57 protein-coding genes and 1 pseudogene are annotated in these 56958 nt (G+C 59.3%); 32 read left to right on the plus strand and 26 right to left on the minus strand.

Going from position 1 to position 56958, the window contains the following annotated elements:
• A partial coding sequence (locus LQK81_RS22765; RefSeq protein WP_230808709.1) for a tyrosine-type recombinase/integrase occupies positions 1-499 on the plus strand: 499 nt, incomplete at its 5' end.
• Between the two features lie 228 nt (positions 500-727).
• Complete coding sequence (locus LQK81_RS22770) at positions 728-2047, plus strand: hypothetical protein (RefSeq protein WP_230808710.1); 1320 nt, start codon at positions 728-730, stop codon at positions 2045-2047.
• 327 nt (positions 2048-2374) lie between these two features.
• On the opposite strand, the gene LQK81_RS22775 is transcribed toward LQK81_RS22770, so the two are convergent.
• The 7 genes from LQK81_RS22775 to repA form a co-directional block, all read right to left on the minus strand.
• Complete coding sequence (locus tag LQK81_RS22775) at positions 2375-3367, minus strand: putative phage abortive infection protein (protein WP_230808711.1); 993 nt, start codon at positions 3365-3367, stop codon at positions 2375-2377.
• A gap of 40 nt (positions 3368-3407) precedes the next feature.
• The gene (locus LQK81_RS22780) at positions 3408-3815 is read right to left on the minus strand and encodes a hypothetical protein (RefSeq protein ID WP_230808712.1); all 408 of its coding nucleotides are present in this window, start codon (positions 3813-3815) and stop codon (positions 3408-3410) included.
• A gap of 44 nt (positions 3816-3859) precedes the next feature.
• The gene (locus tag LQK81_RS22785; RefSeq protein WP_230808713.1) at positions 3860-4636 is read right to left on the minus strand and encodes an SEC-C domain-containing protein; all 777 of its coding nucleotides are present in this window, start codon (positions 4634-4636) and stop codon (positions 3860-3862) included.
• A gap of 765 nt (positions 4637-5401) precedes the next feature.
• Complete coding sequence (locus LQK81_RS22790) at positions 5402-6562, minus strand: hypothetical protein (RefSeq protein ID WP_230808714.1); 1161 nt, start codon at positions 6560-6562, stop codon at positions 5402-5404.
• A gap of 320 nt (positions 6563-6882) precedes the next feature.
• A complete protein-coding gene (repC, locus tag LQK81_RS22795) occupies positions 6883-8100 on the minus strand; it encodes a plasmid replication protein RepC (RefSeq protein ID WP_230808715.1) in 1218 nt (405 codons plus the stop codon).
• Positions 8101-8274: 174 nt separating this feature from the next.
• Entirely contained in the window at positions 8275-9234 is a 960-nt protein-coding gene (gene repB, locus LQK81_RS22800; RefSeq protein ID WP_230808716.1) for a plasmid partitioning protein RepB, read from the minus strand.
• A 123-nt stretch (positions 9235-9357) separates the two neighbouring features.
• Entirely contained in the window at positions 9358-10554 is a 1197-nt protein-coding gene (gene repA / locus LQK81_RS22805) for a plasmid partitioning protein RepA (protein ID WP_230808717.1), read from the minus strand.
• A gap of 354 nt (positions 10555-10908) precedes the next feature.
• Between repA and LQK81_RS22810 the strand changes: the two genes are divergently transcribed.
• Genes LQK81_RS22810 through trbI form a run of 12 tightly spaced genes read left to right on the plus strand, consistent with a single transcriptional unit; the run spans position 10909 to position 21218 of the window.
• Positions 10909-11544 (plus strand): acyl-homoserine-lactone synthase, encoded by a 636-nt coding sequence (locus LQK81_RS22810; protein ID WP_230808718.1) that lies wholly within the window; start codon positions 10909-10911, stop codon positions 11542-11544.
• Complete coding sequence (gene trbB / locus LQK81_RS22815; RefSeq protein ID WP_230808719.1) at positions 11541-12512, plus strand: P-type conjugative transfer ATPase TrbB; 972 nt, start codon at positions 11541-11543, stop codon at positions 12510-12512. The genes LQK81_RS22810 and trbB overlap by 4 nt, the downstream gene beginning before the upstream one ends.
• Positions 12502-12909, plus strand: a complete 408-nt coding sequence (locus LQK81_RS22820; RefSeq protein WP_230808720.1) for a TrbC/VirB2 family protein — start codon at positions 12502-12504, stop codon at positions 12907-12909. Before trbB ends, LQK81_RS22820 begins: the two co-directional genes overlap by 11 nt.
• A complete protein-coding gene (locus LQK81_RS22825) occupies positions 12902-13201 on the plus strand; it encodes a conjugal transfer protein TrbD (RefSeq protein WP_230808721.1) in 300 nt (99 codons plus the stop codon). The genes LQK81_RS22820 and LQK81_RS22825 overlap by 8 nt, the downstream gene beginning before the upstream one ends.
• 11 nt (positions 13202-13212) lie before the next feature.
• On the plus strand, positions 13213-15681 hold the full coding sequence (locus LQK81_RS22830) for a conjugal transfer protein TrbE (protein ID WP_230808722.1): 2469 nt from the start codon (positions 13213-13215) through the stop codon (positions 15679-15681).
• Entirely contained in the window at positions 15653-16462 is an 810-nt protein-coding gene (trbJ, locus tag LQK81_RS22835; protein ID WP_107677872.1) for a P-type conjugative transfer protein TrbJ, read from the plus strand. Before LQK81_RS22830 ends, trbJ begins: the two co-directional genes overlap by 29 nt.
• The gene (gene trbK / locus LQK81_RS22840; protein WP_230808723.1) at positions 16459-16692 is read left to right on the plus strand and encodes an entry exclusion protein TrbK; all 234 of its coding nucleotides are present in this window, start codon (positions 16459-16461) and stop codon (positions 16690-16692) included. The genes trbJ and trbK overlap by 4 nt, the downstream gene beginning before the upstream one ends.
• The gene (gene trbL / locus LQK81_RS22845) at positions 16686-17876 is read left to right on the plus strand and encodes a P-type conjugative transfer protein TrbL (RefSeq protein WP_230808724.1); all 1191 of its coding nucleotides are present in this window, start codon (positions 16686-16688) and stop codon (positions 17874-17876) included. Before trbK ends, trbL begins: the two co-directional genes overlap by 7 nt.
• 15 nt (positions 17877-17891) lie before the next feature.
• Positions 17892-18554, plus strand: coding sequence for a conjugal transfer protein TrbF (locus tag LQK81_RS22850; protein ID WP_230808725.1), 663 nt, complete (start codon positions 17892-17894; stop codon positions 18552-18554).
• Positions 18555-18571: 17 nt separating this feature from the next.
• On the plus strand, positions 18572-19426 hold the full coding sequence (trbG, locus tag LQK81_RS22855; protein ID WP_230808726.1) for a P-type conjugative transfer protein TrbG: 855 nt from the start codon (positions 18572-18574) through the stop codon (positions 19424-19426).
• Entirely contained in the window at positions 19426-19899 is a 474-nt protein-coding gene (gene trbH / locus LQK81_RS22860) for a conjugal transfer protein TrbH (RefSeq protein ID WP_230808813.1), read from the plus strand. Before trbG ends, trbH begins: the two co-directional genes overlap by 1 nt.
• Positions 19900-19910: 11 nt before the next feature.
• Positions 19911-21218 carry an IncP-type conjugal transfer protein TrbI gene (trbI, locus tag LQK81_RS22865; RefSeq protein WP_230808727.1) on the plus strand — a complete coding sequence of 436 codons (1308 nt, stop codon included), beginning with the start codon at positions 19911-19913 and terminating at the stop codon, positions 21216-21218.
• A gap of 404 nt (positions 21219-21622) precedes the next feature.
• On the opposite strand, the gene LQK81_RS22870 is transcribed toward trbI, so the two are convergent.
• A complete protein-coding gene (locus LQK81_RS22870) occupies positions 21623-22522 on the minus strand; it encodes an AraC family transcriptional regulator (protein WP_230808728.1) in 900 nt (299 codons plus the stop codon).
• A gap of 199 nt (positions 22523-22721) precedes the next feature.
• Here LQK81_RS22870 and LQK81_RS22875 point away from each other — a divergent pair, with 199 nt between their 5' ends.
• A complete protein-coding gene (locus tag LQK81_RS22875; RefSeq protein WP_230808729.1) occupies positions 22722-23681 on the plus strand; it encodes an aldo/keto reductase in 960 nt (319 codons plus the stop codon).
• Between the two features lie 599 nt (positions 23682-24280).
• On the opposite strand, the gene LQK81_RS22880 is transcribed toward LQK81_RS22875, so the two are convergent.
• Complete coding sequence (locus LQK81_RS22880; RefSeq protein ID WP_230808730.1) at positions 24281-25144, minus strand: LysR family transcriptional regulator; 864 nt, start codon at positions 25142-25144, stop codon at positions 24281-24283.
• A 208-nt stretch (positions 25145-25352) separates the two neighbouring features.
• On the opposite strand from LQK81_RS22880, the gene LQK81_RS22885 reads away from it, so the two are divergent.
• From LQK81_RS22885 to LQK81_RS22905, 5 genes are all read left to right on the plus strand, one after another.
• Positions 25353-26354, plus strand: coding sequence for a Bug family tripartite tricarboxylate transporter substrate binding protein (locus LQK81_RS22885; RefSeq protein WP_230808731.1), 1002 nt, complete (start codon positions 25353-25355; stop codon positions 26352-26354).
• A gap of 109 nt (positions 26355-26463) precedes the next feature.
• Positions 26464-27534, plus strand: coding sequence for an Ldh family oxidoreductase (locus LQK81_RS22890; protein WP_230808732.1), 1071 nt, complete (start codon positions 26464-26466; stop codon positions 27532-27534).
• 71 nt (positions 27535-27605) lie between these two features.
• Positions 27606-28070: a tripartite tricarboxylate transporter TctB family protein gene (locus tag LQK81_RS22895; RefSeq protein WP_230808733.1), complete on the plus strand. Its 465-nt coding sequence runs from the start codon at positions 27606-27608 to the stop codon at positions 28068-28070.
• Between the two features lie 3 nt (positions 28071-28073).
• Positions 28074-29582 (plus strand): tripartite tricarboxylate transporter permease, encoded by a 1509-nt coding sequence (locus LQK81_RS22900; RefSeq protein ID WP_230808734.1) that lies wholly within the window; start codon positions 28074-28076, stop codon positions 29580-29582.
• Between the two features lie 107 nt (positions 29583-29689).
• Positions 29690-30451, plus strand: a complete 762-nt coding sequence (locus LQK81_RS22905) for a transporter substrate-binding domain-containing protein (RefSeq protein WP_230808735.1) — start codon at positions 29690-29692, stop codon at positions 30449-30451.
• Between the two features lie 249 nt (positions 30452-30700).
• On the opposite strand, the gene LQK81_RS26440 is transcribed toward LQK81_RS22905, so the two are convergent.
• From LQK81_RS26440 to LQK81_RS22930, 6 genes are all read right to left on the minus strand, one after another.
• Positions 30701-31000 (minus strand): class II fructose-bisphosphate aldolase, encoded by a 300-nt coding sequence (locus tag LQK81_RS26440; RefSeq protein WP_442967177.1) that lies wholly within the window; start codon positions 30998-31000, stop codon positions 30701-30703.
• Entirely contained in the window at positions 30978-31763 is a 786-nt protein-coding gene (locus tag LQK81_RS22910; RefSeq protein WP_230808736.1) for a hydroxypyruvate isomerase family protein, read from the minus strand. The genes LQK81_RS26440 and LQK81_RS22910 overlap by 23 nt, the downstream gene beginning before the upstream one ends.
• A 96-nt stretch (positions 31764-31859) precedes the next feature.
• A complete protein-coding gene (locus LQK81_RS22915) occupies positions 31860-32033 on the minus strand; it encodes a hypothetical protein (protein ID WP_230808737.1) in 174 nt (57 codons plus the stop codon).
• Positions 32033-32674 (minus strand): 3-oxo-tetronate 4-phosphate decarboxylase, encoded by a 642-nt coding sequence (gene otnC / locus LQK81_RS22920; protein ID WP_230808738.1) that lies wholly within the window; start codon positions 32672-32674, stop codon positions 32033-32035. Before otnC ends, LQK81_RS22915 begins: the two co-directional genes overlap by 1 nt.
• Positions 32671-33933: a 3-oxo-tetronate kinase gene (otnK, locus tag LQK81_RS22925; RefSeq protein ID WP_230808739.1), complete on the minus strand. Its 1263-nt coding sequence runs from the start codon at positions 33931-33933 to the stop codon at positions 32671-32673. Before otnK ends, otnC begins: the two co-directional genes overlap by 4 nt.
• Positions 33934-33994: 61 nt before the next feature.
• Positions 33995-34660, minus strand: a complete 666-nt coding sequence (locus tag LQK81_RS22930) for an aspartate/glutamate racemase family protein (protein ID WP_230808740.1) — start codon at positions 34658-34660, stop codon at positions 33995-33997.
• Positions 34661-34884: 224 nt separating this feature from the next.
• Here LQK81_RS22930 and LQK81_RS22935 point away from each other — a divergent pair, with 224 nt between their 5' ends.
• From LQK81_RS22935 to traR, 6 genes are all read left to right on the plus strand, one after another.
• A complete protein-coding gene (locus LQK81_RS22935; RefSeq protein ID WP_230808741.1) occupies positions 34885-35961 on the plus strand; it encodes an isocitrate/isopropylmalate dehydrogenase family protein in 1077 nt (358 codons plus the stop codon).
• 80 nt (positions 35962-36041) lie between these two features.
• The gene (locus tag LQK81_RS22940) at positions 36042-37136 is read left to right on the plus strand and encodes an ABC transporter substrate-binding protein (RefSeq protein WP_230808742.1); all 1095 of its coding nucleotides are present in this window, start codon (positions 36042-36044) and stop codon (positions 37134-37136) included.
• Between the two features lie 19 nt (positions 37137-37155).
• Complete coding sequence (locus tag LQK81_RS22945) at positions 37156-38844, plus strand: ABC transporter permease (protein ID WP_230808743.1); 1689 nt, start codon at positions 37156-37158, stop codon at positions 38842-38844.
• The gene (locus LQK81_RS22950) at positions 38837-39907 is read left to right on the plus strand and encodes an ABC transporter ATP-binding protein (protein WP_230808744.1); all 1071 of its coding nucleotides are present in this window, start codon (positions 38837-38839) and stop codon (positions 39905-39907) included. The genes LQK81_RS22945 and LQK81_RS22950 overlap by 8 nt, the downstream gene beginning before the upstream one ends.
• Before the next feature lie 137 nt (positions 39908-40044).
• On the plus strand, positions 40045-40710 hold the full coding sequence (locus LQK81_RS22955) for a GntR family transcriptional regulator (RefSeq protein ID WP_230808745.1): 666 nt from the start codon (positions 40045-40047) through the stop codon (positions 40708-40710).
• 329 nt (positions 40711-41039) lie between these two features.
• The gene (gene traR / locus LQK81_RS22960) at positions 41040-41744 is read left to right on the plus strand and encodes an autoinducer-binding transcriptional regulator TraR (RefSeq protein WP_230808746.1); all 705 of its coding nucleotides are present in this window, start codon (positions 41040-41042) and stop codon (positions 41742-41744) included.
• A gap of 9 nt (positions 41745-41753) precedes the next feature.
• Here traR and LQK81_RS22965 read toward each other — a convergent pair whose 3' ends face one another.
• From LQK81_RS22965 to traA, 5 genes are all read right to left on the minus strand, one after another.
• Positions 41754-42062 (minus strand): transcriptional repressor TraM, encoded by a 309-nt coding sequence (locus tag LQK81_RS22965; protein WP_230808747.1) that lies wholly within the window; start codon positions 42060-42062, stop codon positions 41754-41756.
• A gap of 305 nt (positions 42063-42367) precedes the next feature.
• Positions 42368-42994, minus strand: coding sequence for a TraH family protein (locus LQK81_RS22970; protein WP_230808748.1), 627 nt, complete (start codon positions 42992-42994; stop codon positions 42368-42370).
• An 11-nt stretch (positions 42995-43005) separates the two neighbouring features.
• The gene (locus tag LQK81_RS22975; RefSeq protein WP_230808749.1) at positions 43006-44301 is read right to left on the minus strand and encodes a conjugal transfer protein TraB; all 1296 of its coding nucleotides are present in this window, start codon (positions 44299-44301) and stop codon (positions 43006-43008) included.
• Positions 44222-44752 carry a conjugative transfer signal peptidase TraF gene (gene traF, locus LQK81_RS22980; RefSeq protein ID WP_230808750.1) on the minus strand — a complete coding sequence of 177 codons (531 nt, stop codon included), beginning with the start codon at positions 44750-44752 and terminating at the stop codon, positions 44222-44224. Before traF ends, LQK81_RS22975 begins: the two co-directional genes overlap by 80 nt.
• Positions 44749-48051, minus strand: coding sequence for a Ti-type conjugative transfer relaxase TraA (gene traA / locus LQK81_RS22985; RefSeq protein WP_230808751.1), 3303 nt, complete (start codon positions 48049-48051; stop codon positions 44749-44751). The genes traF and traA overlap by 4 nt, the downstream gene beginning before the upstream one ends.
• A gap of 254 nt (positions 48052-48305) precedes the next feature.
• Between traA and traC the strand changes: the two genes are divergently transcribed.
• The 6 genes from traC (at position 48306) to LQK81_RS23015 (ending at position 52016) form a co-directional block, all read left to right on the plus strand.
• Positions 48306-48602 (plus strand): conjugal transfer protein TraC, encoded by a 297-nt coding sequence (traC, locus tag LQK81_RS22990; protein WP_230808814.1) that lies wholly within the window; start codon positions 48306-48308, stop codon positions 48600-48602.
• A 4-nt stretch (positions 48603-48606) separates the two neighbouring features.
• Complete coding sequence (gene traD, locus LQK81_RS22995; protein WP_230808752.1) at positions 48607-48822, plus strand: type IV conjugative transfer system coupling protein TraD; 216 nt, start codon at positions 48607-48609, stop codon at positions 48820-48822.
• Positions 48809-50752, plus strand: coding sequence for a Ti-type conjugative transfer system protein TraG (gene traG, locus LQK81_RS23000; protein WP_230808753.1), 1944 nt, complete (start codon positions 48809-48811; stop codon positions 50750-50752). The genes traD and traG overlap by 14 nt, the downstream gene beginning before the upstream one ends.
• Positions 50753-50797: 45 nt before the next feature.
• The gene (locus LQK81_RS23005) at positions 50798-50965 is read left to right on the plus strand and encodes a hypothetical protein (RefSeq protein WP_230808754.1); all 168 of its coding nucleotides are present in this window, start codon (positions 50798-50800) and stop codon (positions 50963-50965) included.
• Between the two features lie 292 nt (positions 50966-51257).
• Positions 51258-51446: a WGR domain-containing protein gene (locus tag LQK81_RS26380; protein WP_330166576.1), complete on the plus strand. Its 189-nt coding sequence runs from the start codon at positions 51258-51260 to the stop codon at positions 51444-51446.
• 216 nt (positions 51447-51662) lie between these two features.
• Complete coding sequence (locus LQK81_RS23015) at positions 51663-52016, plus strand: thermonuclease family protein (protein WP_230808815.1); 354 nt, start codon at positions 51663-51665, stop codon at positions 52014-52016.
• Positions 52017-52052: 36 nt separating this feature from the next.
• Here the strand turns inward: LQK81_RS23015 and LQK81_RS23020 are convergent, their stop codons facing one another.
• The 6 genes and pseudogenes from LQK81_RS23020 to LQK81_RS23045 all read right to left on the minus strand — a co-directional run bounded on the left by LQK81_RS23020 (position 52053) and on the right by LQK81_RS23045 (position 56947).
• Positions 52053-52226, minus strand: a complete 174-nt coding sequence (locus tag LQK81_RS23020) for a hypothetical protein (RefSeq protein WP_230808755.1) — start codon at positions 52224-52226, stop codon at positions 52053-52055.
• Positions 52227-52489: 263 nt separating this feature from the next.
• Positions 52490-52660: a hypothetical protein gene (locus LQK81_RS23025; protein ID WP_230808756.1), complete on the minus strand. Its 171-nt coding sequence runs from the start codon at positions 52658-52660 to the stop codon at positions 52490-52492.
• 407 nt (positions 52661-53067) lie between these two features.
• Positions 53068-54419, minus strand: a protein-coding gene (locus LQK81_RS23030; RefSeq protein ID WP_230808757.1) for an IS3 family transposase whose coding sequence is annotated in 2 segments (ribosomal slippage) — positions 53068-54083 and positions 54083-54419 — 1353 coding nt in all. Because the reading frame shifts where the segments join, the coding sequence is not laid out codon by codon here.
• 89 nt (positions 54420-54508) lie between these two features.
• Positions 54509-54760, minus strand: a pseudogene (locus LQK81_RS23035) (PHP domain-containing protein); the annotation flags it as partial.
• Entirely contained in the window at positions 54757-56271 is a 1515-nt protein-coding gene (locus LQK81_RS23040; protein WP_230808758.1) for a DNA polymerase Y family protein, read from the minus strand. The gene LQK81_RS23040 and the pseudogene LQK81_RS23035, both read right to left, overlap by 4 nt.
• Entirely contained in the window at positions 56189-56947 is a 759-nt protein-coding gene (locus LQK81_RS23045; protein ID WP_230808759.1) for an ImuA family protein, read from the minus strand. Before LQK81_RS23045 ends, LQK81_RS23040 begins: the two co-directional genes overlap by 83 nt.
• Between the last annotated feature and the right edge of the window lie 11 nt (positions 56948-56958).

The following is a 56958-nucleotide window of genomic DNA, read 5'->3' on the forward strand; positions in this document are numbered from 1 at the left end:
CGGCCTCGATCTGAAGGCGGACCAGACTGAGGACGGTCGCGGTTGGATCGAGATTCTCGACAAGGGCATGCTACTCACCCTGCGCGGTAAAACCGGATGGCGGGAGGTGGAAATCGGCCGAGGTTCCTCCGACGCGACGTGCCCGGTCGCGGCCGTCGAAACCTGGATCAAGTTCGCCAAGCTGGCTCATGGCCCCCTCTTCCGCAGGGTCACCGGACAAGGCAAATCCGTCGAAGCGGAGCGTCTCAATGACAAGGAGGTCGCACGGCTCGTCAAGCGCACCGCCGTAGCCGCCGGTGTTCGGGGCGATCTCAGCGAAATTGAACGCGCCTTCAAGTTCTCCGGCCATTCCCTTCGCGCGGGCTTGGCCTCTTCCGCCGAAGTCGACGAGCGTTACGTTCAGAAACAGCTCGGCCATGCTTCCGCAGAGATGACCCGCCGCTATCAACGCCGGCGAGACCGTTTCCGCGTGAATTTGACGAAGGCCTCAGGGCTTTAGCAGAAATTTTAATTTCGAAAATCTCGTTCGGCGCTTCCGGCAGAATTGGAGGCTAGAAGAACAAGTGTTGCGGCGCAAAATCGGGAAAAACTACGTCGCAGCTCAGAAGATCTCGATTGTCGCTCGGCCAAGGTTGGAGTGTTTGACTTGCTGCTCAAGGCCAGAGCATTCATAGGATGAGGTTGGAGCGCCTGTGAGGCAACTATTCAGCCACGAAGGACAACTGGGATGTACGATTATCAAGAAACTCAGAAGCGCTTGGGAAAAAGAGACTATTTTCCAAACTCGGGCACCGTCGCATACTTTGATCCACAGTCTCAAACGATCCATTTGAACGGTTTCAAGAAAGGCGATTTTGTCGCCGCTTTGCAGAAGCAGCAGCCAACGGCCGACTTTCGAAATATGTTCGGCACGATGATGCACGAGGCGACCCACTGGGCTGATCTGATTGGGACGCTCTGGGGAAGAACCCATCTCCGCTGTCTCTACGACTGCTATCGACTTCTGCCTCGTGTTAACGACCCAGGGGTAGAGACCGATCTTCATCGCTTTATCGACCTGCACGACCACGAGCGGAGGATGATGCATTCTCGATACTTCCGGACAGTTCATCCAAACCCGAAACCGCACGATCACAAGACGCCTTGGCGGCTTCAATTTACGGCTGGACGCGAATTCGATCCGGCAGGCAAACCGGATGAGAATCGACCAATCGTGTTTACGAGGTTTTTAGACAACAAGACGTCCGATCAAATCGCACGGCAGCCGATCGTGGCAGGGGCACTGCTCGAAATCAACGCCGTTTGGTCTGAAATGAGGACGAATCTTGAGCTCATGGGAGCCTTGGATAAGGACGAGTTTGCTGTCGAGCAGCGACTGTATGGTCAGCAAATCCTCAGATTTATGTATAATCCAGATCTCACGCTTTATACTGCGCCCGCCCACCTCTTAGCGCATTACTGCAGAATCTCGGACGTCCTGCTTGCTTACGAGTTGTCCTCCGCGCTAGCCCATATTGTGCTGAATCTCACGCCCGAGAGTTTCGAGGCGCTTTCTCCTCCTGAATCGATGTCCGACTGGGCCGAATTGTTCGCCGGATTTAAGAAAACCAGGGATTGTGGCTTCGCGTTCAAGGTTATCGCGTCCGTCACCGGTCGCTGGGAAGAAGGCATGAACAAGCAGGAATGGCTCGATACCGCCCTAAACCGGGCTGGTCTGCCTGAATCGCAAGAAATTCTCAGGCAAGCTATCCTGAAGATGGAAGAGTATTCGCCGGGGAATTTGAACACCTCGGTGAACATTGCCGAAAACTACCTCCTTGAAGTTGGGAAGAAGATTTTTGCAACGCGATCGCTTGGCGATACCGCAATCACGCATAGACGGATCATTGCAGAAGGCCTGCCGATCGTTCCTATGTTCGATCCGGAGGGTGACTTGATTGCGGTAAGTAAGACTTTCGACCTCGCGAAATTCTCGCCAGAAGATATGCATGCCCTGTCCGCAAGTTTGGTGACGCAGGCGAAACGGTTTAGGGAAGCCTGTAGGTAATACAAGGCAGTGCACCACGACTGCTATGTCGCTTTCAGCCGCCAGTTACCTATTCGTTGAGGCTGGGTCACCGGCGGAACTCCTGTCGAACCAGTACCGAAGGACCCCCAATCTTTCGGCTTGCCGCGCAGATCTATCACCTCGGTCTTTATCACTCATACTGTTGCTGCCCGCCACCGGGCCGCAGCCTGGCAACCGATGTATGATAATCTCTCCTGAGGCTTCTAATCGCCGGCGCACTGGTCCCTCAGATCTACTAGGAAAGCACACGTCTTGCGCCGGATGACCACTGGATGATGTTTCGGCTGCTTGGAGGTCGCTAGTACCCTATGCCCCAGGCGGAGGGTAGTCTGTGAAAGACAGCGGCTTTTTTTGCGCCTTTTCGTCGAAGGCACTGGGCTCGTAGAAGCTTTCGTGGGACGGATTGAACAGCAAGTCCTTCGGCAGATTGTTGAGCATTGAGAAGAACTCGACATATTCCTTCGACTTGGCCGCCAACGGAATGAGCCCGTTGTAAAACATCACAAGCAATTCGAAATCGGAGAACTGCGCACGCAAAATCCGGATATATCGCGTTTTGTCGACGTCACTCTCATTGATGAACCGGATGATATTGTAGAAGTACCGATAGTAGTGAGCCAGGTCATTCTGGCAGGATTCCCAGAGTTTATCATGCGCGGCGAGCGCCTTTCGGAGTTCATCGGGCGTGGGATCGGCATCATAGTAATCCTTCATTATGTCGCGGAAATGCTTGAAACAGTCCCTCCCCCGCAGCTGATTTTTGGACTGGCCACGATCGACATCCATCGAATTGACGATTGTGTTGTGTATCGAGAGCATCTGGAAGAACGTGTTCTCGAATTGCATCCGCTCGCTACTCAAACGGTCGTCCCGGCGTTGATCGCGAAGCTCCTTGGCATCATTCTTTGCTCCGTGGATCTCCCGTTGCTGCAGGATGATCGTAAAGAGGAGGGCCATGAAACTCAGGAAGGTCAAAGCAGGGTTGAGAACACCCCCCAGAAAATCGCCAAACGTTCCCCAGTTCTTGTCTGCCCAATCCCCATGGATTGCGACGACAAAGACGATCCCAATTAAGGCGAAGGCGACCGAAATAAGGAATGTGAACACGCCGCGTGAATCCCCTTCCTTAGGGTCGACCACTCGGTCAATCACGGTTGAGGTCCAAGCCAGGATCGAGCAGACGGCCACGGCGATTCCGACCGATAGCCAGATTTCCAAGTTGAATTCCGAGATCGGCCGATAAAGATAAGCGCCCACGCCGACCGCAATGAGGCCCGCCAACCACGCCAGAAATCGCATGCTACGCCCTTCGTTCTAAATTCGTCCAGGTTGGGAAAGGTTATCCGCGATCGTTCCCGATCCCAAGTGCATCCAAATAGGCCCGGCCGTCGTCAGTGAGATCAAACACCAGTTGCGCACCCATCATACGGGGTGTGACCAATCCGCGCTCGAGAAAGACCTTCATGACGCCTTTGTCCGGCCGCATCGATTGATCGTCAAGATCGAGGCGAGCAGGGAAGGTGTATGGGGGAAGCGTGACCTTCGATGACTTCGCGAGTTCAAGATAAAGAAGAAGCGCTCCTGAGTGGCGTTCACTCTCGGCGCTTTCAGGCTGGGCGTTCGAGGTCCACCATTCCAGGCGCAATGGCTGATCATTCGCCATAACCATCGAGATTGGCGGGCTGTCGCCTTTGTAGAGAGAACGCGCTAGGCGCGTTGCATATGCCGATCGTTGCCCAATCCTCATGACTTCCCCTTATATCCTTTGTAAGCATCACCCCGTGTGCAGGCTCACACGACGGCCTTGGTGTTTCTTTCGATCCAAAGAAAGGTGCGGATCTCAAGCAAACAAAGCAGGAGTATCAGGGAATTCTCCTCGGTCTGATAGTCCAAGTTGAAACCGTGAAGGACGGCGTTGCGGTTGAACCCGGTCTCCTGGCCCTTGTAGAGCCCACTAATGAATGCGTTGAAGTCACTGGCGTTGTCACCTAAAGAAAACAGCAGGCGGTTGCCCCAGATATCGCGAGGAATTGTGGGCCGCATAGTTTCCGAATGTTCAAGCCCCCCGATTTTGCGCAGTATGCCCTCCATCTGCGCAAACAATACAGGCACTGTAACGCTGTATCGTTTCTCGAAATGCACGGCGACCGCGTCCATCAAGATTTCACGGCGACCCGTAAACGGCTCGAGATTTTCACACGCATCCTGCAGGAGACCCTCGACGACCTTCCGCGTTGCGAACCGTCGATAGGCGTCGATGAAGAAGCTGGGCGCGAGTTTGCCCTCCTGCAGCAGTCCCACCGCGACTTCAACGTCACCCATGCGGACCGCGGAATGAAAAAAATACGATCCGGCGCTTTTGCAGAACTCCGATAATTGGCTGTCGAAACCCGAAAAGATGTTGGCGATGTCGTCCCGGAAATCGAAGGTAGCCGGCGCACCTGACGGGTGAAGTTCCGGATTGAGCGTGACAACCCGATTGCGCTCGTGACCCCAATGGCAAAGTTTGTATTTCCTGCCGGAATTGCACCAGCACGGATCGTTACGGCCAAGTTTAGCTTTCGACACCCACGCCTCCAACAAACAGATGGTTTAGATTTGAGATGCGAGAGGCGCCGTTAAGGAACGGGCCAAACCGCTGCGATCGACCGTAAACTCGCCCCGCCCTCGCCACTCTTTATGCCGTCGGATTTTTTTCCGTCAATATTACGGGGAATGTCTCGACCCTGTCGGACCACATCGCGATCGAGCTTTGGAGATCGGGCGTTTTTCTGTTTTGTGCGATCATCTCCTTTGTTGCCGGCGCGTCGGACTTAACACTCCCCATCCATGCAAGCCATCGGCGCGGGAATGGCACAATCCACGCTTACAGCGACTCGCGGAAGGTCTTCTGCTCGCCCTGCTTGGCGTTGCCGATCTCATGGTCCAGCTGGACTGGCGCGCAACGACACTCGTTGTCGGTCTGGCGTCTTAAGGGGCCAGATCGAGCATGTCTCGGGGACGGCTACCGATATTTGTTTCGAGATCGGTAGCGCCATCGACATGCTCCGGCGAAAGGAACGGTCGACTGAGGCTAAGCATAGTCTTTCAAAGCTGCTCTTCCACATAGATTTCATCCGCCCCTTAATGGTTGGTAGTCATGGGTGTGCTGATCTATAGCGCCGCCGGCGGATTATAGCTGATCAGGGCTGCGGCCATCCTCATCTTGATGGCACCCACCGGTTTCGCTCGGATGAGGCGGTTTCCGACATGGGTAAGCATCTCCCCACCTCACCGCAATCGCGGCAGGCGTCGATCCGTGCCGTTGCGGCCCACTCTTTCGAACCCTCCCCGCTATTTCAGAGGGCTCGGACGCCAGACCGCGTTTCGTGTCACCTCCAACCCCTCAGGAATAGCAAAGATCGGCGTCCCATCGCCGATAACCGGGCGCTCGTGGATATTAACCTCGTCAGCTAGTCGCTTCTTGTCGTCGTCAAGCAACCGCTCCCAAGCACTCAGCCTGAGGAACCAGTGATTGGTCCGGTTGATCATGAGTTGCTCGAAGAAACGGAAGAGACCAGCGCCGGTTTGTCCGGGTTTGAGGTCGTAAAGTCCTTTCTGCTGCAAGAGCGCTGCCAAGATGGCCTCGTCATCGATATGACTGAAGACCGCGAGAAGGCTGACGCCGGATCGGGGCATCACGAAATAGAAGATTGGAATCGGTGCGAAGGACAGGCCTATGTCATCGGCCCCCGACAACGCGAAATCGAGACACGTGGAGACCGCCCAGGTCTTGATGAACATCTGCGGGAAGCGGGCTGTGCTGTCACGATAGAAATCATCGACGGATGGCGCAAGTTCTTCGAAGGATTTGACGAACTCCCACTGGGCGCTTGCGCCATGACGGATGCGCCTCAATTCATTGGCGTCGTATTGGAACCGTTCCGCCGTCCTAAAGCCCGCGATGGCCGTCAACGGCTTGCCGGCCAGCCCTTCAAGGCGACGGCCAATCGCCACGTGCTGGTCGTGCACCATGGCGTCATAGCCGGCTTTCGAGGTTTCGTGGGCATGGTTGTGAACACGCCTTTCCCGGGAAAACGTCCGGCAGCATTGCAGGACCAAAGCACGCGGATCAGGCGTCCCGCTTGTGCTTTCGAGGTGCTTGAAGAGTTCCCGATCGTGGTCCCCACAGAAGCCTGGAAAGATCGAGGCCTTTTCAAAGGAAAGGTTCGTATCGATCCGGTCTCCAAAGGCCGGGTCGAATTTCGGGGTGACGACAACTCCGGCGCCCGGCCTCGGTCCTTCCGCGATGGCCTCGAGGCTGTTGCTTTTTTGAAGTGTATGGGAGCCGATCGCCTTGTGCTGGCACCCGGGATACATGCAAGGCCATCGGCCATTGCGCCACTTCAAACCCGCCCGTTGCTGAGCACCATGATAGGCTTTCAGTCCGAGATTGGTCATCTCTCGATCAAAATCAGAATCCTGTAGCAGGCGGGGCAGTAATTCATTGATCAAGAGGCTCATCCTTGGTTGACATGGATACTCGATAACGGGTGAACGTTCCCGCAACCTTAAGCGGAGGTGGCAGGCTGAGATTGTTACGGCGGCGATCTCCATACCGTTCGGCGCCATCGCGGCGGTCTCCCGCTCTTGTTCCTGCTCGACTTGTTCGACGGCTTGCTGACGCCGCCCCTAGCGCGCCCGCGAAAGGAGCGATCGCTCTGCTTGGCCCAGGTTGATCTCACACTTGAAGTTGCCAGCCGGAAACTGCGTCATGCTAAGGTATTTTTTTTATGAAATTCAAGTGTTTAAGAGCGCCAAGGCGGCCTGTCGCGTCAACTCACTCGCGTGGCCGCTGACGCGTTCGCCCTAACCTGAGCAAAGAGCATCGGCCCAAGCGAAAACTCCCCTCGCCTCGCCTTTGCGGTCAAATCTCGCAGATAACCGCCGGCCGAGTTGATATGGTTCGCGCGCTCGAGAATACACGCGATAGCAATCGCAGCGCCTGCCTGCCCCAATGTTTCACAAGCTTCTTCGTACGCCGAGGGGCTCACGCCGAGCATGGATCGGACAGTTACCGCAGCAGACATCATGTCTCGCCAATTTCCGACAGATCCCCCCGGGCCAAACACAGCAACTTCCGGGCAGGCCCGCAGAACCATCGACAACGGGAATACCTCCGGCTCGTCCTTCCGCTTCGTTATTTTGTTTGTCGCGGACTTTCCGCCCGGCTTCTTTTCGAAGCTAGGTTCAGGTTCATTGCAGGATTCGGTATTTGAATTCTGTATGTGGCGTCCAAATACGATGTCATTGCCATCGTTTTTTTTGATTTCTTCCTGGGTTTCCAACATTCTAGAGACCTCTTCGTGCAGCAGGCTCATCTCCTCGAGACTCGCTGCGATGTCCGCCAACGTCGGTCTCCTCACGAACCGGCTTACGACGTCGATGAAGCATGCCTCAACTGCCGTCCAATCACCTGGCAAGTTCTCTTCTATGCCAACGGTGATGAGCTTCCTCACGTCTCTACGTACGATCGTAAGGCGGTCCTTCATGATGCGGAACCGTCGCTGCTCGGCGGCAACCTCCTGCGCGAGGGCCGCGAACTCGGCGGCGCGAGCGAGAAGGGGGGCTAGGCTGAAGCCATAGGCGTCTTCGATGTCTCCTTCGCCGGACTTTCGAGCGTATCGTTTGCCGTTAGGGCTATCCTTACGAATGATGATGCCGGCTTCGACTAGGGTCCCAAGGCATTTACGAAGTGTCGTCCCGGCAATGCCGTTTGCGCGGGCAGACAGCTGAGCATTCGATGGGAACACGATTAGGTTCTTGTCACTGCCGAGTTCCGTGGCAGGAAAGAATGACAGAAGCGCGTTTAATACCGCCAGTGCCCGATCTTGGAGGCCAAGGCGCATACGAGCGTCACCGATGTCGCGGAAGACGCGCCACTTGTCGACGGCTGTTGGTGTATCAGCCTTCTTCGTCTCAAACTGACGCTTCACCAGGGTAAGCGTCATCGGCCGCCGCCCAAAGGGCGTCGTTAAACTTCCCGTGTCCATGTCCTTCACCTTTCACAAGGCAAAGAAAAGGCTACGCCTGAATGGCGTTGACTCTTGACTGTGATTCCGGGAAGTGCGATTCTCTAAGCGACCAAACTGAGAGAGGCCTTCTGGAACACCGTTTCGGAGGGCTTTTTCTTTGCGCTATCGGTACCTTTCGTTGGTTGGCTTCATCTACCGCTTCGCCTTCTTGAACGTCGCGTAGATTTCGGGGAGGGCCGACAGAAGGTATTCGCCAAAATCCGGCGCAGCCTTCTTGTCGATCGTCAGTGTGATTGATCGCTTGTCCTGATGGTACTTGGCCGCCTTCACGCCGTCGTCAGCTTCCCAGACCTGCGCACGCGGCTTGTCCTTCTTCGCCTTTTTGGGAGCGACGGCGTCGAAGACACGCGAGAAGCGGTCGTCGGATGATAGCGCTTGAAAACCGTGATCAGCCAGCAGCGTGCGTGCCAAACCGATAGCATCCTCACTGATCAAACGAGCCGCGAGTTCGTACCAGCGGTCACGTCCCGTTTTCGGAGCCGCCCCAATCGATTGTATGACGTCCTTCGGCAGTTGTGTCGCAGCCTGAATGAGCCGCGAGAGATTACTCTTGTCGACACCGAGCGCCGCCATGATGACCGGGCGTTCAAAGCCGTTTGCCTCAAGCTCGGCCGCGTAAAGGGCTCGCTCGATGAACGAAAGATCGCGTCGTCCGGTATTCTCCTGCCCCTGGGCTCGAACAAGCTCTTCATCGGTAAGAGGACGGACGGAAGCCTTGACCATCATCCCCGCGGCTTTGACAGCGCGTAGACGACGACGCCCATAGGCCACCTGATAACGTCCTTCCGCCGTCGGATGCGGCCGCACCAAGATTGGTACCTGCTGCCCATTCTCGCGGATATTGCGCGCGAACTCCTCGAACTCAGTCTCGTCTTCGGGAAGCCTGTCGCGCACCGGCGGCGCATCGATTAGATCGGGATCAAGTTCACTCAGTGACTGTGACTTGAGCAGCTCGATCGAACGCGAGACCGCACCAATAGCTCCCCTGGGCGCATATTGCGGAGGTGCTGATCCTTGGTCTGGAGTTTCAGCTACCTCGGCAGCCGTTTGACTTGGAATCTTGAGGTCGGAGAGTAGATGCTTTCTAGCCATCCGTGCCTCCTTTCTGAATCACGTAAAGCTCGACGTAGGCGGGCGGTTGAGGGCCAATTCCACCAAAGTTTCCGGCTGGCAACTTTCGCGCTGATGCATAGTAGAACGAGTGATAGCCACCGGTCATTTGCGCCCCCATGCCGATTGAATAAGCTGCTCTATTTCACGGTTCACGTTGTCGAGCGATTCCATCGCTCGGTCGTAGGTCGCCCTCGTGAACTGGTCGCGGCTGACCTCGTATAAGGTTTGTTTGGTGATACCGGCGTCCGATATGGCCGTGCTTTTTAGCATGGGGTGGTTGAGGACGTGCTCGCCAAACATGGTCCGCATGAACGACACCATCTGGTTCTGTGGCCCATCGCCCGGCTCGTAGCGAGTGACGAGGTATCGCATCCAATCGTAATTCATGCTGCCCCCAGCGTCGGCCACGACGCTCAAAAGCTCCGAAGTCATCAGCAGAAACTGACACATCGACATCACGTCGAGCATCTGCGGGTGAACTGTCACCAAGACAGCAGTGGCAGCACAAAGTGCGGAAATCGTGAGGAAACCGAGTTGGGGAGGGCAGTCCACAACAACAACATCGTAGTCATCGGCAACCGACGCGATCGCTTCGTCCATCCTTGTGAAGAAGATGTTCTTACGATCGTTCGAGCCAAGGACCTTCGCCGTATCGTGTTCGAACTCCATGAGCTCGAGGTTTCCGGGAACCAGGTCGAGGTTCGTGAAGTACGTTTTCTTGATCACGTCCTTGAGCGGGCGACGCTCGTCGTCGTAGCGAACTGCACCATATAGGGTTTCATTGTCATTGACGTCGAATTCCGGCTGGAAGCCATGCAGTGCCGACATGCTGGCCTGCGGATCGAGGTCGATCGCGAGTACCCTGTAACCGTTGAGGGCAAGAAACTGCGCAAGGTGAGCTGCTGTCGTGGTCTTGCCAGAGCCGCCCTTGAAATTGACAGCCGTTATGACCTGCAGATGCTCGCGACCTGTGCGTCGCGGAGAATATCGGCGATCGCCTTTGCCATTTTCGTCGAGATACTCTCGAAGGGCCTGGATGGTCTCGACGGAGTAGGAACGCCTGTTATTGGCGGCCACTTCCGGCTGCGGGCCTTTTCCTTCCAAGGAGAGATGGCGGAGATATCCATCGTTGACGCCAATAAGCTTGGCAGCCTCAATCGATGAGAAAGATCGCAGGGTCTTGCGTGCTTCCGGTGGATAAAGCTTGATGCGATGTTCGTGCAACGCACCTGAGAGATCTCGCGCGTGTGCCGCTATCAGTTTATGGATAGCCTTCTGTAGCTTGGCGGGATTCTCCACGACTTCCTCTCGTACACACGGTAATTTTCGTAAACACAGCAATTTGCCGTGTCCAAAGACACCTCATTTCGACGATCTTTGCAAGATCTTTAAGGTTAACGAGGGGTTAACGCATTTCCCGGAATCTACACTGCAATCGGATTCAGGAAGCCGAATCCGCCACTTAAAGCAAAAGTAGAACGCGGCGCTTTCAACAGCTACCTGCAGATCTGCAGAACGAGCCGAGAGATTTCCGACGCCGAATCCGGTTTCGCCGTTGCGACTCACCAGAATCACCGCCTGCAGATCTGCAGATGGCCAACCGTGGATTGAGATGATCTTCATCCCGCTGACGAAGTTCACGCGGAGATAAGGATGCAGGTTCTCACCATCTCGCCCGACCGATATGTCGAGCATCAGACTCTTCTAAAGCAGATGTACAGGCTGCGCGCCGAGGTATTTGGCGGGCGGCTCGAATGGGACGTCACCATCGTGGACGGTGACGAGCGGGATCAATACGACGACCTCAATCCGACCTACATCCTCGCCATCTCCGGCGGCAATGTGGTCGGATGCGCGCGCCTCCTTCCGGCGGTGGGCCCGACTATGCTCGAACTGACATTTCCGCAGCTCTTGAGGGATGGTTCGCTCAATGCGACCAGTACGATGATCGAGAGTTCGCGCTTCTGCGTTGATACGACTTTGCCCGCAGGCAGGGGAGGGGGGCAACTCCACCTGGCAACACTCACCATGTTTGCTGGGATCATCGAATGGTCCATGGCGAATGGTTACGACAGGATCGTTACCGCCACTGATCTTCGCTTCGAGCGCATCCTGAACCGGGCAGGCTGGCCGATCGCGCGGTTGGGTGAACCGGTGGCAATTGGCAATACTGTCGCCATTGCCGGCACACTTCCAGCGGATCAGGAGAGCTTCGAACAGGTTCGCCCATCGAACTATCGGTCCGCTCTCTCTCGTACTGATGATCATTCGGAGAGGAGCGCAGCGTGACCCAGCTTCGCTCCCATACAAGACTTGTCCGCAAACTCCAGGACGCACTTGGCGACCAGCTCTGCGTTGCGCTTGACGATGCAACAGTCGTCGAGATCATGCTCAACCCTGACGGCCGACTGTTCATTGAACGCCTCGGTCACGGTGTAGCCGAAGCCGGGGTCATGACGCCAGCGGCTGCGGAAGTCGTGATCGGCAGTGTCGCCCACGCACTGCAGTCGGAGGCAGATGACGAGCGCCCGATCATCTCCGGCGAACTGCCGATCGGTGGTCATCGCTTCGAGGGTCTGCTTCCGCCAATCGTATCCGGACCCGCCTTCACGATCCGACGCCGCGCCTCCCGTCTCATTCCGCTCAATGATTACGTGTCCTCGAAGGTGATGACGGAGGCGCAAGCGTCTGCCATCCGTAGCGCGATCGATGCCCGCATGAACATCGTCATTTCCGGGGGCACTGGCTCCGGAAAAACCACGCTCGCTAACGCGATCATCGCTGAGATCGTCTTGAGTGCACCCGACGATCGCATGGTCATCCTCGAGGATACCGCCGAGATCCAGTGCGCGGCCGAAAACGCTGTCTGCCTGCATACCAGCGATACGATCGACATGGCGCGGTTGCTAAAAAGCACCATGCGGCTGCGTCCAGACCGCATCATCGTCGGCGAGGTCCGCGACGGAGCAGCGCTCACGCTCCTGAAAGCCTGGAACACCGGTCATCCCGGCGGCGTCACAACCATTCATTCCAACACCGCGATGTCGGCGCTTCGTCGGCTTGAGCAACTGACCGCAGAGGCCAGCCAGCAGCCAATGCAGGAAGTCATCGGCGAAGCGGTCGACCTCGTCGTCTCCATCGAGCGGACGGGAAAGGGGAGGCGGGTCCGCGAGGTGATCCACATCGAGGGATACCGCAACAACCACTACCAGACCGAACACTATGCCCAGATCGACGAGGACAGCCATGTCGCGTAAGACCTATCCCATTCTCGCAGCGCTTATGTTTGCTGCCGTTTTCTTCAGCATTTCGGAGCCCGCATTCGCGGGCTCAGGCGGAGGCGGGCTTCCGTGGGAATCGCCACTGCAGCAGATCCAGCAGTCGATCACTGGACCTGTCGCCGGGTTCATCGCGCTTGCCGCGGTCGCGATCGCCGGCGCCATGCTGATCTTCGGCGGTGAACTCAACGATTTTGCCCGGCGCCTTTGCTATGTCGCCCTGGTCGGCGGCGTTCTGCTCGGTGCCACCCAGATCGTCGCCTTGTTCGGCGCAACCGGCGCCTCGATTGGCGAGCATGGCGAGGCGATTGTTGCTCCGGTCGTCTCTGTCCCGGTGACGATGCTATCCGTGGCAGGGGAGGAGGATCGTGGCTGAAGCCGGCTCCAACCTTATCCGGTCGCGGGTGCATCGGGCGCTGTCGCGCCCCAACCTATTGATGGGCGCCGATCGCGAGCTTGTCCTGCTGACGGCGCTTGCCGCCGTCATCCTGATCTTCGTGGTTCTGACCTGGTATGCGGCCCTGTTCGGCGCCGCGATCTGGCTGGTCACGGTCGCAGCCCTTCGAACGATGGCCAAGGCCGATCCGCTGATGCGAAGGATCTATATCCGGCATATCTCCTACAAGGCCTTCTACCGCGCGACATCCTCGCCGTGGCGTAAGTATTGAGGGACTACGACATGGTTGCCCTCAAATCTTTCCGCCATTCCGGACCGTCCTTTGCCGATCTCGTTCCCTATGCCGGCCTGGTCGACAACGGCGTTCTTCTCCTGAAGGACGGCTCGCTGATGGCCGGCTGGTATTTTGCCGGACCTGACAGCGAAAGTTCGACCGACGCCGAGCGCAACGAGGTGTCGCGACAAATCAATGCCATCCTGTCGCGGCTCGGGTCTGGCTGGATAATCCAGGTCGAGGCTGTGAGGGTGCCGACGGGGGATTATCCAACAGAGGAAGTCAGTCATTTCCCCGATCCGGTCACCCGCGCCATCGATGCGGAACGGCGAGCGCATTTCCAGAAGGAGAGGGGACACTACGAAAGCCGTCATGCCTTGATCCTGACCTGGCGTCCACCAGAGCCGAGGCGGACTGGACTGACGCGTTATGTCTATTCCGACGTTGGCAGCCGATCCGCGACCTACGCCGACAAGGCGCTTGAGAGCTTCCTGACGTCGATCCGCGAAGTCGAACAATATCTCGCCAATGTCGTGTCGATCCGCCGGATGATGACACGCGAAACCTCAGAGCGTGGCGGTCATCGTGTCGCTCGCTACGACGAGCTCTTCCAGTTCATCCGCTTCTGCATCACCGGGGAAAACCATCCGGTGCGTCTGCCTGACATTCCCATGTATCTCGACTGGCTGGTGACTGCCGAGTTGGAGCACGGTCTCACGCCGCTCGTGGAGAACCGGTTTCTCGGCGTGGTGGCAATCGACGGTCTGCCTGCGGAAAGCTGGCCGGGAATCCTCAACAGTCTTGACCTGATGCCGCTCACCTATCGCTGGTCGTCCCGGTTCGTCTTCCTCGATGCCGAGGAAGCCCGCGCCAAGTTGGAGCGCACCCGCAAGAAATGGCAGCAGAAGGTGCGGCCATTCTTCGACCAATTGTTTCAGACGCAGTCGCGCTCACTCGACCGAGACGCGATGCTGATGGTGGCAGAGACCGAGGACGCGATCGCCGAGGCCTCGTCGCAGCTTGTGGCATACGGCTATTACACACCGGTCATCGTACTTTTTGATGAGGATCAGCAAAGCCTGCAGGAGAAGTGTGAGGCGGTTCGACGTCTGATCCAGGCTGAAGGTTTTGGCGCACGGATCGAGACACTAAATGCCACGGATGCCTTCCTCGGCAGCCTGCCCGGCGTCTCCTATGCCAATATCCGCGAGCCGCTGGTCAACACCCGCAATCTCGCCGACCTCATCCCGCTCAATTCGGTCTGGTCGGGAAGTCCCACCGCGCCTTGCCCGTTCTATCCGCCGGGATCGCCTCCGCTGATGCAGGTCGCAAGCGGATCGACACCCTTCAGGCTGAACCTGCATGTCGACGACGTTGGCCATACGCTGGTCTTCGGCCCGACCGGCTCCGGAAAATCAACCCTGCTCTCACTGATCGCAGCCCAGTTCCGACGCTACGCCGGTGCGCAGATCTTCGCCTTCGACAAGGGGGGCTCGATGCTGCCGCTGACACTCGGGCTGGACGGCGACCATTACCAGATCAGCGGCGATATCGGCCAATCGGCGAACGGCGAGACAAAAGCGCTCTCCTTCTGCCCGCTTGCAGAACTCTCGACCGATGCCGACCGGGCCTTCGCCTCCGAGTGGATCGAGATGCTGGTCGCGCTGCAGGGTGTGACGATCACGCCGGACTACCGCAACGCTATCTCCCGACAGATCGGGCTAATGACGACGTCGCGCGGTCGTTCCCTCTCCGACTTTGTCTCAGGCGTACAGATGCGTGAGATCAAGGACGCCCTGCATCACTACACCGTCGATGGCCCGATGGGGCAGCTTCTTGATGCCGAGGAGGACGGCCTGGCGCTCGGCGCCTTCCAGTGCTTCGAGATCGAGGAACTGATGAACATGGGCGAGCGCAATCTCGTGCCTGTCCTGACCTATCTCTTCCGACGCATCGAAAAGCGCCTGACCGGGTCGCCCAGCCTGATCATTCTCGATGAAGCCTGGCTGATGCTCGGCCATCCGGTGTTTCGGGACAAGATCAGGGAATGGCTGAAGGTGCTGCGCAAGGCCAATTGCGCCGTGGTGCTTGCCACTCAGTCGATCTCGGATGCGGAACGCTCCGGCATCATCGACGTGTTGAAGGAATCCTGCCCGACCAAGATCTGCCTGCCGAATGGCGCTGCTCGGGAGCCGGGAACACGCGAGTTCTACGAGCGCATCGGATTTAACGAACGGCAGATCGAGATCGTCGCGACCGCCATCCCGAAGCGAGACTATTACGTCGTCTCGCCCGAGGGGCGCCGTCTGTTCGATATGGCACTGGGCCCCGTAGCGCTCTCCTTTGTCGGAGCGTCCGGAAAGGAAGACCTCAAGCGCATCCGCACCCTGCATCTTGAACATGGGGCCTCGTGGCCTCTCCACTGGCTCCAGCAAAGGGGGATCGCCCATGCCGACACGCTCTTCCCAACCGAATAGGATATGGCACGCCGCGCTCGGTGTGGCCCTCACGCTCTCGTCCGCTTTCCCGCTTCCAGCTGAGGCCGGCGGCGTGACGGGACAGGCAACCGAATGGACACAGCTCGCCAACAATACCGAACTGATCTCGCTCGTCGGCAAGTCCGCTGAGCAGGTGAACAACCAGATCACCCAGATCTCGCAGCTCGCCGAGCAGATTCAAAATCAGCTCAACATCTATAAGAACATGCTGCAGAACACCGCGCAGCTTCCAAACCACATCTGGGGTCAGGTCGAAAGCGATCTGAAGAACCTCCAGACCGTCGTCAATCAGGGACAGGGCGTCGCCTTCTCCATGGGCAATGTCGACGATGTCCTGAAGCAGCGTTTCCAGAGCTTCGCCGACATGAAGAGCAACCTGCCGGACGGCGCGAGCTTTTCCCCGACCTATCAGAGCTGGTCCGACACCAATCGCGACACCATCGCCGGGACGCTCAAGGCCGCCAACCTGACGGCCGAGCAGTTTTCGAGTGAGGAGAGCACGATGTCGCAGCTCAGATCGATGTCGGAAACGGCCGACGGTCAGATGAAGGCTCTGCAGGTCGGCCACGAGATCGCAGCGCAGCAGGTCGCCCAGATGCAGAAACTGCGCGGTCTCGTCTCCCAGCAGATGACAATGATGGGGACCTGGTACCAGTCCGAACAGGCGCAAAAGGATCTGGCGCAAGCACGGCGTGAACAGTTCTTCAGCGGAACCGAGCGTGACATCAGGGGCGGCCAGACCATGGAGCCGCGCTGGTGAGCCCGCGTCTGTTCCTCTTTATCGCCCTCGTCGCGATCGGTTCCGCGGCCGGTGCGAGCGCCATCACCTGGAGCATCGTCCAGCCGCAAGCCACGCCAGTCTCAGGGTCGGGCACGGCCGCAACGAGTTCTTCCTCCGATGAAGAACAGCGCCGACATCGCGAAGAGTTCTTTGGCGGGAATCCCGACCGCGACATCCGCGGCGGCCAGGAGATGAAGCCCCGATGGTAGCCGTTCCCTCTTCCCGCGCGCTCGAACGGGTGTTTATCGCGATGGCGGTTGTCCTCTTGGCGACGACGCCGGCACTGGCACAACAGGGCCAGGTCTTGACCACACTCGAAAATTCCGTCGTCACCGCTGCCAAGGGCTGGGAGACGACGGTGATGAATGCGGCTCGCTCATTGTTCTGGATCCTCGCTGGTATTGAGGTCGGCATCGCTGCCGTATGGCTGGCAATCAACGCCGCCTCGCTCGACAGTTGGTTCGCTGAACTCGTCAAACGCATCATGTTCATCGGTCTGTTCGCCTTCATCCTCGACAGAGGACCGGAGTTCGCCAAGGCCGTGGTCGACAGTCTCTACCAGATCGGTGCCGGTGGCGGCTCGGCATCTCCCGCCAACATCTTTGATGCCGGCATTCGTGTCGCGACGAAGATGTCGGAACAGGCGAAGTTCGGTCTCTGGGAGGATAACGCGCTGGCGATCGCCGCCGTTTTCGCCATGGTCGTTGTCGTCGTGTCGTTCAGCCTCGTCGCTGCGATCTTCGTGGCCGTCATGGTCGAGATGTATGTCGGCCTGCTCGCTGGAATGATCATGCTCGGGCTCGGTGGTTCTTCCCATACAAAGGATTTCGCGGTCAAGTATCTGGTCTACGCCTTCTCCGTCGGCATGAAGCTGATGGCGCTGGTGATGATCGCCAAGATCGGCTCGGACATCCTTCTCGGTCTGGCGGAGGCGCCAACCGCGACCTCGGAACAGTTCATCACGACGCTCGCGATTGCCGGCATCTCGGTCGTTGTCTTCGTCATCGCCATGTATGTGCCGCCTATCCTGCAGGGCGTGGTCCAGGGCGCGTCGGTCGGCGGCGGCATGGAAGCCATTCGCCATGGCGGGCAGGCCGCATCCGCTGCACTCGGCGCTGGCTTCCTGACGATCGGTGCGGCCAACAGAGGCTTCGGGGCCGCTGGTGCCGCAAGGGCAGGGGGCGCGTCTCTGGCCAGTGCGGCGCTGCGCGGCATGCAGGCCGGGATTGGCGGAGCGGCCGGCGCAGTCGGCTCGGCAGCAAAGGAAAAGGCGATTGGTTCGCCCGGCGCCTATGCCGGATCGATGCTCGGCCTTGCCAACGCCAAACTCGATCAACCATCCGGCCGGCCAGGCACAACGCCTCCACCACCACCGATCAACGAAAGCAAGTGACGGGACGCTGAAAGAATGGCCGGACAGAATATCCCAGATAATCCCTATATCGCCGCCCGCAACGAATGGAACGAGCGTTATGGCTCGTATGTCAAAGCCGCCGCCGCGTGGCGCGTCGTCGGCATAGCCGGAATGACCATGGCCGTCGTCGGTTTTGGTTACGCGCTCTATCAGAGCACTCAGGTCAAGCTCATCCCTTATATCGTCGAAGTCGACAAGCTCGGCACTGCGGTTAATGCGGGCTTTCCGCAGCAGATTGAATATGCCGATCCACGGGTGGTGCGCGCGACACTCGGCAGCTTCGTGTCAAACTTCCGATCCGTCACGCCGGATGCGGTGGTGCAGAAGCAATATATCGACCGGACCTACGGGCTGCTGCGCACTTCTGATCCCGCGACCGAAAAGGTCAACGCATGGTTCCGCTCGAATTCGCCCTTCGAAAAGGCCAAGACCGCGACGGTGGCGATCGAGGTCAACAACATCGTCGCTCTATCGAACCAGAGCTACCAGATCGACTGGACCGAGTTCGAGCGGGATCGCCGCGGCAAGGAGACCGCCACGCGCCGCTTCCGCGGCATCGCCACGGTGACTTTGACGCCGCCTCAGGACGAGGGCGTCATCCGCCTCAATCCCATCGGTCTCTATCTGAGAGACTTCGACTGGACCGCGCAGCTTTGAAAGGCATGGCTCCCAACATGAACATACGACATCTCAGAATACGGGCCGCCCTGAGTTCGAGCGCAGCCGTGCTGATGATTTTCCTGTCAATGGCCCTCCCCACTTCCCAGGCACGCGCCGCCGATGGCGTCACCGCCAACGAGGCGAAGGGAATGGGCATCTCGACACAGTGGCGCGGAAGCCGCGGCCTGGTCACGAAAGGCGCGGATGGCAAGGTGATCTTCCTTTATGGCGAGGTGCAGCCATCCGTCGTCTGCTCGCCTCTGCAGGTCTGCGACATTGAGCTTCAGGGCGGCGAGGTCGTTCGTGACGTGCTGGTTGGCGACACTGTGCGGTGGAAGGTCGAGCCCGCGACATCCGGTGCTGCTGGCGGGCAGGCGATCCATCTGATCGTCAAGCCGTCGGAGCCGGGTTTGATCACGTCGATGGTCGTGACGACGTCGCGGCGCACCTATCATATCCAGCTGAAATCGCATGCCACGCAGTATATGGCGCGCGTCGGCTTCGAATATCCGGAGGACGTCTCGGCAAAGCTTGCCGACGTCAACGCGCGGCTGGAAGCCAGCACCATTCCAGGCGCCGGCGTTCCCGCTGAGCAACTGAGCTTTGGCTATTCCGTCTCGGGCAATGCCGGCTGGCGGCCGACGCGGGTCTATTCGGATGGGCAAAAAACCTACATCCAGTTTCCGCGGTCGATTTCCGGTCAGGATGCACCTGTTCTCTTCGTTGTCTCCGGCGGCCAGAACCGCATCGTCAACTATCGCATGAAGAACGACATGATGGTGGTCGACTACAATATCGATCGTGCTGTCCTTGTCTCGGGCGTCGGCTGGAAACAGCAGAAGGTGACGATCAGCAGGGGAGGGCGGTGATGCTGAAACTCTTTCGCTACAGCCCGAACCGCCTCCGCCGCTTCCGTTGCCCTGCCGCGGCCTGCGTCGTCGCCATCCTCCTTTCCGGATGTCAGTCGGTGGATAGTGGGGCACTCGTCGACAGCGCAGCACCGCCTGAGGTTTCCGGATCTGCGGCGGGCGCGATCGCCGGCGATATGGTCAGCCGACTTGCAGAACAGATCGGACAGGCGACCGTTGCACTCAAACAGGATGGTTCTCCGTTCGGACAAGCGCTTGAAGCAGCATTGAAGGGATGGGGTTATGCCGTTGTCACCGACCAGAAGACGGATAGTGGCTCGCCTGTCATTCCACTCGCCTATGTCATCATGCCCTATGACGGCCAGGTGCTCGCAAGGCTCTCGACCAGCAGTGTCGAACTCGGTCGCGCCTACACAGTAACGACATCGGGTGCGACACCGGCGAGCGCTCTTTCGCTCATGCGGCGCGGGTGAGGGAGGACACCATGGTGCAATCCCTCAAACTCGGCGGTCCCGCCAATAGTCAGTCTCCATCCGGCATCAAGCGGGTCAACCGCCTGCCGGTCATCCTCGTAATCTTGCTGCTGGTCGCCTTTCTCGGCATCATCTTCTATGGGCTTTCCTCGCGCGGGCTTTACTTCGGCAAGGATAGCGGACCGGGCACCAGTTCGGGCAATCCGGCCTCAACCTATGCCGACCAGATCAAGCGAGGTGTCAGCGACGGCATCATTGGCGAGCCACAGCAGCAGACGACGTTCCAGCCGACGCCGGTCGAGACCGAAAGGGCCAAAGAGAAGGCGGCCAACCCCTTTACGCCTCAGCCCGAGCAGGGACAGCAGCGGCGGGGACCGGAATTGGAGCCGGAAGAGGCGTGGCGAGCGCGTCTCGCCCGCGAGCAACAGGAACAGGTTCTTCGCGAGCAGCAGCGTCAGCGGATGGCCCGCCTGCAGGCGCGAGACTCCGCATACGATGCGCCGCTTGCCATCGATCGCGGCAAGCTGGAAGCGCGGTCGGAAAGAGATGAGGGCGCCACAGACCGGATGCCGACGACAGCAGCCGCGAACGCAAACGCGTCCGACCTTTACGCCGCGGCATTGCGCGCCGGTCTGGGCGGGCAGAACGTCGATCCGAACGGTCAGAACTCCAAGGAAGACTTCTTCAATGCCGATCTCAAGGATCTTGGATATTTGCCGAACCGCGTCGTGCCCCAGCAGTCCCTATACGAACTGAAACGGGGGTCCGTTATTCCGGCAACATTGATATCAGGCATCAACTCAGACCTGCCGGGACGTATCACCGCGCAGGTCAGCCAGAACGTCTATGACAGCGCGACCGGACATCGCCTGCTGATCCCACAGGGCACGAAACTCTTCGGCCGTTACGATAGCAAGGTTTCGTTCGGGCAGAGCCGTGTGCTCGTTGTCTGGTCGGACATCATCTTTCCGAACGGCTCCACCTTGCAGATCGGCGGCATGGCCGGCACGGACGCGGAAGGCTACGGCGGCTTCAACGACAAGGTGAACAACCACTACTTCAAGACCTTCGGCTCGGCGGTTATGATCGCGCTGATCGGGACCGGCATCGACATGGGGGTGCCTCAGAGCTCAACGCTTGCCACCCAGGACACGGCATCCGACGCGGCGAGGCGCAATTTTGCCGAGACCTTCGGGCGAGTCGCCGACCGCACGATCCAGCGGAATATGGATGTACAGCCAACGCTGCAGATCCGGCCTGGCTACAAATTCAACGTCCTCGTGGATCAGGACATCGTGTTTCCAGGTCAGTATCGTTGAGGAACGCGAATGCCGCCGCCCGATCAAGGACGCATGCGATCAAGCGCGCTAAGAGCGCGCGGTGGACCTGGTTTGGGGCTCGCGATTCATACATTGCTTCGAGTGGCATGGAGGAGGCGGACCTGTCATGAACCGCTACACGATTGTGACCGGCACCTTGTATTAGGTCCGCAAGAGGTAGCTATAGAGGCACTTGATGTGCCTTAGCCACAAGAGGCTCGAGTTCAGCCCTGTCCATGTTCCGCACGTGGACTGCCAACGTCACGTCGATACCGTAGCCGCCATCTTCGCGAGTCTCCCACCCGACGGTACGGTAACCGTCGCATCATCCGGAATTCTGATCATCCGTTTGCTGGCAACGAGGTGCAGCGCGCTGAGGGAGCTGGCGGAACAGCCGACTGAAGTCATGCAACTACCGCCAAGCCCGGCGACGCGCGCAGGCGGGCAATGTCGCGCCCCGGGGGTTCTCCAAAGTGGCGCCTATATTCGCGACTGAACTGCGTCGGGCTTTCGTAACCCACGCGGAAGGCGGCAGTCCTGACGTCGATGTCCTGGACGAGCATCAGGCTGCGCGCGTCCTGCAGCCTGAGCTGCTTCTGGAACTGCAACGGCGTTAGCGCCGTCACGGCGCGAAAATGCTCATGCAGGCTCGACGGACTCATGCCCACTTCCGCGGCAAGCTGTTCGATGCTGAACCGCTCGCGGAAGTTCTGCCCGATCCAAGCGATTGCGCGGCCGACCTGGGCCACCCGGCCCTGGCTGGAGGTGATGTGGCGCATCCTGGCGCCGTCCGGACCGGCAAGCAGGCGATACAGCATTTCCTGCTCCGCAAGCGGCCCGAGCACAGGCAACGCTGCCGGATCGTCGAGCAGGCGCAGCAGGCGTAGTGTCGCGTCGAGCAGAGCGGCGTCGGCGTCGGACACTGTCTTGCCAATGGGCCGGATCGGCGCTTGCTGCTGTAGCGGCACGCGTAGCGCCAACTCGCCCAGCATGACCGGATCGAAATCGAGGTACAGGCAGAGATAGGGTTTGTCGGGCGTCGCCTCCACCACGTGGCCTATCGCCGGCAGGTCGTAGGTCACAACTCCATAGCGCCCCGGTGCATATCTGAACACGCGGTCGCCCAGTGTGACCTCTTTGTGCCCCTGCGCGACGAGGCACAGTTGCGGCCGGTAAACATTTGGCATCGGCATCGTCACGGTGGAGGATCGAACAAGCGTCATGCGTTCGATGGGGGTGGCCTGGAAGCCATCCTTCGATACGTGCCGGCCAATGACGGCCGAGATTTCGTTCAGAATTTCCATGAGTCGGACCATCGCACGCGCGTGGGAGAGCGGCAATCACTTGGGCCTCGGAAAGGCGGCAGTCCGAAACCGTCACTTCTGGAGGATTGGGCAGTAATCCCGGCGCATAAGGCTAACGGTCGAACCTCGCCGCGTATCACAGTGTTCAGCGGCGCATGCGTTAAAGCAAACGCGGCCGCGGAACGCGTATGGAGCAGACATGAAAATCGATAATCTGAAGACTTCCAAGGTCGCACTAGGCACCTGGGCTTGGGGCGATAGCGGCGAGACTGGCGATGGGTACTTCGGCAGTCATCTCACTCAGACTGGCCTGGAGGAGGTCGCCGATAAGGCGCATGCGGCCGGGTTCAGTCTATGGGACACCGCCGTTGTGTACGGTATGGGTCGTTCGGAGACCGTACTCGGGGACGTGCTGCAGCGCTTCGCCCGCAGCGACTACCAGCTCTCCACGAAGTTCACCCCGCAGGCAGTGGGAAGCGGCGACGACCCGATGGCAGATATGCTGGAGCAGAGCCTGGCCCGCCTCGGCACCGACTACATCGACCTCTACTGGATTCACAATCCAGCCGATGTGACGCGGTGGACCCCCCATCTAATCCCCTTGCTGAAGAGCGGGAAGGTCAAAGGTGTCGGAGTTTCGAATCACAACTTGAGCGAAATCGAGCTTGCCGATCAGATCCTCGGAGAAGCCGGGCATAAGGTCGAGGCCGTCCAGAACCACTACAGCCTACTGTACCGCGGCGCCGAGAATGCTGGTATCCTACAGCACTGCCGCACCCATGGCATCCCATTCTACGCCTATATGGTGCTAGAACAGGGCGCCTTGAGCGGCAAGTACAGCTCCGCGAACCCGCTGCCGCAAGGCACCAATCGGGCGAAGGCCTACAATGGTATGCTGCCCAAGCTGAAGGCGCTGACGGACAAGCTCGCGTCGATTGGCCAGAGCCACGGTGCAGCAGCGCCCGATGTCGCGACGGCTTGGGCCATCGCCAAGGGCACCACGCCGATCATCGGCATCACCAACGCCGACTACGTCGATGGTCTGGTCCGAGCCACCAGCCTGACGCTCTCCAGCGACGACATTGCAGAGCTCGAGGCACTCGCCGACACTGCCAACGTGAATACCCGCGGGTGGTGGGAAAAGGAGTTGGGAGTCTGAAACACCACCGTGCCCAAGCCCTCCGTCGAACCGTCGCTTCATACCGCGAGCGTCTTCTCGGTTTGGAGGGGTGATCGCCTGTGGCGGGTCTGCCGTTCGGAGCAACGTCGAATGGATGTGTTCCACCTGATCTGGAAGGAAGGGCCTTCTGCGCCCAGCGCTCCAGTCAAAGGAATAACTATTCCCCGAAGCGCATCCCGCTCTACACTGTAGAAAGCCACGCAAGAGACGAGGCGCTCGGCGCTTAGGTATCACTGATGCGCTGCGGGTGTCCTCCCTCCCGAGCAAGTAGTCTCGACAAGCATTCGACATTTGACGGGGCGAGACACCGGCCTTCTAGCAGAGGTCTCGCCCTGCGCGTCTGTCGCCGCGTTGCGCGTTGGGGCGGGCCCAGATCCCCGAAGAGGTGTCGCCTCGCCATCGAACAGCTTGATCTACATCGGGGTGGTGACGTTCGGGTCGTTGAGCCTGAGGCCCAAGTGGCCGCGGTTCTCGTTAGGGCGTTTCGCTCGGCGATTAGGCGCTCCACCTCGACCGTCTTCACTTTGCCATTACTTCGAATCAGAAGGCGAAATCGTCAAGAAAAGTGACATACGACGTCAGCGATCCACCGTCATTTCGGCCACGGCCTCAATCAGCGGCAGCCGCGCGGAGCCTCTCGTCCAAAGAAGACCCAGATCCCTGACAGGTGCTTCGTCGGGAAGAGGGAGCTTTGCCAGGCTGAGGCCTTCGGGCCAAGGAGCTGACCGGTTGGGGACCAGCGAGACTCCGAGACCTCGATCTACCAGGACTGCAATCGCTTCCAACCCATCCAGCTCCATAAGCTCTCTCGGTTGAATACCCGCGGTCCGAAGATATTCGTCAGCAAGCTGTCCCGACCACAATGTCCTGTCGTAGCGGATGAATGGCTGCGTTCTCAGAAGTTCGTGTGGATCCTGTTCGGCGAGCGATTTGCTGGCGATGACGATGTAACGCTCCTTCACCACCGATCGCCACTCCAGGCTTTTCGGCAGGTCGAACTGGGGTTTGTACATCAGGGCTAGGTCGAGATCGGCATTGGTCAGTCGTCGATAGAGATCTGACGAGCTGCCCTTGCTGACTGATAGCTCGATGTCAGGATACCTGTCCGAGAGCCCTAGCAAGAGATTGCACAAAGGGCCCGCGACGGCGCTTGACGCCACGCCCAGTCGCAACTCGCCTTTGAGTAGCCGCTCGGTTCCGATTGTCTTGAAATCGCGCAGATCCGCAAGGAAGCTTTTTGCCCGGGTTGCTAAGGTCAAGCCAGAAGCGGTCGGGCTGACCGTTCTCCCGGTCCGTACGACGAGTGCGAACCCAACCTCGTTCTCCAAAGCTTTAATTCTGAGACTGAGTGCTGCAGAAGTTAGATTGAGTTTCCTCGCGGCTTCCGAAAGCGACTGGCTTTCGACAACGACAATGAAACTTTCCAGAAACCGCGTGTCCATTCTTAAAGGATTCCCAAAACGCGAATTTAGTTTCGCTGTTGTAGTTCTAGCACCGATACTCGCTATCATCTGAACATTCGAGCGCGCATTCCGTCAAACCCTGGGACGAATAACGTCTAGCCCTAGGTCGCCGGTCGCAGCTCTCCAACCGACAAAAAGAGCAGTTTCGAGCCTGCTATTGGCCGAATGATCCTGGGGAGGATAGATAATGCTGAACATCGAAACTATGCGTGTGGTGCGTCGTCGTGGAGCGCTTTTCGCGATGGCCGCAGCCGTCGTTATCGCGGGCGGGGTTGCGCATGCCGCGGAGTGGGTTCCGCAAAAGCCGATACGGCTAGTTGTACCCTACGGCCCAGGCGGCAGCTCGGACATTATTGCAAGAGTGATGGCATCGGAAATGTCCAAAGGACTCGGCCAGCAGATCGTCGTCGAGAACAAGCCCGGCGCGTCCGGTGTGGTGGCGATGCAAGACGTCGCGCGCTCCGACCCGGACGGCTATACGATCGTGCTTGGGCATGTTGGCACGCTAGCGGTGAACCCGTCCATGCTTTCCAGCATACCCTATGACACTGACAAGGACTTTGTGCCGATCACCTTGATTGCGAAAGTTCCGGTCGTCTTTGTGATCCATTCTGACGTGCCCGCGAAGAACTTCAAGGAGTTCATAGCATTGGCGAAATCGGAACCAGGCAAGCTCAGCTATGGGTCTGCCGGCAATGGAAGCGCAGGTCATCTTGCCTTTGAACAGCTGAAGCTGGTCACCCAGACCGACATTTTGCATGTTCCCTACAAGGGCACGGGCGCACAGCTGACGGATCTCCTGGGCCACCGCACCGATGCCGCCTCGGCAGGCCTTCCGCCCTTTTTGCCGCATCTTAAATCCGGCAAACTGATCGCGCTTGCCGTTGGGTCCTCCGAGCGCCTGCCACTCATCCCCGATGTCCCGACCGTCGTCGAAGAGGGCTATCCAGGTTTCGAGAGTTCGCAGTGGTTTGGGTTTCTCGCTCCTGCTGGAACGCCTAAGGAGGCAATTGATCGAATTCAGTCAGAGGCGGTGAAGGCGCTCAAGACCAACTCCGTCAGCGAGCGTCTGAAAGAGGACGCCAGTGTATCCGTCGGCTCGACGCCTGAGGAGTTTCAGGCGTTCATTTTTGCCGAGCGGACCCGTTGGGGCGAAATCGTGCGCAAGGCTAATCTCAAAGCCGAGTGAGGCCGCCTGCGGCAAAACAAACCATCGAACATCAAATCCTTCATCTCATCATCAACGACGTTTGCAGGCTGCCGGCTTCGGCTGCCGGCAGACGAGCGGGGACTCACAAATGACTGACAGCAACTCCAGAACGACCATCGATGAAAAAGCGCTTCAGGATCTTACGTCCCAGGCCTTGCGTGGTCTCGGCCTTGCCGATAATGACGCAACTGACGCCGCCCGCATCCTGGTATTGGCGGAACTCTTCGGCGTCACGACCCACGGCGTCAGCCGGATCGAAAGCTACGGCGAACGTCTTGAAATTGGTGGGATTACGCCACGCCCGAACATCGAGATCGATCAGGTCGCTCCGTCGGTCAGTATGGTCGACGGAGACAATGGTGTCGGACCGCTTGTCGGGTATCGCGCGTTGGAGGCGGCGATGACATCCGCGCGGGAGTTTGGCGTGGGCGTCGCGTTCGCTCGTGGCAGCAATCATTTTGGCCCTGTCGCTCCCTACAATTTCATTGCTGCCGAACAAGGGTTTGCAAGCTTCATCTGCAGCAATGCGACAACGACCATCACGCCGTGGGGGGGCAGGCAAGCCAAGCTCGGCAACAGTCCCCTCGGCTTCGGCATTCCGAACCCGGGCGGCGATCCCATCATCCTCGACATGGCGATGAGCGTCGTGGCCAGGGCGAAGATCCGCAATGCCGCGAAAGCCGGTTCATCCATTCCGGCCACCTGGGCAACCGATAACCAAGGGCAGCCTACGACCGACCCTAAGGCCGCCCTAGACGGGTTCCTCCTTCCGGTCGGCGGGCACAAGGGTTACGGCCTTGCTCTGGTCGTAGACCTTTTCGCAGGCGTGCTATCGGGTGCGGCTTATCTCTCCCATGTCAAATCCTGGGTCGATGCCCCTGGCGAACCGCAAAACCTTGGGCACTTTTTTCTTGTCATCGATACCACCCGCCTGGGACAGAAAAGCTGGCTTGCGGAACGCATGATGGACTTTGCAGATATCCTGCATTCGACGCCGGCCACAAACCCGGACGCGCCCGTTCTTCTTCCTGGCGAGACCGAGATGCGCAACCTTGCGCGTCAACGAAAGACGGGTATTGCCATCGACAACGGGCTGCTCGCGAAAATTCATGAATATGCCGATCGGAGCGCTCCCGTCGCAGACAAGACGGCGGTCTAAGGGGAGGGGATCTGTCGGCACATCTTCATGGAGCGCCGATTATCTGAACTTGACGCTGGGAGGAGCGAGTGATGAGAATAACAAACCCCAAGGATTTTTGGGCGGGGACGCTTTACATCTTTTTTGGCACGGGCGCCGTGTTAATCGCCAGATCCTATCCGTTCGGGTCGGCAACGAGAATGGGACCCGGCTACTTTCCGACCATCCTTGGCGTCATCCTTGCGCTGTTGGGGTTGCTTTCGCTGTTCAGAGCGTTCCGTTCAGACGGAGATCCTCTTGGCAGCATAGCCTGGAGGCCGCTTCTGGCCATCACAGGCGGCACCGCTCTGTTCGGATTTCTGCTGCCGCATGCCGGCTTGCCATTGGCACTGTTCGTTTTGATTTTCCTCAGCGCGGCGATCAGTGAGAACTTCAAGTTTGGCTGGCGCCCTGCGCTCGCGCTGATGTTGCTGATTGCGTTCTGCGTCATCGTGTTCGTGAAACTTTTAGGCGTACCCCTGCCCCTTGTCGGCACCTGGTTCGCCGGATTGGTATAAGCCATGGAACTGCTATCTCACCTCTTCCTCGGCTTTGAAACAGCGCTGAGCCTCACCAATCTTGCTTACTGCTTCATCGGAGTTCTTCTCGGCACAGGAATCGGCGTCTTGCCGGGTTTGGGTCCTCTGGCCACGATTTCTATCCTCCTGCCAATCACTTTCGGATTGCCGCCCGTCTCATCCCTGATCATGCTTGCCGGGATTTACTACGGTGCCCAATATGGCGGATCCACCACAGCCATTCTGGTCAACCTGCCTGGTGAGTCCGCATCTGTCGTGACGGTGTTGGACGGGTACCAGATGGCCCGCAAGGGGCGAGCTGGCGTGGCGCTCGCGACGTCTGCCATCGGCTCGTTCTTTGCGGGCACGGTCGCGACGGTCATCATCGTGCTGTTTGCCCCGCCCCTGACGGAGGTTGCGCTTAAATTCGGGCCGGCCGATTATTTCTCGTTGATGGTCCTTGGCCTTGTGGCATCCATCGTGCTGGCCCACGGCTCCCTGTTGCATGCCTTGGGAATGGTGGTTCTCGGCCTGATCCTCGGTATCGTCGGCACGGACGTTAACTCCGGTATCACGAGGTTCACCTTTGGGTTTCCCGAAGTCGCCGACGGTATCAACTTCGTCATCATCGCCATGGGTATATTCGGATTGGGCGAGATCATTGCCAATCTTCAGAACGAGAGCATTCGCTCTGTCCTCGGCAGCCGGATCACGGGGTTGATGCCGACGCGTGAAGATTGGCGCAAAATGGCCGCGCCGATCCTGCGTGGAACCGCACTCGGCTCCATTCTCGGCATTCTTCCAGGCGGCGGGGCAATGCTCGCATCCTTCGCCTCCTATGCGCTTGAAAAGAAGGTATCACGGACGCCGGAAGAGTTCGGTAATGGCGCGATCGCCGGCGTCGCAGGACCGGAATCGGCCAATAATGCCGGGGCACAAACGTCCTTCATTCCCATGCTGACACTCGGTATTCCGTCGAACCCGGTCATGGCTTTGATGATCGGTGCCCTGGTGATCCAGGGTATCCAGCCAGGTCCCTCCGTCATCATCGAGCAGCCGGCGTTGTTCTGGGGCCTCATTGTCTCGATGTGGGTTGGCAATCTGATGCTGCTTGTCTTGAACCTCCCGCTCATCGGACTTTGGGTGAAACTGATTTCGGTTCCCTATCACTTCCTTTATCCTGCCATTCTCGTCTTCTGCGCGATCGGCGTGTTCAGCCTGAGCAACACGACGTTCGATATCTACCTCATGGCGCTGTTTGGGCTCGTTGGCTACATCCTGCGCAAGATCGACTGCGAACCGGCGCCGCTTCTGCTCGGCTTTATCCTTGGTCCGATGATGGAAGAATACCTTCGGCGCGCTCTTCTACTGTCCCGGGGCGATCCCTCGGTGCTCGTCACCGAACCGGTCAGCGCCGCGATGCTGGTGGCTGCCCTCGGCCTGCTGATACTTGTTGCCGCACCCGCGGCAAGAAAAGCCAGACAGGAAGCATTTCGTGAAGAGGAAGCGTGAACGTCCGAACTTCACCAGTCCCTAGGCTACCACGCGAAATAGCCGGGCAGGAAGGCTGAGATATGCCCAGGAGCTTCTGTAGTGTGGGAGCAATTTCGGAGATACAAATGACAGATGTTGCAAAATCGACGGCCCGTGATGCGCTCGCGCCGACCGGCACGCTCCGAGCCACCATAAATGTTGGAAATCCCATCCTCGCAATCCGAGACGATGAGACCGGTGAGGTCCGTGGAGTATCGGTTGATCTCGCGCGAATGCTTGCGGCCGATCTCCAAGTTCCGTTATATCTCCATATCCTGGAATCGGCGGGAAAGGCTGTCGCAGCCGTTGAAGACGGGGAGGCCGACATCGGCTTTTTCGCCCGTGATCCTGACCGGGCCGCACGTATCGCCTTCACAGACCCTTACGTCCTCATCGAAGGTTGGTATATTGTTCGGGACGGCTCCAACTTTTTCGACTTGGCAGATGTCGACAAAGCTGGCACTCGGCTGACGGTCGGCAAGGCAAGTGCCTACGATCTCTTTCTAACACGTCAGATCCAGCACGCGACCATCGAACGTGCACCGACATCCCCTACCGTCGTCGAAACGTTTCTCGAAACAAATGCCCACGTCGCTGCCGGCGTCCGTCAACAGCTTGAGAAGGATGCCGAGACGTTCGGCGGTCTCAGATTATTGCCGGAGCGTTTCATGGTCATTGAGCAAGCGATGGGCGTCGCCCGCTCGCATGGTGTCGCCGCCGAGGTGTTCCTGTCTGATTTTGTCGAGCGTGCAAAATCACATGGCTTAATTGCCGATGCCTTGAATCGATATGGTGTTTCCGGTGTCACAGTGGCCCCGTCACGCATTGTCGAGCGCCCTCGATCGTAATCGGCCGACATCAGGAACCCTTAAAACACGGCCGGTGTTTGAGCGGCGTCGGCCCCACCAAGCTTCCCTTCAAGCATCGCTAGGTCGGCGCCGTCGCCGGCTGGCGGCAAAAAAAGAGCTCATCGCTCGCCGCCCATGATACGGCGACCGACGCCACAAGACAGAATTTTACCGTCAAGAGCCTCTACTTCGACCACAGCGAGCCTCAGAACGTCGGTCACCTGTTCTTTGCGATCAAGCCTGACCTCTTCATGTCGCTTGGGAACTTCGACGCCCGCATGTAGGAGGACGGGGCTGTTTGTCGTCTTCGGCGGCCCGCAGAACCACCTTAACGGTTTCACAATTGGTGAAGTTGAACGCGGGCATCCAGTAGCCATGCTCCGCGGCATAGTCGAGGATCTGGCGAAGCGACGTGAGCATAAGAATCTCCTTCATAGGGGAGTAGGGCGAACGAAAGTTCCTCACAGGCAGACGTCGTCCGATACCGACGACGCTGTGTGAGGGGAGTGTTCTGGTCGCGGAGAGATCAGCTACGGAGCTTCCAATCATGCAGGAAAGAAGCGCTCTCAACCGTAGAATTAGAAGGAATGTATTCGAATCCAATGGCGTCCCCGAACTCTACGGCCTGCAGTGCTGAGAGAATGTCGTTGAAAGGAAGGGTTCCCGTTCCGGGTTCATGCCTTCCAGGGAAGTCCGCGATATGGACGTGACCGATGCGGGCACCATTCCAGGGTATCCATTTCGTCAGTTCCACCTCCGTCACCGCAGCGTGGAACGTGTCCACCAGGAGCGTGACCTTCTCGATACCAAATATGTCTTGAACCTCAATCGCCTTTTGGAGGCTGGAGATGGCGTATCCGGGGACGGCCGCCTCGCTGATGGCCTCAATCAGGACCCTGGCGCCGCTGCCTGCGGTCTGGTCGACGGCGTAACGGATGTTCTCCAGATACACATCTTTTGCTTGAGCTGCATTTTCATCGCCCGGAACACCGGCCATCGGATGGATAAGCGGAGCGCCGACGATCAGTGCATATTCGAGCGCCCGGTCGAAACTCGCACGGAAATCGGCTTCACGGCCGGGTAGGGATGCAAGACCCTTTTCACCCTTGCTCGCATCGCCGGCGCCGCCAGCGAGCTGCGCGAAAAAGAGCCCGTGTTCATCCACCATCTTTCGCATCACCTGTGGGCCGATGCTGAAAGGCTGCGGATGCTCAACCGCGGTGAAGCCCGCCGCCGCCGCTGAGGCTACGCGTTCGCCCAACGGGACCTCTTTGAACAGATAACCAATGTGGGCTGAGAGTTTGTTATTCATTCGAGCTTTCTCCAAAGTTCGGGACAGGCTTGAGCATTGGTCAAAGGCACAAGGGAGATCAGGTCAGGGTCACCGCGTCGAATATGAGCGCGCCAATCAGCCTGAGGATCGCGAGGATTCCTGCCGATCGGCGACTTCCAGAGAGGCCTTTGCCAACGCGGCGACGATAGCGGTCAGTTCGGACGAGATGCCGGACGAAGCCTGCTGATCAGGGTAATCCTGAAGTGAAGGGCGCACCGTCTCCGGTTCCCTGTTGGAAGCAACTGACATCAGTAGCCTCCGAATACTGCCTTGAGTTCTGCGACGTTCTCGTCGGTGAGCATTCGCGTAGGCATGCCGCGCAAAGTGACCAGAAGCTTCGCAGTCTCCTCGAGCTCTTCTGCTGCATAGACCGCCGAGGTGATGTCCTTTCCGGTGACGACCGGACCGTGGTTGGCCAGCAGGACGGCGGCATATTTTCCGTCAAGGGCACGGATCAGATCGCCAGCCCTCTCGTCGCCCGGACGAACATAGTCGACGAGCTTCACCTGACCGACTCGCATGACGACATAAGGCGTCAGCGGAGGAATGCAGTCTTCGGGATCGACATCGCTGAGACAGGACAAGGCGGTTGCGTAAGTAGAATGAAGATGGACCACCGCCCCGGTTTCAGGGCGGGTTGCGTAGAATGCATTGTGAAGGAAAATCTCCTTCGATGGCTTGTCTCCGGATAGATGTCGTCCGTCGCGCGATACCTTGCTGATCTTCGCCGGGTCAAGGAAGCCGAGACACGAGTTGGTGGGTGTCATAAGGATCCCGTCGTCGACGGCAGCGCTGATGTTGCCTGCCGATCCGACCGAGAATCCCCGGTCGAACAGAGATTTCGACAGCCGGGCGATGTCCTCACGGATCTTGTTTTCCGAGGTGCTCACTTTGCGTTCAACCTTTCGAGGGCCTTGGTGAAGAAGTCCGGCGAACCGAAATTGCCGGACTTGAGGGCGAGTGCGACGGGCTGCTCACCGTGCGAAAGCAGGACGGGAACGCCGGGATCGATTTCCTGGCCAATGGTGAGTGCGCCGAGATCGAGCGCCGAAACAACTGCCCCCGACGTCTCCCCGCCAGCCACGACCAGCCGCTTCACGCCGCAGTGGACGAGCTTGCGCGCGACATCCGCGAAGAACCCGTCGAGTTTTCCGGCAACCTCCTCGCGGCCATACTTCGCCTGCATCTGGCGGACTTCGTCAGGGGTGCCGGACGAGTAGGCGAGAGGAGCCTTCCCGTGATTGATCTTGATGAATTCGACGATGTCATCAGGCGTGGTGGCGCCGCTCATCACCTTGTCGACGTCGATCGCCAGCGTGGGGTGGCTCCGCTTGTGCAGATCGATCTGGCCACGCGTCGCCCCGGAGCAACTCCCAGCGAGGATCGCCTCGGGACCCTCGACGCCAACCCGGCCGCCCGAGTTTCCTGCGGCGAGGCCGCGTTCGATGAAGTTGCCCGGGAGCCCGATAGCGATACCCGATCCGCCAGTTACGAGTTTGTGGTCGGCAATCGCAGTGCCAATCGTGATCAGATCCTCGTCGGATGTCGCGTCCACGACGACGAGCGTGTCATTGGTCGTCGCCAGCGCGAGCGCGACATCGCTCTTTCCCTTGCGAACGGTGGTCAAACCGACATGACCCACCGTCGACGTCGTCTGCTGAGCCAGCCAACGGCGGATGTCGGGATCGGTCATCGGCGTAAGCGGGTGGTTCTGCATGCCGGATTCATTCAGGAGCCGATCCTGGACGAACAGATGCCCCATGTAGATCGTCCGCCCGGCGCCAGGGAACGCCGGGCATACGACGACGCCCTTCGCACCGAGTGCCACGGCCAGCGCCTCTCCAACCGGGCCGATGTTTCCGGTCGGCGTCGAGTCGAAGGTCGAGCAGTATTTGAACACGATCTGCTGGCACCCCTGTGCCAACAGCCACTCGAGTGCGCCAAGGGACTCGCGGACAGCCTCTTCGACCGGGACGGTCCGGCTCTTCAGTGCAACAACGCCAGCCTCGATGTCGGCGGCTGCGGGGCCGTTTGGCACGCCAAGAAATTGCGCCGTTCTAAGGCCGCCTGTCGGCGCCACACCCTTCGAGATCGTGTTGGCGATGTCGCTTGCGCCCGTGAAGTCGTCGGCGATCACTCCTAGAAGCATTTTCTTCCTCCTTGGCCGAAACCATCAGTCTAACCGATGTCGTGCAGCCGATGTCGTTCTGTTATTCTTTGCCAATCAAGCCACGGAGCTTAAGGACTGCTTGTTCCGGGCTGCTGAAGACTGGGGTGTCGGTGGAAGCCTGAACATCTGCCAGCGCCCGTGCCATCGAGAACTGGCCGAGTGTCACTGAGCGGAAACCGGAGAGCGACTTCGCCGCCTCGGCGATCAGGCGATTGTGCGTGGCAACGTCTCCCTGGCGCACGGCGTCGATAGCACCAGGCACGAAGACGCTTTCAATCTGGGCATCGGACCCACGCCGCGCGGCTTCCTCGCGGAATTCCTGCTCCATGCTCTCCTTCGCAGGCGGGAAGGTGTAGAGCATCGCGCTCCGGCCGCCCTCGGCGATCGCCGCCGCGAACATCGCCTCGTTCGGCTTAAGTACCGGGATGGCGAGCTGGGCTGCTGCGTACTCGATCGCTGGCCCGAACGCCGAGCAGGTAAACAGGACAGCATCGCTTCCCGTTGATGCGCCATACCTGGCGAGGGCAACGATGCGCTCGGTGAGTTCGTCGGGGATCTCGGCCGACCGGGCGCGGTCCGGGGTCAGGCTTTCTTCCAGAATGTTAATCGGCTCGGCGTCGGGCCAGAGATTCTTGAACGCGTCCCGGATCGGGTCCATTGCGACTGGCGTGGCATGGATCAGAGCAATCCTCGGTGACTTCGACATGTCGGCTACGTTTCCTCCAACAGTTTGATCGGAAGGGTTCTGTTGAACTGCGAGAGTAGACGCCTCAGCCGTCAAGCAGCCGGAAACGCGTCTTCAATCACGGTTCACAAGGTACCTCCCGCGGTGAGGGCAGTTTGGCTTCATCCCCAGCACCGAAAATTTTGTGATTGACGACTTCGCATACCGCATCGTATACGGTCAAGTATAAATTGAGGAGGCACCAAATGAGAATTGCAGTTTTGCCCGGTGACGACATTGGTCCGGAGATCACTGAAGCCGCGTTGAGCGTTTTGCGCGCGGCGGACAAAAGCTTCGGCCTGGGGCTCGAATTCGACGTCCATGAAGTGGGAATGGCATCGCACCGGAAGACCGGGACAACTCTCCCGGACAGCGCTGTCAAGGCTACTTTCGACGCCGACGGGGTCCTGCTTGGCCCGGGCGGCATGACCGCTTACCCACCGCTCTCCGAAGGTGGCTTCAACATCCCGGGCACGATCCGCAAGAAGCTTGATCTCTATGCGAACCTTCGCCCGGCGCGCTCCCGCAATGGCCTCGAGCGCGCACGTCCGGGTCTCGATTGCATTCTGGCGCGTGAGAACACGGAAGGCTTCTATGCCGACCGCAACATGTTCCTCGGCAGCGGCGAGTTCATGCCCACGCCGGATATCGCACTCGCCGTTCGCAAGATCACCCGCCAAGCTTCGCGCCGTATCGCGGAGAAGGCGTTTGAACTCGCCCGGACGCGCCGCAAGCACGTCACCGTCGTCGGCAAGCGCCACGTCCTCCAGGTCTCCGACGGCCTCTTCGTCGAAGAGGCGGAAGCCGTCGCGCGCAACTATCCAGACGTGACACTTCGCGAAGTCGATATCGACGCGATGGTCGCGGACATCTACACCAACCCGGACCGTTTCGACGTGATCCTGATTACCAACATGTTCGGCGACATCCTGTCGAACCTGGCAGTCGCACTTTCCGGTGGCCTCGGTCTGGCCTCCGCGCTGAACGTGGGCGACACTCACGCTGCCGCCAATGCGGGTCATGGTTCTGCGCCTGACATCGCTGGGAAGGGCATCGCCAATCCAAGCGGCATCATCCTTTCGACGGCAATGCTGCTGGACTGGTGGGGCGCGAAGCAGGGCGGCGAGAAATTCCACTTCGCTTCGAAGGCCATTGAACAGTCGATGGACGCTCTACTGACGTCCGGTCAGCGCACTGGAGACCTCGGCGGCGACCTCGGAACCCAGGCGTTTGCCAAGGCGATCGCAGAAAATCTTCGCGAGCCAGTCAAGGCGGCAAGCTGATTTGAGAGGCGGCAGCGGGCAGAGGACCAGCTGCCGTCGCTTCCAGAAATAGGTTCAACAGCATCACGGGAGGATACCAGATGCAAACCTTGAAAGTGGCCGCATGTGCGGCAGTATTCCAGTCCGTAATCGTCGTCGCATTCCCTGCGGGTGCCCAGCAGGCGCCTGAAGGCTACCCCGCCGACTACGCGGGCATTGTCACCGCCGGGATCAAAGAAGGTTCGGTGAATGTCTATTCGCCGACCGACTCCGAGCAAGCGGACGGGCTGATTTCCGGCTTCGAGAAGGCCTATCCCGGCATCAAGGTGAAATGGAACGACGTCGCCAGCGGCGCGGTCTACAACCGTGTCGTTAGCGAAGCCGCCGCCGGACAGGTCGGTTCAGACGTAGTCTGGTCGAATGGCCTGGACCTCCAGCTGCAGCTCGTCGAAGAGGGGCACGTGGAAACCTACAAGTCGGTTGAAGCCGCCAATATTCCCGCCTGGGCTCAGTACAAGGATGCGGCTTATTCGACGACCGTCGAGCCGATCGTTTTCATGTATAACAACAAGGTCTTCACGGACTCTGTTCCGAAGAACCATAAGGAACTGGCCGACCTTCTTGTGAAGAAGGGCGCCGAGCTTCAGGGCAAGGTCACAACCTTCGATCCCGAAAAATCGGCATCCGCCTACACCGTGATGGAAAACGACGTCGTCAACGACAACGGTTTCTGGACACTGATCGATGCGTTCGGGAAGGCGAAGGGCAAGGTCTACTCCAGCTCCGGGCAGTTGCGCGAAAAGATCCTGTCCGGCGAGCATCCGTTCGGCTTCAACGTCAACGGTGCCTACGCAAAGGGATGGGCCAAGTCCAACCCGACGCTCACGGTGGTCTATCCTGACGACTACACGATCGCTGCATCGCGCACTGCCTTCATCAGCAAGGATGCACCGAACCCGAATGCAGCGAAACTCTTCCTCGACTACATGCTGTCCAAGGCTGGGCAGACGGCCGTTGCCGAGGCGGGCCTCCCTTCGGTGCGCAGCGATGTGACCGCCGACAACTGGGACTCGGTGAACAAGGAAGCCGGCGGCAAGCTCGTGCCGATCAAGCTCGATGCCGCACTGCTTGAGGGCCTTCAGGCAACCAAGCGTGGCCAGTTCTTCAAGGACTGGAAGAAAGCCCTGAACCAGTAAACCCGAGGATCCCGTAGTTATGGCTAGGACCACTGCCGACGCTACGGGATTCCGCTTCGCCGCCTTGGCGGCGCTCGGAATCCTCGTACTGTCACCCGTTCTTCTGATCTTGTATCAGAGCTTCCTCACCGGACCCTTCTTCTCTCCATTGAGCACGCTGGGTCTTGATGCATACGTCTATATCTTCACCGATTCCGACTTCTATCGAGCGCTTAGCACGACAGCAATCTTCGCTTTAGGCACGATCGTCGTCTGCGTTCCGCTGGGCGCCATCCTCGCTTTCCTACTGACGCGCACCGATCTGGTCGGTCGGCGTTGGCTCGAAGGCGTCGTCCTTGTGCCAATGTTCCTTTCGGCTATCGTGCTTGGCTTCGGCTACACGGTCGCCGTCGGTCCCACTGGCGTCGTGACGCTGGCGTTCGAACGGCTGTTCGGTTTCGTGCCGTGGAACATCTACGGGCTCTGGAGCCTGATGTTCATCTCCGGACTTATGCACGTTCCGCATGTCTACCTCTATTCCTCCGCCGCGATGCGAAACCTTCCCGGCGATCTGGAGGAGGCGGCCAGAACTTCCGGTGCCGGGATTTGGACGGTTGCGCGGCACGTCACCTGGCCGTTGATCATGCCTGCGCTGATTTTCAGCATCGGTCTCAATGTCATGCTGGCCTTCGAGGCTTTCGGTCTGCCGCTCGTTCTCGGCGATCCCGCGGGTGTTCTCGTGCTGACCACCTACATCTACAAGCTGACCACGATCCTCGGCGTTCCGTCCTATCAGCTGATGGCCGTCGTCGCCGTTGTCCTGCTCGCGATCATCTTTCCGCTGGTTTTCATTCAGCGAAAGCTCCTCAGCCGTGCACGGCGCTTTGCGACGATCGGGGGCAAAGGAGCGCGCGTCACAAGGATTCGATTGGGGAAGGGCGGCCAGATCGCAGCCTGGATAGGCATCGGTATCTGGCTGGTGATTTCAATCGTCCTGCCGATCGGCGGCATCGCCATCCGCGCGTTCGTCGACGCATGGGGCGCGGGCGTCAATCTGTTCGATCACCTGACGCTCAACAACTTCCAGCAGCTCTTCAGCATTGCGGCGCTCCAGCGTGGCATCATAAACACGCTTTTGCTGTCGGTGGTTGGGGGAGCCCTCGCCGTCGGCGCCTACCTGCTGATTGCTCTCGCCGGACATCGCTGGAGTGGGCCAGGCAACACCGCTCTCGACTACATGGTGCTGATGCCGCGGGCGTTGCCCGGACTCATCATCGGTCTGGCGTTCTTCTGGATCTTCCTGTTCGTGCCATTCCTGAAGCCTTTCCGGCTCACGCTGCTCAGCCTGCTCATCGCCTACATCATCGTCGGGCTCTCCTATGGGCTCCGCCTGATCCAAGCGACTCTGATGCAGGTCGCCCCAGAACTGGAGGAAAGCGGCCGATCCGCAGGAGCCACGATCAAGCAGACCTGGTCGCGCATTGTCGTGCCGATCATCCGGCCGGGTCTGCTCGGCGCATGGATCATGATCATGATCATCTTCCTCCGCGAGTACGCGACAGGGGTGTACCTCATGACTAACGGCACCGAGGTGGTCGGATCACTTATCGTCTCGCTTATGGCAAGCGGATCACTCGACACTATCGCCGCCCTGGCCCTCATCAGCGTTGTCATGACGACTGGCGGCCTTGTGCTGGCAAATCGACTGGGAGGTCGTATCCATGAATGATCTGATCGTTCAAGACATCCATATGCATCTGGGCGCGCTGCATGTTCTGCAGGGAACGTCCTTCACCGCGAGCAAAGGGCAAGTCGTCGCGCTTCTCGGCGCGTCGGGCAGCGGCAAAACTACACTCCTGCGCACCATCGCCGGGCTGGAAATTCCGAGCAAGGGGCGGATCGATATCTCGGGAACCCCGGTGTTCGACTCGTCAAAGAACATCCTTCTGCCTCCGGAGCAGCGCAACATCGGCCTGGTATTCCAGTCCTACGCGTTGTGGCCCCACAAGACCGTCGCCGAGAACGTTGCCTTCGGTCTTACGATCCGCGGCACTAACAAGTCGGAGATCGGTAAACGCGTCCAGGAGATGCTCGAAAAGCTCGGCCTCGGCCATCTCGGCGACCGCTACCCATTCCAGCTGTCGGGCGGCCAGCAGCAACGCGTCGCGATCTGCAGGGCGCTGGTCTACCAGCCCAAGGTTATCCTCATGGATGAACCTCTTTCGAATCTCGACGCGAAGCTTCGCGAAGAAGCCCGCTATTGGATCCGGAAGCTCATTCTCGAGCTGGAATTGTGTGCAGTCATGGTCACTCACGATCAGGACGAGGCTCTCGCCATGGCAGACAATGTCCTGCTGCTGAAGGGAGGATCGATCGTTCAGAGCGGCTCGCCGTTGGAAATCTACAGCAATCCGAAGAACCGCTACACCGCGGAATTCCTTGGCAACAACAATACTCTCGATGGGAATCTCTCCATCGATGGCAGCAAGGCTGTCGTTTCAGGCGAGACATGGTCCATCTCCGGCGTGATGCCGGAAGGTGTGGCAAACGCGAACGGGAAGGCCGCGTCCGCGATCGTGCGCGTCGAGAAGATGACGATCCACGACCAGCCGGGCCCCAACCGGATTGCCGTCAATCTCGATGCCAGCATCTATCTCGGCGACCACTGGGAATACCGTCTGAGCGCGCCCGGCGTGACCCTGAAGGCGCAGGGCAGCGTCCGTCGGGAGCCCGGCAACGTTTGGTGCGAACTGCCTGCTGATGACGTCTGGATCTTCTCGAAGGCCTCCTAAGCATCGGGATCAACGGGCCTCCGCCTTAATTGCGCGGGCGCCCGGCTATCGACGAAGGCAAACGATGCCGCACGGCACTTGCTGCAGTGCGAGGTATACGATACCGTATAACCAACTCGGATTCTTTGGAAAAGTTGATGACCGTCGAGAACCAGACAAACTATGAAGTCGCCTATACGTCGCTCAAGCGCGACATCCTAGCGGGAAGTTATCGGCCGGGAGTGTCAATCTCGATCGGCGACGTCGAAAAGCGTCTAGGAATGAGCCGCACGCCTATTAGGGTGGCGCTCCAGCGTCTATCTGAAGAAAAGCTCCTTGAAGTTTTGCCTCGGCAAGGTTTTCGGGTTCCATTGATTTCAAGGAAGGAATTAGCGGACGTCCAAGAGGTACTCGCCGGCTTGGAGCTACTCGCGATCGACAGTATACATGAGCGTTGTTCCAAGGAGGACCTGCGGCCGCTCTTGGACGCCGTCAAAAAGATGCGGTCGGCCAACGATGCTGACGACCTGAAGCTCTGGTCCGAAGCTGACGCGGAGTTTCACAAGAAGCTGCTGGTACTGAGCGGCAACGATGTTCTGTTCAAATGCGCCAATCAGTTTCTTGAACAAATGTGGCGGGTGCGCGCGTTGACGCGGATGATGCGGCCCGTTCCGGTGCAATCGACGGATGCCCATGCGGCACTTGTCGACGCGTTGCTTGCGAAGGATCTGCCTCTCGCTCGTTCGATCCATAGTCAGCAGAGACGGCGAAGTGCAGGGGAGATTGACAAGATCATTGAGCGGTTGGAAACCAATCTCATATGATCGAAGCACCTTCATTAGCAAGCCTTTACTTACCGATTGCCCTCGCTCGCCGCGAGGTTAATCGAGCGGCTAAAGACCTGGCGAGTAGCACTGTAGTGAGATGGTACTCCAAATTTGGAAGTCGTTCGCCCGGCCCTAACGCGCTCTGCAATAGAACTGAGCGGTGGCGATAGTGATGTAAGCGATCCACCGCCCGGTAATTCTCAGTGCTCGTTCTTGAAAGAGGTTCCATAATATAGATTATGCAACTTATAGTTGCTTTTATATCAGCCTGACTACGAGGTGTTTAGTGTGACCTGTCCCACCTGACACTGGTACGGAGTATCCAAATGCAGCACTGGCTAGACAAGCTAACCGATCTCGCCGCGCTTCGCGGCGATGAAACCATCCTGAAGGACGCCCTGAGCCACCTCGCCGAGCAAGCGGGGTTTGACGGTTATGCTTATTTATACATCCGCCCGGGTCATACGGTCGCCGCATCCAATTATCACCCCGAATGGCGCACACTCTACTTCAAGCGGAAATTCGAGGCGGTTGACCCAATCGTCCACCGCGCAAAGTCTCTGAAGCAGGCGTTCTTGTGGAGCAGCGAGGAAGAACGCCGGCGTCTTCCCAAGGAAAAGCGCGCATTCTTCGACTGCGCAGCAGATTTCGGCATTCGCTCCGGGACTACGATTCCTATCGGTGCAGCCAATGGTTCGACGTCGATGTTTACGCTCGTTTCCGACATGACAGCCATCCGGCTCGAGCGCGAGATCAACCCCATCGCGGCCGCGGCGGCTGTTGGCCAACTCCATGCAAGAATGTCGCTATTGCCGCTGACGCCGACCGAACAAAAACCGGACTGGCTTGATCCGAAAGAGGCTGCCTACCTGAACTGGATATCGGTTGGGAAAACCATGGATGAGGCCGCAGACCTCGAGGGCGTGAAGTACAATTCAGTGAAGAGTAAGCTTGAAGAGACCCGAAAGCGTCTGCAAATCCATACGATGCCGCATCTTGTGGCGCTCGCCATCCGTGCCGGCCTGATCTGATTGTCGAGATCAGTTGACCGACACCTTGGGGATGTAACCTAAAAGCCCAACCAGCGTGTTCAACGCGGCCATCTGGGAATGCATCTCGATCATCGCCTCGATGTATTCGAGATGCTGGCTGCCACCAGCGGCCATACCAGTCTTGTATTCTTGCGGCAGGGCCTGAAACAGTTGATCGGCTTTCTCCAGGAGTTGCCGATGCAGCCGAATGGCGTTCACCGCAAGCAGCTCGACATCGGCGACGGGCAGCCCGCGCGTCAGTCCGATCACCGGGCGAAGATCGCCTGCTCCTGTCACTGCCACATTATCAATGTCCATGACTGTCCAACCTTCAGGTTTGGTCTGCGGTACGCCCCCGCAAACACCTACTCTGATCCCAAGCCGGGGGTTGGAAACTGTCCTAGACAGTCCTGCGACCTTTAGCACCGAGGCACCTGGACATACGTCACAGGCCCCCGGCCAAATGGTCAGAGGATACTGGCGCCGTACCGGCCGGCGCCAACCGCTAGGAGAGGTTTCCACACCCCGAGGCAGCGCGTACTGCCCTGCCCGACCTTATAATGGACGGGTATTGTTTTCGCTAGAGCGATGGAAAAACAATCACTTTGCAGATCTGCAGAAACTCAAGTTCTTCCTCCTATTCCTGTCAGATCAATCCGCATACCTGCCTTGTTCGGATCTGAGCCGGCATGTTCCGGGACCACTTCGGGTTCACCGAGATTTTCCCGGGAGCCGACATCTTTGTCGCCGTCATGTAGCGGATCGTGTACCGGCTGAGGGGACTTTGCGTCACCTGGATCCTCCGCGCGAAACACGGCCACGCCTTCGAAATATCCTGTCTGCCAAGCGACAACCGCATCGTCCATAACCTGTGGCAGGACCTCTTTCGCTGAGGGATTGCCATACCATTTCAGGACGATCCGAAAGACCTTGGCAAACAGCGCCGTTCCCATGCGGATATTCTCACAGGGCTCGACCATCTCTGGCTTCAACTGGCCAGCCTCCACGATTCCGAGGCCTGCCGGATACTGGGTGATACCGACGCGAACGGTGTTGCGACCGAGATTGTCGCGGATCACGGCCAGTGCCTCTTCCGGTGTTGTCGGCTTCGGCACCAGCACCAGACGATTGCCAGAGCGCACGGTGATCGCGAGAGGATCCTGCGATCCCGCCATCGCAATGAACTGCTCGACGATCGCAGGCTTCAGGGAGGGATCTGCGCATTGCTGAATCAGGAACGCATCGAGCATGCTGAGTACCCCTAGGTGTTGAAGACCATAACGATGGGCAGGCCAAAGAGGCTTGCCCAAGCGACCGAGCTCGCTTTTTGGATGGCGACGATCGAGGTGTTTTCCGTCCACCAGCCATTGCCGACCGCAATAATCAATTCGGGCGAGTACAGCAATGATTGCAGCACCGGCCAAAGAATAAGCTGCTCGTAGCAGATCAGCGGCGCGACCTTGAAACCGTCAGCCTCGACCATCGGATTGCCGAAGAAGTTGGCCCGCGCGCCACCGCCCTGCCCGGTCCATTGCAACCACGGTTGCCACATCGAGCCGGGAACCGGCATACGCTCACGATAAAGGATCTTTGCCGCATCGGCAGAGATCGCTACCATCACGTTGTCATAGCCCTTGGCGTCGATGACAGCAGCACCTGCGACGATGGTGAGGTCCGAGCCACGGAACCCTTCCTGCCAGACCCGCTCGACCGTCGGCGTCCAGAAGCCAAGTGCACTTTCGGGCAGCGCCGCGACACGAACATCCTTGCCTGCCTCCGCGGCCTTGCGCACCCTCGCAATCAGATCACGGTGATACTGAAGCGAGCCATCGCGCCCAAGGCTTGCCCCCTGTTTCAAATCGACGGCCATCCAGCCGGGTGTTCGTTTCGGGGGCGTCCAGTTCGTGGCGGACCAGACGTAAAGTCCTCCGAGGACTGCGACCGCGATTTGCCATCGTCTACCGGTCATGACGACCAACAGGATCGCGGTCGCGCCCAGTCCCCACCATCCCCAGCCAGGAAACAGCACCCCGGCTGCTGTCAGGGGATGCGCCCAACCGGTGATGCCGAAGGGCGGCACTGCCATCAGCACCATCACCACAAGATAGCGTAGCGCTCTGGCCGCATCCGTCCCTTTTCTCCCGGAAGCGTTTTCGCCACGAGGTTTCGTCCAAAACATCGCATGAACAGTGACGAAGGATGCGGACGCCACTACCCAGAGCGCCAGACCAGGCCAGAGATTGGCGGCATAGAAGGTCGCCACGCCATGCGGCAGCCCACGGGAGGCCGCCAGGAAATATCCAGCTGCTAATAGGGTAGCAATCGTGCGTGACGGCGCCCTTGCCCAGAGTAAAGGGAAGATCATGGCGACCGGAAGAAGAAGCACCTCGCCGCTCCAGCCGATCCACCCACAGGCAATGGCCGCGATGATCAGGCGTATGGATTTCCAGCAATTTGGTGGATGATTTTCATCGTCATCACGGCTCAAAGGTGAAGACCGGCTGCGCCAGGCCGAGAAGACCGGAATCCGGAACCGGGCCAAAGTATCGACTGTCATAGGAACTCGCGAAGGATGAGTGAAGAAACAGATGATGCGGCGGCACGACACCGCCGGGATCGGCCGAGAGCACCCTGCCCTCGCCATCCCTGTTCCACAGGGACGATGCGGGAACGGAACGGCCGTCGATGAGCACGTGATCGGTGATTTCGACCCGCTGTCCGGGAAGTGCTGCGACCGTCTTGATCAGCGGCGCAATTCCGCCGGCGCAAAGCCCTCGCCGCAGATATCCGCGCCGCCGTGCTTCTGTGAACGTGGCTGTCATGGGTGGGCACAGAAACACCAGATCACCGATGGCGACCGGGCGTTGAAGCTCTTCGATCCGCCAGAGGCCGAGCGGCTCGCTTGGGGTCAGGTTCAGCCGATAGCCACCCGCGAAGGCAATCGCCACCAGTGTGGACATGACAACGGCGGCGCCCATCAGAAACAGAAGGATGTGCCTCCGCCTCACTGCTTCAGCACCGGTGTCTGGCGCTGGGATAGACGCCGTTCCTCGGCTTGTCTTAGCGATTGGACGGTGCGCTCGTGGACGCCAAGCTGTTGCGCCGTTCGCATGACCGGCCAAGCTTGTTTCAGCTGTTCCTTCTGCTCCGGCTTCATTCCCTCGGAAAGCTTTTCATACAGCGCTCCGGAAGGCTCGCGCGCCGCGTTGCTCAACAGCGTTCGCTCCCCAAACCGCTCGGTGACGGCTTTGTTGAACCCGTCGATTTCTAGGTTGGTCTCGCGATTGCTGAGCGCGTAGGCCAGCGCCGCCGGCAGATCATTGCGGTCGATAGCGTCACGCACCCGCTCCAGCACAACACGCGCCGCCGGCGACAGCGCCGGAATGTCGATCGAAACCCGCTGGCGCAGGGTCTGCTCGTCCGCCTGGTGCCGCATTGCAGCGGTCTCGCGCATCCGAAGATATTGCTCAAGATCCTGCTTCAAGGCCGGAACATTGACCTCCGCGACGCGGCGCGCCTCCCGCTCTGACTTGGTAGCGAGGATGCCGGTCTTGCCCCTCAGTGGACCGATTGACGCCGGTTCCACCTCGAGTTTCTGCAGGATCTGTTTCGCTACCTGTTTGTCACTGAGCACTGCATCGAAGTTCATCGCGCGGAACGCGGTTTCGGGATCGGCGAAGACATAGGCGAAGCGCGCCGAGGCATCTTCCCATTGCCGTTTCAGAGCGGGATCGGCGCCAAGCCTGTCACCGACCGTATCGGCAACAGAACCAGAAAATGTCTTGATGCCTGCGACCATGGGTGCGGCCTCCTTCATCGTTTCGGTCTTCGAGGTTTGGGTGAAGCCAAGGCGCGCGGCGAAGGCGCTAAGGCGCTGGCTGAGATCGACAAGCTTCGCCCTCTGGCGCAGAGTCCAGTCAAGCCGGTCGCGGACCAGCGTGCGGGCGACCTGGACAATGTGCAGGCCGCGCGTTTCGGCAAAGCGGAGCGCCTCGCGATAGAGCTGACCGCGCTCGTAATCGAGCGTCGTCTCCTTGGCATTTTTTCGGGATAAAACCTTAGCGAGGCCGCCATTGAAGGAGAAGGATCTCGTCCCGTAGTAGAGCTGCAGATCCTGACGATGGCGAGTCATCGCAACATAGGTCAGATGCCGATCCAGGGACAGGGAAGCGAGCACCTTGACCTTGTCGACGGTCGCGCCTTGCGACTTGTGAATTGTCGTGGCGTAGCCGTGGTCGAGATTGTTGTAGAACCGCTGTTCGACGATCACCTGTCGGCGCCGATCGCCCTCGCCAACCGTTGCGACGATGCGGTTGGGTTGGGCCTCGACGACATGACCGATCATGCCATTCTTGAGCCCAAGCGATCCCTCGTTCTTCAGGAAGACGATCTGGTCGCCGATATCGAAATGGCGCTCGCCATCGGCCGTCTTGAAGACATGACCTCCACCGACAATACCGCGTTCGACCAGCTTCTCGCGGGCCATGACGTTTAGCATGCGAACATCGCGGCGCAGATGAGCGAGGATCAATGTTGTCTTCGTCCGATCGTAGTCGCGGTTCCAATCGGCGATCAGCCTCTCGACGGCTTCGGACTTCACACGAGAGCCGAGCACCCTGCCCTGACCCTCATAGGCAACGAGAGCCTTCTCGACATTGCCGCGCGCAAGATCGAGCGATGCCTTCCGCATCCAGTCGTCGCGCTGGCGATAGATGGTTTCGAGTTCGACGTATCCAATGCGATCGACAATCGCGCGGAAGGCAGCACCCGCTTCGATCGGCTGGAGCTGTTCGGGATCGCCGACCAGCACGATCTTCGCACCTGCTCTCACCACGGCATCGACGAACCCGGCCATCTGTTTCGAGGCGACCATGCCGGCCTCGTCCATGACGAAGATCGTCTTGCCGTCCAGCACGTCACGACCGCTGTTCCAGCGCAGCTCCCATGAGGCAAGCGTCCGGCTCTGGATCCCGGCTTCCTTCTCCAGGCCCTCAGCTGCCTTGCCCGCAAGCGCGCCGCCAACGACGCGATATCCGGCCAGTTCCCAGGCCTCACGAGCCGCCTTCATCATCGTGGTCTTGCCGGCCCCGGCGCGGCCGACGACGGCAGCGATGCGGGCAGGTCCGGCAATGCGCTCAATCGCTGCTTTCTGCTCGTCGGACAGCCGCTCATGCCGCCGGAACGTCGCACCCAGTACAGCCTCGGAAACGGCATGCGTCTGCTTAGCCGACAGCCACATGGCCTGTCGCGCCATCGTCGCTTCCAGCCGGATCATCGCTCGCGTCGAGTAGCGCGCTGGCAGTTTCTTGCCCGTGGCAAGATCGATCGTGTCGCGCTGCAGCCGCAACACGTCCGGGTTCGGGATGATCCTGATCATCAGCTTCTGGAAGACAGCGGGATCGTCGATGTAGCGATGCACGACCTTGGCGATATCTCGCTCGTCGAAGACGCTCTTTTCCCGCGTGATCAGGTCGAGCACGATGGCAGGATTCTTCAAGATGCGGCGGGCGTTTTCCGTGCGGCGCTGCTCGTTCAGTTCGACCCGTTCAAGCTCCGGCAGAACACCCTGTTGCTCTGCCTTGCGCTCGATCGCCTTGGCCCCGACGCCGAGATGAATGGTGGGCTCGAGATCAATTCCCTGCTTTTCGTAGGAGCGGCCGTCGACGCGAAGATCGATACCGCCAAGTGCCAGATGATGGTTCTGTCGTTCGAACCAGCCGTCGCGCAGCACATTGAAATCGTCCCTCGATCCAGCCCAGAGCTCGTAGAGGATCTTCCCGGACTTCGTTCTAACCGGCTGGCCGTCGTCGCCACTGACAGGGACCTTCTTCGAGCCGAACCCCTCCTCCGTCAAAGGCCGTAGCGTGGCCATCAGATGGATATGCGGGTTGCCGGGATTGTCGTGATAAACCCAGTCAGCAACCATGCCCTTGGCGAGAATGTGTTTCTCAATAAAATCCCGGACCAGGGCGATGTTCTGCTCGGCGGACAGCTCCAGCGGAAGTGCGATGGTCAGGTCGCGAGCAAGCTGCGCATCGGCGCGCTTCTCAAACGCTTCGACCTTGTTCCAGAAGGCCTCCGAGGCGCCAGCGACAGAACGATCAGCGGTCAGGGAGCGAAACCATTTCGGGGCGCCGGCGGGAAGCATGAACTCCTCGTGCAGCAGGCCCTGTTTGCGCGTGTAGTCGATGGTTCGGGCCTCACGCTCGTATTCCATCTTCGCGCAGTGCCGATAGGCCGCAGACAGCACGACACTGCGGCCCGACCCGCGGCTGACGATGCTGGCTGAGAAATGGGCGATGGCCACAGCGAAGGAAACTCCAGGGTTCGAACGGGTTCGTCCGGAGCGGCTGGGGCCACACGGCCCCGCCAGGGGCGATGAGCAACACGTCGCTTCGCGACGTATAAATGCGCCCTTGGAGCCATTCCTTCGGAACGGCGGGATCATTCACAAAAGCATCACCCTTGGCGATCTGCAGATCTGCAGATGTCTTTTTCAGCACATCCGGAAGAATCTGGGCGTCGCACATGCAACGCCCAGAACTCAAAGGAGCAACCGGAATGAAGAAGCCGTCATCGAAGATCAGGGAAGAGATCGCAAGATTGCAGGACCAGCTGAAGCAGGCCGAGACCCGTGAGGCCGAACGCATCGGCCGCATCGCACTGAAGGCAGGTCTCGGGGAAATCGTGATTGATGAGGCAGAGCTTCAGGCTGCCTTCGAGGACGTCGCCAAACGGTTTCGCGGAGGCAAAGGTGCTGCGACCGGAAGAAAGTATGCCGGCGAGAGCAGGAGCGGCAGTGACCCGTCCGCGACGCAGCCGGCTAGCGCGGATGCGGGCGGGTCTGTTGAGGCTTGAGCGGATGGCGAAATCAACGACGACAGAGGCGCGCAAAAAGGACACGCGCGAAAAAATCGAACTCGGCGGTCTGATCGTCAAGGCGGGACTGCGGTACGAGAAGCGTTCTTTGCTGCTCGGCCTGCTGCTCGATGCCGCCAAGCGGATCAGGGGCGACGAAACGGAGAAGGCCCGACTGGCAGCAATCGGCGCGGAGGCCTTTGGCAATGACGGCGAATAGGCTGCTTCTGGCAATCCTGCCCGCGGCAATCATGATCACGGCGATGGTCCTCATCTCAGGTTTTGAACATCGGCTGGCGGCGCTCGGCACATCGGCGCAAGCGAAGCTGATGCTGGGCCGCATCGGCCTCGCCCTGCCCTATTTCGTTGCCGCCGCAATCGGCGTCGTCGCGCTGTTCGCGGCCAATGGTTCGGCCAATATCAAGGCTGCCGGTCTGAGCGTGCTGGCTGGCGGCGCTTTGGTCGTCATCACCGCGATTTCACGCGAGACGATCCGCTTGGCCGCTATTGCCCGCGACGTGCCTGCCAAGCAATCGGTTCTCGCCTATGCCGACCCGGCAACGATGATCGGCGCTAGTGTCTGCTTCATCGGAAGCGTCTTCGCCTTGAGGGTTGCGATCAAGGGGAATGCCGCTTTCGCAATGGCGGGACCAAAGCGGATCGGCGGCAGGCGCGCGGTCCACGGTGAAGCCGACTGGATGAAGATGCAAGAGGCCGGAAAGCTGTTTCCCCAGCAAGGCGGCATCGTCATTGGCGAGCGATATCGCGTCGATCGCGATAGTGTTGCCGCTCTGCCGTTCCGGGCCGATGACAAACAAAGCTGGGGCGGCGGTGGCAAGGCGCCCCTACTCTGTTTCGACGGTTCCTTCGGCTCGTCGCACGGGATCGTCTTTGCCGGTTCGGGCGGATTCAAGACGACCTCGGTGACGATCCCGACCGCGCTCAAATGGGGAGGCGGTCTGGTTGTGCTTGATCCGTCGAGCGAGGTTGCGCGCATGGTCAGTGAACACAGGCGCCAGGCGGGCCGGAAAGTGATCGTACTCGATCCCACCGCGTCGGCTGTCGGGTTCAACGCGTTGGACTGGATCGGTCGTCATGGCAATACCAAGGAAGAGGATATCGTCGCCGTCGCCACATGGATCATGACCGACAATGCGCGCACGGCGTCCGCTCGAGACGACTTCTTCAGAGCCTCGGCGATGCAGCTTTTGACGGCGCTGATCGCCGACGTTTGCCTGTCGGGGCACACAGCTGAAAAAGACCAAACTTTGCGCCGTGTCCGGGCCAATCTGTCCGAACCCGAGCCGCAGCTTCGGGCACGCCTGACGAAAATCTACGAAGGGTCAGAGTCCGACTTCGTGAAGGAAAATGTCGCCGTCTTCGTCAACATGACGCCGGAGACATTTTCCGGTGTCTATGCCAATGCCGTTAAGGAAACGCACTGGCTGTCCTACCCCAACTATGCCGCTCTGGTCTCCGGCGACAGTTTCTCGACGGACGATCTCGCAAACGGCGAGACGGACATCTTCATCGCGCTCGATCTGAAAGTGCTGGAAGCCCATCCAGGCTTCGCGCGCGTGGTCATTGGCTCGCTGCTCAACGCGATCTATAACCGCAACGGCGATGTGAAGGGGTGCACCCTTTTCCTGCTCGACGAGGTGGCACGCCTCGGCTATCTGCGCATCCTCGAAACCGCCCGAGACGCAGGCCGCAAATACGGCATCACGCTGACGATGATCTTCCAGTCGCTCGGCCAGATGCGCGAGGCATATGGCGGGCGTGACGCGACGAGCAAATGGTTCGAATCCGCCTCGTGGATTTCTTTCTCGGCAATCAACGATCCCGATACCGCCGACTACATCTCCAAGCGCTGCGGCGACACGACGGTCGAGGTCGATCAGACTAATCGCTCGTCCGGATTGAAGGGGTCGTCGAGATCGCGGTCGAAGCAACTCAACCGCCGGCCGTTGATCCTTCCGCATGAGGTTCTGCGCATGCGCGCCGACGAACAGATCGTCTTCACGTCGGGCAATGCACCGCTTCGATGCGGGCGCGCCATCTGGTTCCGGCGCGAGGACATGAAGGCCTGTGTCGGAAAGAACCGGTTTCACAAGAGCTCTTACGGCACGCATGAACCTGTTGTGCGATAGATCGAGGGCGCAACAATGAGATATTGGGAAGCGTGCGAAGCACAGGTGACGGCGACCGAGGCGATCGAGGAATGCCGCAAACATGGCATCACGGCGGGGGTTCGCGAAGCCGACGGCGCGCTTATCGATAAGGACAGTGGGGAAGTCATCGGGCATCCTGACGGCTACGGAGAATTCTATGGCGGGGATGTCCTCGGCTTCCTCGGATATTGATCGACGCCCGTTTGCACCGATGGCGCCTGGTGTTTACGGGAAGATCGTGACCCGAATGGGCGAAGACCGCAGGACATCGTTCGCCCCGGCGAATAGAGCTGTACGCCGCAGGCGGACCGCCCATAGCCTTCAGCGGAACTTCACGAAAATGAATCGGTCAGACGTCATCGATTCATATCTCTCGTTGGACGAAAATTGGCGGCCGAGCGATTATGCTGCCATGCTCACTCAACCCTATCAGCTTTATGTGGAACGCACGGACGAAGCCCGTAACATGGCTCGCTTCTATGCCATGACGATTGAGCCCAATCTGTTCGGCGAGATCTGCCTGACACGCCGCTGGGGCCGGATCGGTGCGCAGGGCCAGATGAAGGTCCAGCGTTTCGCCAAAGAGCGAGACGCTGTCACAGCCTTCCTCGATCTTCTCCGACAGAAGCGAGGCCGTGGATACCGGGTCACGCCTTCGGCAGCCCGTCATTGACGGTGGGCGATCCCTTGCGACCTTTGGCTGACATCCACACATCGACGATGATGAAACAGGAGCATTTGACGTTTGGCATATCCACCTGATCTCCGGCTTCTCTTCCGGAAAAAGAGAGGGCAACGCAATCTCGCGATCCTCGCGATAATCCCTCCCCTCGTGAGCGTCGCCGCCCTGGCGGTCAGTGCTCCAACGATAACGCTGGCTGCACCACATATGACTTCGGTAAAGTTTGAAAAATGCACCGACGGCGATCGGATTAGCTGCGTCATCGATGGCGATACGCTTTGGATCGATGGAACGAAAGTCCGGGTTGCAGACATCGACGCACCCGAGATCAGCGAGCCCAAATGCGCCTCGGAATTTGCTCTCGGTAACCGCGCGACCGAGCGGCTGATCGAACTTGTGAACCAGGGTCCATTCGAATTGCAGGCATGGCCGGGTCGTGACAAGGATCTCTACGGTCGCGCTCTGCGGGTTCTTGTTCGCCATGGCCATAGCCTCGGCGATATTCTGGTCTCGGAAGGGCTGGCCCGGACCTGGACAGGACGTCGCGAACCATGGTGCTAGGACGGCAAGGCCGGTGAAGGCCGAGCCTGTTGGCGCTCACTCGCGCCGGTCCCATTCGGTTTCGATGTTGAGCTCAACGTCTGCGAAGAACGGAATCTTAATCGCGATCTTCAGGCCGAGCTTGCCCTTGCGGAAGAGGTGACTGACGACTTTGCCAAGTGTACGTAGACGGCGGCCGGTGGCGCTGAGAAATTTTGCGAGCTGTTGCATCATGGATCTCCTGTTGATTGCGTTCATTGCGGGGATGAAGAGCGGACGGGGAAGGACGGCTGCACCCGCAGGGCCGAAGCGGAGCGGAGGACCTGATGGCGACTGAATTTTGATGCGCGAGGAGCGATAAGCGGGGAAAATTCTGGCGTCATCAGGTTGCAGCCAGACGCCCGGGACGCACCGTCCCTGATGTCAATGAAATCCGATCAACAGGAGATCTTCGGGTACCGGGTGACGCACACGACGCGACTTGAGGCCGCCCCTCAGAAAGGTGGCTCCGTATCGACGCAGCCGTCCATCTCGGCAATCGCCAGCGTCAGTTCCGCCTGTGCGAGATCCAGCTCGGCTTCGATCTGGCGGCGCTCGCAAGGATCGACAGCGTTACGCATTTCGGCACGAAGTTCTTCGATCTGTTGTTCGAGTTCGTAGGTCATCGTCTGATCTCCTATGTGAAAGACGATCAGCGGCGCCGGAAAGGGAATGTCGATGTCAGGGATCGCTGAAGCGACCGGCAGCGCCGGGGAGTGGGGGAGCCGATTTCGTGTTGGCGGCTCTGCTGCCAATTCGAAATTGGGGGGACCGCTCATCCTTGACGACGGCAGTCCCGTCGGCATCATCACCGGATACTGAGCAGGTTTTCCTCCTCTCGGTGGCTACCCAAAAAGCCGGACCTGGCTCGATGCCGGGTCCGGCTTTAACTACCCGATGGGGGAAGGCTCCGCTGGTGGTGGCCTAGCAAGCGCCGAATGCACGCGAAAACACTGCTCTGTCCGTCGTCGAATGATTTGAGACGTTTTGGTCTTTGGAAGATTGGAGTTTCCGGCTCGGTTTGCGGGTTGATCTAAGCCGCTTTGGCCTGGTGGTTCAAGCGGCGTTGTCTGATGGTTTCTCGTTTGATCCTTTCGCGTTCGAGCAGGATGGTCTGGCCGCGCCCGAAGTAGACGTCGGCCGGGGTGAGATTGTCGAGGCTCTCGTGGTATCTGCGATGGTTGTAGTGCTCGATGAAGGCTGCGATCTGGGCTTCGAGGTCTTCTTTGAAGAAGTAGTTTTCCAGCAGGATGCGGTTCTTCAATGTCTGGTGCCAGCGTTCGATTTTCCCTTGTGTCTGCGGATGGCCGGGAGCGCCATGAACCTGGTTGATCTTGTATGTCTCCAGCCATTCGCCGAGATCGGAAGCGACGTAACACGGGCCGTTGTCGGACAGCAGGCGCGGTCGATGTTCGACCTTGACCTTGTCGCAGCCTGAGGCGGTCAGCGCCAAGTCGAGGGGGTCGGTGACGTCATCGACCTTCATGCTGGTGCACAGCTTCCAGGCGATGATGTAGCGGGAATAATCGTCGAGGATGGTCGACAAGTAGAACCATCCCCAGCCGATGACCTTCAGGTAGGTGAAGTCGGTTTGCCACATCTCGTTCGGACGCGTGGTCTTGTCCTTGAACTCGTCATTCGCCTTGATGACGATATAGGCAGGCGAGGTAATCAGGTCATGGGCCTTGAGCAGCCGATAGACCGAAGCCTCCGACACGAAATAGTTTTTCGTGTCGGTGAACTTCACCGCCAGTTCGCGCGGCGACAGGTCGGCGTGGTCCAGCGCCATTTCGATGATCCTGTCCCTGATATCGTCGGGGATGCGGTTCCACACCCGTGACGGCGCAGACGTCCGGTCTTCCAGCCCCTCGACGCCATGGGTCAGGAAGCGATCATACCAGCGGTAGAAGGACGGCCTTGGAATTCCGAGCTTGTCGAGTGTCTGCCTAGCCGACAGGTGCGATTGCTCGACCAACCGGATGATTTCCAGTTTCTCGGTGGCGGGATATCTCATTCTTCGTCGCCCCCATCCGCGATCATGCTTTTTTTGAGCAGGCGGTTCTCCAGGGTGAGGTCAGCCAGCGCCTCTTTCAGGTCGCGGCTTTCACGGCGCAGAGCCTTGACCTCGTCACTGGTCGCTGAACGAGCGGTATCACCGGCAAGCCGCTTCTTGCCCGCTTCAAGGAATTCCTTCGACCAGCTATAATACAGGCTCTCGGCGATCCCCTCACGGCGGCAGATCGCAGCTATGCTGTCTTCGCCACGCAACCCTTCCAACACGATGCGGATTTTGTCTTCCGCAGAATGGTGCTTGCGCGTCGCGCGCCGAATGTCCTTGATCGTCTTCTCGGCCGCCGATGTCTGCGGCCCGGATTTTTGTCTCATCTTCGCTTCCTTTGATAGAGCTACGATGAGCCGAAAATCCTCTCTTCTCAATTAAGCCAGGTCTGTCTCATGGGCGCTGATGTCGGACAGGCTGGACGGTCGGTTGGGTAGACCAGGATAGACATGCCGTCGGAAAGATCGAGCCGACAGCCGACAACAAGTCTCACGCCCGTGGTCTTTGCCGCTTCCCAGGCGCGCACGATGCCGGCAAGCGAGTTGCGATCGACAACGCCCAAGGCATCAATGCCAAGCGCTGCCGCGGTCGCGAACAGTTCCTCCGCGGAACTGGCACCGCGTAGGAACGAGAAATGCGTGGTGACCTGGAGCTCGGCATATCTCATCCGAACACTCCATGCAGAAACCAGAGATGCGAGCCCGTGTCAGTGTCCACCCCGTCGCCGGCGCGATAGACCCAGTAGCGTTCGCCGGCCTCGTCCTCGACGACGAAATAATCTCGAACGGCGGCATGTTCTCTCGGCCGAAGCCACCACTCGCCGAATATCCGCTCCGGCCCGTCTGCGCGCTTCACCCGACGGCGCTTTCCGCGCCAGGTGAATACGGCCGGCGGCTGGTCGGGGAGCAGAGCGGTGACGTCGATCCGTTCCGGGTTTGCCAGCAGCCGCGATGGCCTCGGCCAATTTGCGGCCCATGTCGCTCCAGTCTCGTCGGCCGTCGGGCCGACGCGCATCACCGATCGCTCGGGAACGTCGGAGGCGACGGGCGTGACCCGGTAAAGCCGCTGGCCGCGATTGCCGAGAATATCGACAAGCGGCGTCACGTCGACGACGGGCTCTTCAATCAGAGAGGACGCAGCCTGTCGCTCCTCGAGTGGCTCTGCCATGATGGCGACAAGGACAAGTCGTTCGATCCCGAAGCCCGGGTCGATCTTTTCGATGCGGTCGCAAAGCAGCTTTGACAGTCGGGCGGGATCCCGGACCGGTTTCGCCAACCCCGCTCGAATACACTGGCGGGTGTTGTCGACACGATAGATGACGAGATCGGAACGCCTGACGCCGAGACCGCGTGTCTCCAGCTTGGTGGTCAGTTCGCCGACCAGTCGGCGCACATATTTGGCGATCGTTTCCGCCGCGCCGATCGGCTCCTGAAAGTTCCTCGCTGTCTCGACAAGCTCCGGAGTGCGCAGGGGTTCGATGGGTTCCGCCATCCGCCCAAAGAGCCGATCCAGCCGCCGGCCGACTTCGGGTCCGTATCGCAGGGTCACGGGAGCGCGCGGCATTGCGGAGAGTTCGCCAACCGTCTCGACGCCCATCACCCGCAGTCCATGGACTGTGTCTGGTGGAAGACGCAGACAGTGGATCGGCAGGCCAGTAACCGCTTTCGCAACGCCGCCAACCGGGACAACCGTCGTTCCAGCCGACGTCACGCGGGTGATCGCATGCGCGGCTCCCCATGTGTCGGCGACGGCGGCACGTGCGGTCAGGCCCCGTGCTCTCAAGCCGTTGACCAGCCCGGAGATTAGCAGATCTTCACCGCCTTGAAGGTGATCGGCGCCTTCGGTATCCATGACGATCCCGTCCATGCCATCGACGGCTACGACCGGGCTGTACTGGCGGAGCGCCCACAGCGCGAGCCGCTCAAGGGCAGCAGCGTCGGCGCTGGGATCAGCATCGATCATCGTGAGGTTGGCAACCACGGCCTGGGCTTTGCTCGCCGGCATGCCGAGCTTGAGGCCAAGCTTGCGCGCGGCGGTATCGGCAGCCGAGATCCAGCGTTTCGACCCCGATTTGGAAATGACGACGAGCGGCTGATCAGCTGGCACGGCTCCCTCTCCATGTCGACGTATCCGGTCTGTTGGCAGAGTGGGGAAGTAGACACACACGACCCTTGGCATCACAGGCTCCTATTTCAAACTCAGCACATTCGCCTGCTTTCACGCGCATCAATTCCAACAGCCATCGAGCCCGGCCGACCCCAGCCACTGGCAGTTCCTCCGACGGAAGCACGCTCACCCTCCACCGTGTCGTCGAGGCCGTCGGATTGCCGAAGTCCGACGCTTCCGTCTGACGCCGCCATCTGCGGACAACGAGCCCGATGGTCCCGGTTTTCTCGGCAGCCAGCTGCAGCCGCCGGGATGCCACCATCGGCAAACGCACAAGCTCGCCCACGACAGCAGCCAATCCCCCAAAAGAGAGCCCCTCTTCCATGGAGGCAAGGACATCCTCTTCCTTATCGCCTTCGCAGAAGATCACACGATCGGGATGCAGGCCGGCCTGGGCGATCGCCGGGAAAAACAGGTCAGGTCTCGTCAGGCACCAAAGCACCTTGCCTTTCGAGCGCGCGGCAATGCCGGCGGCGAACAACGCTGCCGCCGCGCCATCCACAGTGCCAGAGCCGCCACCGGCAATTTCATGCACGGCACCATAGGCCAGTCCGCCGCCCGGTAGCCGTTCGTCCATTTGGCGAACGCCGAAGGGAAGCACGACGGCTTTTCTTGACGCACTCCCCTCGAGAAGCGCGATCCGGTCTCTGAGTTCCTCGATCATCCGAGGATTGTAGGCGCGCGACATCGTTCACGGAC

The organism is Rhizobium sp. GN54 (assembly GCF_021026345.1).
Lineage (GTDB): Bacteria > Pseudomonadota > Alphaproteobacteria > Rhizobiales > Rhizobiaceae > Mycoplana.

Excerpts from the sequence above, each read along its gene's own strand:
- repB (WP_230808716.1), bottom strand. The coding sequence starts at position 9,234 with ATGGCTAGAAAGCATCTACTCTCCGACCTCAAGATTCCAAGTCAAACG.
- LQK81_RS22955 (WP_230808745.1), top strand. The coding sequence starts at position 40,045 with ATGACCGTCGAGAACCAGACAAACTATGAAGTCGCCTATACGTCGCTC.
- trbL (WP_230808724.1), top strand. The coding sequence starts at position 16,686 with ATGGTAGCCGTTCCCTCTTCCCGCGCGCTCGAACGGGTGTTTATCGCG.
- LQK81_RS22870 (WP_230808728.1), bottom strand. The coding sequence starts at position 22,522 with ATGGAAATTCTGAACGAAATCTCGGCCGTCATTGGCCGGCACGTATCG.
- LQK81_RS22895 (WP_230808733.1), top strand. The coding sequence starts at position 27,606 with ATGAGAATAACAAACCCCAAGGATTTTTGGGCGGGGACGCTTTACATC.
- LQK81_RS26440 (WP_442967177.1), bottom strand. The coding sequence starts at position 31,000 with ATGATTGGAAGCTCCGTAGCTGATCTCTCCGCGACCAGAACACTCCCC.
- trbI (WP_230808727.1), top strand. The coding sequence starts at position 19,911 with ATGGTGCAATCCCTCAAACTCGGCGGTCCCGCCAATAGTCAGTCTCCA.
- LQK81_RS22820 (WP_230808720.1), top strand. The coding sequence starts at position 12,502 with ATGTCGCGTAAGACCTATCCCATTCTCGCAGCGCTTATGTTTGCTGCC.
- repC (WP_230808715.1), bottom strand. The coding sequence starts at position 8,100 with ATGGACACGGGAAGTTTAACGACGCCCTTTGGGCGGCGGCCGATGACG.
- traR (WP_230808746.1), top strand. The coding sequence starts at position 41,040 with ATGCAGCACTGGCTAGACAAGCTAACCGATCTCGCCGCGCTTCGCGGC.
- LQK81_RS23015 (WP_230808815.1), top strand. The coding sequence starts at position 51,663 with ATGACTTCGGTAAAGTTTGAAAAATGCACCGACGGCGATCGGATTAGC.
- LQK81_RS22900 (WP_230808734.1), top strand. The coding sequence starts at position 28,074 with ATGGAACTGCTATCTCACCTCTTCCTCGGCTTTGAAACAGCGCTGAGC.
- LQK81_RS22935 (WP_230808741.1), top strand. The coding sequence starts at position 34,885 with ATGAGAATTGCAGTTTTGCCCGGTGACGACATTGGTCCGGAGATCACT.
- LQK81_RS22950 (WP_230808744.1), top strand. The coding sequence starts at position 38,837 with ATGAATGATCTGATCGTTCAAGACATCCATATGCATCTGGGCGCGCTG.
- trbG (WP_230808726.1), top strand. The coding sequence starts at position 18,572 with ATGAACATACGACATCTCAGAATACGGGCCGCCCTGAGTTCGAGCGCA.
- LQK81_RS22945 (WP_230808743.1), top strand. The coding sequence starts at position 37,156 with ATGGCTAGGACCACTGCCGACGCTACGGGATTCCGCTTCGCCGCCTTG.
- LQK81_RS26380 (WP_330166576.1), top strand. The coding sequence starts at position 51,258 with ATGACGATTGAGCCCAATCTGTTCGGCGAGATCTGCCTGACACGCCGC.
- traD (WP_230808752.1), top strand. The coding sequence starts at position 48,607 with ATGGCGAAATCAACGACGACAGAGGCGCGCAAAAAGGACACGCGCGAA.
- LQK81_RS23020 (WP_230808755.1), bottom strand. The coding sequence starts at position 52,226 with ATGCAACAGCTCGCAAAATTTCTCAGCGCCACCGGCCGCCGTCTACGT.
- LQK81_RS22775 (WP_230808711.1), bottom strand. The coding sequence starts at position 3,367 with ATGCGATTTCTGGCGTGGTTGGCGGGCCTCATTGCGGTCGGCGTGGGC.
- LQK81_RS22875 (WP_230808729.1), top strand. The coding sequence starts at position 22,722 with ATGAAAATCGATAATCTGAAGACTTCCAAGGTCGCACTAGGCACCTGG.
- LQK81_RS23045 (WP_230808759.1), bottom strand. The coding sequence starts at position 56,947 with ATGTCGCGCGCCTACAATCCTCGGATGATCGAGGAACTCAGAGACCGG.
- LQK81_RS23025 (WP_230808756.1), bottom strand. The coding sequence starts at position 52,660 with ATGACCTACGAACTCGAACAACAGATCGAAGAACTTCGTGCCGAAATG.
- LQK81_RS22910 (WP_230808736.1), bottom strand. The coding sequence starts at position 31,763 with ATGAATAACAAACTCTCAGCCCACATTGGTTATCTGTTCAAAGAGGTC.
- LQK81_RS22905 (WP_230808735.1), top strand. The coding sequence starts at position 29,690 with ATGACAGATGTTGCAAAATCGACGGCCCGTGATGCGCTCGCGCCGACC.
- LQK81_RS22930 (WP_230808740.1), bottom strand. The coding sequence starts at position 34,660 with ATGTCGAAGTCACCGAGGATTGCTCTGATCCATGCCACGCCAGTCGCA.
- LQK81_RS22885 (WP_230808731.1), top strand. The coding sequence starts at position 25,353 with ATGCTGAACATCGAAACTATGCGTGTGGTGCGTCGTCGTGGAGCGCTT.
- traC (WP_230808814.1), top strand. The coding sequence starts at position 48,306 with ATGAAGAAGCCGTCATCGAAGATCAGGGAAGAGATCGCAAGATTGCAG.
- LQK81_RS22810 (WP_230808718.1), top strand. The coding sequence starts at position 10,909 with ATGCAGGTTCTCACCATCTCGCCCGACCGATATGTCGAGCATCAGACT.
- LQK81_RS22890 (WP_230808732.1), top strand. The coding sequence starts at position 26,464 with ATGACTGACAGCAACTCCAGAACGACCATCGATGAAAAAGCGCTTCAG.
- LQK81_RS22975 (WP_230808749.1), bottom strand. The coding sequence starts at position 44,301 with ATGACAGTCGATACTTTGGCCCGGTTCCGGATTCCGGTCTTCTCGGCC.
- LQK81_RS22970 (WP_230808748.1), bottom strand. The coding sequence starts at position 42,994 with ATGCTCGATGCGTTCCTGATTCAGCAATGCGCAGATCCCTCCCTGAAG.
- traG (WP_230808753.1), top strand. The coding sequence starts at position 48,809 with ATGACGGCGAATAGGCTGCTTCTGGCAATCCTGCCCGCGGCAATCATG.
- LQK81_RS22915 (WP_230808737.1), bottom strand. The coding sequence starts at position 32,033 with ATGTCAGTTGCTTCCAACAGGGAACCGGAGACGGTGCGCCCTTCACTT.
- LQK81_RS22850 (WP_230808725.1), top strand. The coding sequence starts at position 17,892 with ATGGCCGGACAGAATATCCCAGATAATCCCTATATCGCCGCCCGCAAC.
- LQK81_RS22830 (WP_230808722.1), top strand. The coding sequence starts at position 13,213 with ATGGTTGCCCTCAAATCTTTCCGCCATTCCGGACCGTCCTTTGCCGAT.
- LQK81_RS22770 (WP_230808710.1), top strand. The coding sequence starts at position 728 with ATGTACGATTATCAAGAAACTCAGAAGCGCTTGGGAAAAAGAGACTAT.
- LQK81_RS23040 (WP_230808758.1), bottom strand. The coding sequence starts at position 56,271 with ATGCCAAGGGTCGTGTGTGTCTACTTCCCCACTCTGCCAACAGACCGG.
- LQK81_RS22940 (WP_230808742.1), top strand. The coding sequence starts at position 36,042 with ATGCAAACCTTGAAAGTGGCCGCATGTGCGGCAGTATTCCAGTCCGTA.
- trbJ (WP_107677872.1), top strand. The coding sequence starts at position 15,653 with ATGCCGACACGCTCTTCCCAACCGAATAGGATATGGCACGCCGCGCTC.
- LQK81_RS22965 (WP_230808747.1), bottom strand. The coding sequence starts at position 42,062 with ATGGACATTGATAATGTGGCAGTGACAGGAGCAGGCGATCTTCGCCCG.
- otnK (WP_230808739.1), bottom strand. The coding sequence starts at position 33,933 with ATGCTTCTAGGAGTGATCGCCGACGACTTCACGGGCGCAAGCGACATC.
- LQK81_RS22880 (WP_230808730.1), bottom strand. The coding sequence starts at position 25,144 with ATGGACACGCGGTTTCTGGAAAGTTTCATTGTCGTTGTCGAAAGCCAG.
- LQK81_RS22780 (WP_230808712.1), bottom strand. The coding sequence starts at position 3,815 with ATGAGGATTGGGCAACGATCGGCATATGCAACGCGCCTAGCGCGTTCT.
- trbH (WP_230808813.1), top strand. The coding sequence starts at position 19,426 with ATGCTGAAACTCTTTCGCTACAGCCCGAACCGCCTCCGCCGCTTCCGT.